This is a genomic window from Salinimicrobium xinjiangense DSM 19287, assembly GCF_000423585.1.
Lineage (GTDB): Bacteria > Bacteroidota > Bacteroidia > Flavobacteriales > Flavobacteriaceae > Salinimicrobium > Salinimicrobium xinjiangense.
Map to the genome: position 1 here is coordinate 56,706 of NZ_KE384057.1, position 57,671 is coordinate 114,376.

Below are 57,671 nucleotides of genomic sequence, written 5' to 3' on the forward strand. Positions count from 1 at the left end.
GCTTTCAAAAGTATAAACACCGCTTTCGGTATATTCAGTTCCGTTCCAGGTGTAAGAATCACAAGCTGTTGCAGTTTCTTCAGAAGTAGTGCTGTTGTTGATAGTTACTGTAAAAGAATTCTCAGCATCAGCACAAGATCCGTTTCCAGCAGTAAATACATATATTGTTTGAGTAGCAGTGATCTCAGTTCCCACAGCGATAGGATCACCTCCGTTTTCAGAAGCGAAGTAAGCACCATTCTCAAGAGCAGGAAGTGTATAAGAATCACAAGCCTCAACATCACCAGGAGCATCAGCTACCGGAGTATCGTTGATGGTTACCGTGAAAGAGTTCTCAGCATCTTCACAAGAACCTTCTCCGGCAGTAAATACATATATTGTTTGAGTAGCAGTGATCTTAGTTCCCACAGCGATAGGATCCACTCCGCCTGACTGAGCGAAGTAAGCACCATTCTCAAGAGCAGGAAGTGTATAAAAATCACAAGCTTCAACATCGGCAGGAGCATCAGCTTCTGCCGGGGCGTGTATTGTAATGTTAAATGAACAAGATTTGGTCTTGATCACTCCTGTGTTGGAAGTGTAAGTTGCGGTATATTCAAGGTCGTGAGAACCAACGGGATAAAATCCCTGTTGTGGGCCTGAAACAGTAAAATCAATACCACCTTTACATCCGTCATCATTAAGAATTCCGTCTACAGCAATAAGAGTGTCACCAGTATTTGCATTTGATGGTTTACTTCCGACATAGGTAAAGACATACTTTAAACGATAAACACCGGCTACACCACCAGGATTTTGAGTGTAAAATGTATAAGTGTCAGATGCTTTTGTAACTTGTTGTTTTGCTCCACTTTCATAAGTGTTACCGAATTGGTCTTCTAGAAATAACTGAATGTAATATTCTCCGTTTGCATGTTGAATTTCAAAAGAAGTTTCCGAGTTGGGATTTAGAATTAAATATGGTGTCGCAACGATTGAAGTTCCTGAACCGTCACCATCATTACTATTAAAAAGCTTAAGATGCCCACCATTTCCACCAGCTCTCGTAATCCAGTTGAAATACCAGCACTCTTCGGTTAAGAGGTTTTCATTAAGCTCAAAAAGCATCTGAAAATTTCCAGTATTACCATTTCCGGTACAGGTTTGGGTAATCACAGGAGTTGTCCAGTCCACATAAGCCCCCAACTCCCCGTCTACTGTTTCTGTAGCACAAAGGATCTGGTCTTCCGGGCAACTGTCAAAGACTATGCAGTCATCTCCTTCAACGATACTATTTGGAGAATTCTGATTGTTTTGCGCACTGGCAGAAAAATTTACAGCCATAAAAAGAACCAGTAATAATCCTAATGTGGTTCTTGAGAAATTTTCCATTAGGTGAAAAGGATGAAAGGCGGCGGCTTTCACTTTTTCGGTATTTAGGAAAATTTTGGTTAGAGTAGTTTTCCAAATCATAGTCGTACTATTTGAATTATTGTCACCTGTTATGGTTTCGATTCACAGAATCAAACCCCTATAGGTTTCTTTTCTTATTATTTGTTCGTTGTATTTCGGTTAAGTTCAATTCATCCGTTAGGGAAGGACGACCTGAATAAATTCTTATTGTTTTCTTACAAAATATGTCTGATTCGTTGGGGGGAAATCAGATCATTTTGGGGCATTTTTTAAGCTTATTCTGAAGTAAAATTACAGGGATTTCCTGTTAAAAAAAGAAATTTCAAATCTTTTAGATGTAGTGTGGGGTTTTACGGACAAACGACACATAAACAGTAAACTATATTGTGGAAACAACTTTATTCTGGTTGATTTTACGCTGCTGAAATTGAATGGAGGAATGTAAAAAAAGTACGAAAAAACCGCTTAAAATTTTCCCATTTTTGGATCTGATTTTCCCCTTATAGTGTTCCTTTTATGGATATAAATATCCTGTTTCCCTCTTCTTTTATTCTTACATTTTTTCAGTGATTTGACTACCGGTTTTGCAGCCGGAGAAATGAAGATTTTGTAAATTGGCAGTATGAAAAATAAACTCCACGATTATCGCAGGCTCTACCAGAAACATGAGTTGCTGGAGGAGGAAATTCCGCAGGATCCATTTGAATTATTTCATGTATGGATCCAGGAAACTGAAACCAATAAAGAAGTTGAGGAAATTAATACCATGAACCTATCCACGATAGGTCTGGATGGATATCCAAAAACAAGAGTTGTCCTTTTAAAGGAATACGACCGGGAAGGTTTTGTGTTTTATACAAACTATGAATCTGAAAAAGGAAGATCCATAGAGAAGAATCCTAAGGTTTGTCTGTCCTTTTTCTGGCCTACGTCAGAGCGACAGGTTGTTGTGAAAGGTATCGCAAAGAAAGTTTCTGATGAAGAATCAGAGACTTATTTCCATTCCCGCCCCCGTGGCAGTCAACTTGGCGCCTGGGCATCTCAACAAAGTTCAGTCATCCCTTCAAGGATATATCTTCAGGAGAAATTAGACCTCCTGGAACAGGAATATTCGGGAAAAGAAATTCCAAAACCCGTATATTGGGGTGGTTATAAAGTTTTTCCTTCCGAAATTGAATTCTGGCAGGGCCGGCCTAACAGGTTGCACGACCGGATTTACTTCAGTAAAGAAGGTTCGGAATGGAAAATTGACCGCTTAGCACCTTAAAATATGAAGAAACTGATCCTGGTAAGACACGGCAAATCCTCCTGGAATGAAGATTTGCCAGATCATGAACGTCCTGTAAAGAAACGTGCGTATAAAGACGCAGAACTGGTTCTTAATGCCTTTTCCGGTTTTGTGCCGGAAGAACTTATGTTATGGAGCAGTGATGCGGTGCGTGCTCTTACCACTGCAAAGATTTCTAGGGAAGAACTTAATATTCCCGAGCCCCGGTTTCAGGTTAGACATGACCTCTATACTTTCGATTCCGGAAGTTTACTGCAGGTGATCAAAACCTGTGAAAATGCTGTTGAGAACCTTATGATCTTTGGTCATAATCCGGCTATAACCGGGGTAGCCAACTCCCTGGGCGATCAACATTTTTCCAATGTTCCCACTACCGGACTTTGTATGATCGAATTTGAGTCGAACGATTGGTCGGGTATCAAAAATGGCAAAACTCTTTTATATTTATTTCCGAAGAATTTAAGGTAGATGGAGAATAATCAATATATCAATAGAGAACTCAGCTGGCTGCAGTTCAATGCAAGGGTGTTGCAGGAAGCGGCAGATAAAACTGTCCCTCTTATTGAACGGCTTAGGTTCCTGGGGATTTTCTCAAACAACCTGGATGAGTTTTTTAAGGTAAGATATGCCACTATTAAACGTATTGATCTCGCGGGAAAGGGAGGTAAAAGTGTTCTGGGAGGAATAAAAGCCAATAAGTTACTGGAGGAGATAACTCAGATCGTAATAGACCAGCAAACAGAGAGTTTAAAGATCCTTGATGCAATTCAGAACAAACTCAAGGATCATAATATTTTTATTATTAATGAAAAGCAGGTAAAGAAATCACAACAGGCTTTCCTGAAAAATTTCTTCCTCCAAAAGGTGAGTCCGGCGCTTGTTACCATAGTCCTTAATGACCTGGCAGAACTGCCGCGATTAAAAGATAGTGCAGCTTATCTCGCAGTCAAAATGGTGATGAAAGATGTTGCTCCAAAAAGGGCAAATTCTCAGGTGCTTAAAGGACAGCAGAAAGAGAAAAAATACGTTCTCATTGAAATTCCCAGAAGTATTGAAAGATTTGTGGTGCTGCCAAAGGAAGGAGATAAGCAGTACGTAATTTTATTAGACGATCTTATTCGCTATCACCTTCATTCTATCTTCAATATATTCGAATATGAGAGCATTACGGCACATATGATCAAAATTACCCGGGATGCCGAACTGGATATCGACAGTGATCTAAGTAAATCCTTTATTGAAAAGATTTCGGCCAGTGTAAGGGAGCGTATTGAAGGGGAGCCGGTTAGGTTTGTTTATGATATGAACATTGAGCAGGATACCTTGCAGTACCTTATGCGCAAAATGGGAATAGATGCCACCGACAGTATTATCCCAGGAGGCCGCTATCACAACAGGAGGGATTACATGAACTTTCCCAGTCTTGGCAGTGAAGAACTTCAGTATAAACCATATGAACCATTACCCGTTCCCGGTTTGATCCTTCAGGGTAGTCTTTTTAAAGAAATTGCCAAAAAAGATTATTTGCTGCACACACCTTATCAAACCTTTTACTATACGGTAAAATTTCTAAGGGAAGCAGCTCTTGATCCTGCGGTAAAGTCTATAAAAATTACAATTTATCGTCTGGCAAAAATTTCCCATATCGCCAGTTCACTCATAAATGCCGTTAAGAACGGAAAGAAGGTAACTGTACAAATAGAGTTACGCGCCCGATTTGATGAAGTTGCCAATATCAATTATGCTGAACAAATGCAGCGGGAAGGTGTAAACCTTATTTTTGGTGTTAAAGGACTTAAAGTACATTCCAAAGCCTGTGTAATAGAAAGATACCAGGATGGAAAGATTGTAAGGTATGGTTTTATAAGTACAGGAAACCTCAACGAATCTACCGCCCGGGTTTACTCAGATCTTACCTTGTTCACCAGTGACCAGAGTATATTAAAAGAAGTAAATAAGGTATTTGACTTTTTTGAGGTCAATTATAAAGTAAGCCGGTATAAACATTTGATCGTTTCTCCTCACTATACACGAACCGGCCTGGTTAAACTTATACAAACAGAAATTGATAATGCAGAACAAGGGAAGCCTTCGGGAATTAGATTAAAATTAAACAGTCTTTCTGATTTCGCACTAATCGACAAACTTTATGAAGCCAGTAGGGCAGGAGTTAAAATGAAACTTATTGTAAGAGGTATTTGCTGTCTTGTGCCTGGAGTTGAAGGAATGAGCGAAAATATACAGGTGATCAGTATAGTTGATAAATACCTGGAGCATCCACGTATTTATATTTTTGAAAATGACGGGGATCCCAAAGTCTTTATTTCCTCGGCAGACTGGATGACCAGAAATCTCGATTACAGAGTGGAGATTACCTGTCCCATATACGATAAAAGTATCAGGCAGGAATTAGTAGAAACTTTTGAAATTGGCTGGAGTGACAATGTGAAAGCCAGGGTAATCTCAGAAAAACAGGATAATGCCTATCGCCGAAATAACAGGTCACCTTTGCGATCTCAATTCGCCCTTTATGATTATTATTTAAAGAAACTGGAATTAGAAAAAGAAAAGATTTGATCCATCAACGAAAATATGCAGCCATAGATATAGGTTCCAATGCTGTGAGGCTTTTGATTATGACTATAACCGAGCAGGAGGGGAGGGATCCCATCTTCAAAAAAACTTCTCTTGTTCGGGTGCCAATACGTCTTGGAGCAGATGTATTCCTTACCGGGAAGATCTCTGAGGAAAATATTTCCAGAATGGTCGATACAATGGAAGCATTTAAGCTTCTTATGAGGTCGCATAGAATTGAAAAATTCAAAGCCTGTGCTACTTCTGCTATGCGGGAATCTCAAAATGGGGAGGCGGTCGCAGCCCTTATTGAAAAAGAAACGGGAATAAAGATCAATATTATTGACGGCACAGATGAAGCCGCCATAATTGCAGCTACAGATCTTCACGCCCTTATACAAACAGATAAAACCTACCTGTACGTTGACGTGGGTGGGGGAAGCACCGAATTCACTCTTTATTCTGAAGGAAAAACAATAGCTTCCCGATCTTTCAAACTGGGAACGGTGAGGTTACTCGAAGACACAGTTTCCGATAACGTATGGAAGGAAGTGGAATCATGGATAAGACAGGTGACTTCTAAGTACAGTAAGATTGATCTCATAGGTTCTGGTGGGAACATTAACAACATATTCAAGAGTAGCGGAAAAGCCAATGGAAAACCGCTCAGCTTCTTTTATCTGAGCTCCTATTACCAGCTATTGCAGTCGTTCACCTATGAGGAAAGAATTACCCAGCTCAATCTTAACCAGGACAGGGCAGATGTTATAGTACCCGCGGCTAAGATCTATTTGTCGGCGATGAAGTGGACCAGGGCCCGTAGAATATATGTGCCAAAAATAGGCCTGTCAGATGGAATTATTAAGTCTCTTTACCAGGAGTCACTGGAAGAAGCTAACCATGCATAGTTTCAGATTTGCCAAGATCTTTCATAATTTCAGCTTCAAACTTAAGTAGATCCTGCCATTTTTGATCTACTTCCTTACGGTCTCCATATTGCCTGGCAAAATTGAGAAACATGGTGTAATGATTTGCTTCGCTTACCATTAAGCTCCTGTAGAATTCGGCCAGTTCCCTGTCTTCTAGATTTTCTGAAAGTAACCTGAAGCGTTCGCAACTCCTGGCTTCAATAAGTGCGGCATATAAGAGCCGGTGAATAAGACTGCTTAACCTGCTGCCTCCTTTAGGGAAAAACGTCATTAATTTTATTACATACTCATCCTTCCGGTCGCGGCCTAAAGTCAATCCTCTTTGGAGGAGCCGGTCATGCACCATTCTAAAATGGCCCATTTCTTCTCTTGCCAGTGCAGTCATGGCAGTCACAAGCTCAGAATATTCCGGATGTGTTACAATAAGGGAGATAGCTGTTGAAGCCGCTTTTTGCTCACAGTAAGCGTGATCTGTAAGGATCTCTTCTATATTCTTTTCCACTATGTTGACCCATCTTGGATCTGTGGGTAGTTTTAAACCTAGCATAATTTTAGATGTCCAGATCAAAGGTCGAACGCAACTTTTCGATCATCGGATTTTTTTCTTTTAATTTTTCAAACTTTTCGATGGTGGTAAAAGCAAACTTTTTCTCTGCTTTCTCGTTAACCGTCACCTTCAGCTGAATATGGGTATTCTGAAGTTTTTCTTTTAAAAACCCCATCAGGTGGTACTGAACTTTTTCAAGCTCAAGTTTCATGGTTTCGTTAGGTAACTCCACACAAATATTCTTCCCCATTAAAGCCGGGGTATCGGTCTGCATAATGGAAGACAAGATCTTTTCACCTTTTTCATTCTGCTCATCACTAAATTCCTGCCACGCCGCCTGCATTTCCTCTTCAGAAAACTTTCCGTTTTTCACAACTTCCTTCTCTGCTGTAGCTTCCCTTTTTTGCGCTTCCAGTTCTTTTTTCGCCCTGATGCTCTTCAAGGATAAGCCTGAAACCTTTTGGGGTGTAACTTCTGTAAGCACATCGACTTCAGTTTCAGGTTGAGAATTAGAAGCCGAGGTTTCTGCGTTATTATTGGGCGGTGTAGATGAAGACTGAATATTGGCATCCTGATTTTCCGGTTCCTCATCTCTTAGATCTCCTGAAATATCTCCTCTTGCGGAAGTATCCTCTTCTTCAACTCTGCCGGTAGTATTTTCAGCTTCGGGGGAGCAGTTTCCGGGAGTTTCTGAAGGTTTCGGAATTTGAGCTGCCGCAGGGGCGGCAGAATCTCCATCGGCATATTCATTGTTGACGATCACTTCCTTCTCCTTTCGGGAGAGTTTAAGAGCCGGCGCCGGAATAGGAGTGCCTGTAAAATGGTTTGGCGGAATTATATAGGCGCTATCCTTTTTTTTTTCGTCGCCAAAAGTTACGGAGGCCAGTCGCATAAGACATAATTCGACCAGTAGACGTTGATTCCGGCTACTCTTGTACTGCAGGTCACATTCATTGGCAAGTTCAATTCCTTTGAGAAGAAAAGCCGAAGAAGCTTCCTGTGATTGTTTATAGTAGAGCGCTTTGGTGTTATCTCCGACTTCAAGAAGGTTGATCGTTTTTGGATCTTTGCAAACCAACAGGTCCCTGAAGTGAGAGGCCAGGCCTGCAATAAAATGATGGCCGTCAAAGCCGTGTGAAAGGATCTCATTAAAAAGCAAAAGCAGCTGCGGAATATTATTCTTCAGAATAAGATCTGTAGCGGTGATATAGCTGTCATAATCAAGAACATTAAGATTCTCGGTTACTGCCTGTCGTGTGAGATTCTTTCCGCTGAAGCTTACTACCCTGTCATAAATTGATAAAGCGTCACGCATAGCGCCATCTGCTTTCTGAGCTATAATATGCAGCGCATCATCTTCGGCTTCCACACCTTCCTGTTGTGCTATATATGCAAGATATTCCTTCGCATCTTTAACAGTGATCCTTTTGAAATCAAAGATCTGACAGCGGGAAAGAATAGTGGGGATTATCTTGTGTTTTTCTGTAGTGGCCAGAATAAAGATCGCATGTTTAGGAGGCTCTTCCAAGGTTTTTAGAAAAGCATTAAATGCTGCCTGTGACAACATGTGCACCTCATCAATAATATAGACTTTATACTTTCCAACCTGTGGTGGAATTCGTACCTGGTCAATGAGGTTTCGAATGTCGTCTACCGAGTTGTTGGAAGCGGCATCCAGTTCAAATATATTAAATGCGAAATCTTCATTGGGGTCCTGTTCCCCATCCTGGTTGATCTTCTTTGCAAGGATACGGGCACAGGTAGTTTTTCCCACTCCGCGTGGTCCAGTGAAAAGCAGGGCCTGGGCGAGGTGATTGTGTTCAATGGCATTAAGTAGGGTATTGGTTATAGCCTGCTGGCCCACAACGTCTTTAAAAGTTTGGGGGCGGTATTTTCGTGCCGATACTACAAAATGTTCCATTGAAAAGCTTTAGAATGACAAATATAAAAATACAAAACCGAAGCAGATGAATATCCTTATGTTTTTATCCACAAAAACCTGTTGAAATGAAGCACATAAGACATCTGTCGGATACCTCTTAAAAATGGCATTATAAGTGTATATTTGCGGCAAGCAGACCGCCTTATCGCTGCCCCGTCCCGTCCCGAGTTCTCGGGATCGGAATGGGGTGGAGGAAAGTCCGGACACCACAGGGCAGCATAGTGGGTAACACCCATCATCCCGAGTACTCGGGATAGGACCAGTGCAACAGAAAGGATGTACAGGTAATGCTGTAGTGAAATCAGGTAAACTCTATGCGGTGCAATGCCATGTATACCGGCTGTTAAGGATTGCCCGTCCGTTGCCGGAGGGTAGGCAGCTAAAGGCTTTTGGTAACAAAAGTCTCAGATAAATGATAAGGGTTCTATGACGGGTTACCGTTGTGGGGAACAGAATCCGGCTTACAGGTCTGCTTTTTTATTTTTTTCTGCAATGATCTCTTCTACCCACTCCAGTGCATTTTCGAGTTCAAGAAAGATTTCATAAGGTATTTTGCAAAACTTTTTCTCAAAATTAGCCATATTAAGAGAAGATACCTTTTTGCTCACCACTCCAATGCCGGCAAGATTTTTTACCTCGTCAAGATTGAGGTATATTGTGGGGTTGACATTGTAGTCATTTACCCGGGAGGAGAGGTAAACAAATGCCTTACTTCCGTAAAAATCACTGCAAACCTCCACAAGATCGGCCACCTGCTTACCTTCCAGGATTTGACCTTCGCGCGGTCTTGACAAGACATAATTGTGGTGAAATTCCAGAATGGTAAATTCCAGTTCAAGGATTTTTAGAGGTAGGGCCATATACTAAGTTACACAAAAAAACTAAAAACGGAATTCCCATACTTTCGGGCTTCAGAAAAATGCTCCAGGTGAGATAGATCCATTTTTTTGGAATGTTCAATAATCAGGCTGCCTTCTTCCTCCAGTAAATTTCTTGAAAATGTTAATTCTACAATTTTTGAAAGAGCTTCAGTTTCAAAATTATAAGGAGGGTCGGCAAAAATAATATTTGCTGTTTCTCCCGTCGCCTGTAGAAATTTTGTAGCGTCACTCTTAACTGTACGAATAGGAAGATCAAGTTCTTCAGAAATCTTATTGATAAACTTCACACATTCAAAATGGGCATCTACTGCTATGATCTCAACTGCTCCCCGTGATGCAAACTCAAAGGAAATATTTCCGGTACCGCTGAAAAGATCAATTACTTTTAGTGCTGAAAAATGGTATTTGTTATTGAGAATATTGAACAAAGCTTCTTTGGCAAAATCTGTTGTAGGTCTTACCGGAAGCTTCTTGGGCGCAATGATCTTTTTTCCTTTATGTATTCCCGAGACAATTCTCATTCAAGTACTTTAAATAATGGATAATGCATGTACCCTTTCGGCGGCTCTTCTTTTGAGGAGAAAATGTAACCAAAAGCGGTGTCCATGAACTTAATTTCCTTCACGTAATTATAGGCAATATCATAATAATCTGAATGCTCTCTTATCCGTCCCAACAGTATAAGTTCGAAACGTGTGGGATCCAGATCCAGCTGTTCGGCAGTAAAAAGAAGATAATATATAAAATCCTCCTTCGTAGCACTGTTGAACGAATTAGCCAGGTGTAATTTGCCTTGTTGGTAAACCAGCAGATCGTATCCTCCGGGATAACAATTGACATAAACCCGGGTTCCTTCTGTCTGATATTTATTCTGGATCTGAAATTCCTTCGCAAGAACGCTTACGCAGTGCCTGTATTCAAATTCCCCATACCTGTCAAAAAAGAAATTATTAATGTTCGTATAGGGAATATATACGTTCATCATTTTGGAAACTGAAACTTCATCGTGTGCCACGTAATCTGTTTCGAGGATCTTGGTATTGTATTTCAGGTACTCTGAAGCATGTTCCTCATTGAAATAAGCTTCCGGAATAAGGCTGTAAAGTTCATTAGAGAAAAGGACAATAACTTCAGGATTTTCCTCTTTTAAAAACGTTTCCTGTTCATACAATTTCTCGATTTCCCGAAGTACCTGGGAAGGATTGAGTTTTCTGGTGAAAAGAAGATCCCTGAAATACACGATGCGTCTTTCTTCTTTCGAGAGCGCACAAAAAGAAAGTCCATTCAGGCTCACCTGAATGGACAACTTTAAATTATTTTGATTATCCTCTTTATTCGGCGTTACCATAAATTTTTGGCCAGTTACCGCTGGTGTTAACTTCTTCCATGGATCCGACACTTATATACGGTCCATTCACTGCATCAACAGAGATCACCTGCTTTTCCTGATTTACAAGATCCGGGTCCTGATCATGAAGAATAACCTCTTTGGCAACCCTTGCTTCAAATACAGGGATCTTAGTACCGCTTTTATCTACAGTTCCGGCTTTTAATTCAAATTGTCTGTCTACTCCGCGAATTGGAACATTCATCATTGTCTTATAACGATCTGTTCCCTGGAAAAGCGAATCTTTTACAGATTTATATCCTAAAGTGTCAATAACAACTATTTCTATTCGGCGGTCAACCCCATAGGTACGACGGTACTCTTCGTCCATTACTGTGGTATCTCTTCTTTGAGTGAGGGTGAATTGTGCAGTGTCGATAAAGCGAACAAGATTATCCCATTCACCTGCGAACCTTCCGGTTACCTGACGGTGAGCAAGTTCAGCGTCTCTGATATCTTTAAGGTTTTCGATTACTTTGGCATATCTTGCCTCCTTAACTTCATTAAATTTAATTGGCTGATAGATTGAGTTAAATACCAGATATCCAAGGAAAATGATCACTATCCAAAGAACTAGCTGAATGATAAGTTTCATGCGGGTGCAGATTAAGATTTATTTAAGTGTTCCACGCAAATCTACAATTTTTTTTTATTCACAAAGGATTCTTCCGAAAAAAACCGTGTTATCTTTGGGCTCAGAGGAAATTGCTTATGGAGAAAATGAACGTTGCCACTTTTTATAACCTGTTACTCAAAGATCTGAAATTTGAGGCCAAAGTAAAACAGGACATAGCCCTCCAACAATTAGCTTCCTTTGTAGTTGATGAGAAGAAAGATTCCATTTTCCTTTTAAAGGGATTTGCCGGTACCGGAAAGACTACAATCATTAGTTCCCTGGTAAAAAATTTATGGCAGGTAAAGAAAAGTGGAATTCTGCTGGCTCCTACAGGCCGTGCCGCCAAAGTTATTGCCAATTATTCCGGTAGGGAAGCCTTTACCATTCACAAAAAGATCTATTTCCCGAAGAAGAAAAGTGGAGCAGGAGTAAGTTTTGTACTGCAGCCAAACAAACATCGCAACAGCATTTTCATTGTTGATGAAGCATCAATGATCCCTGATGTGAACAATGATGCCAAAATGTTTGAAAATGGTTCTTTGCTCGATGACCTCATTCAATATATTTATTCGGGACATAACTGCAGGCTCATCCTTATAGGTGATACAGCACAGCTGCCGCCGGTGAAGTTGGATGTGAGCCCCGCCCTGGAAGAACATAAACTTCAGAACACCTATATGAAGGAGGTAACCCATATAGAACTGGATGAAGTGGTGCGGCAAAGTGAGGAGAGTGATATACTTCACAATGCTACTCTAATAAGAGAGGCTTTAAGGGAAGAATTTTATGAGTCCTTTAGTTTTGAGCTGAGTGAAAAAAGAGATGTAATACGGCTGGTAGATGGGTATGAGATCATGGAAGCCATTGAGGAGTCTTACCGCAACCTGGGTCACGAAGACACCACTATTATTGTTAGATCAAATAAACGGGCCAATCTTTATAATCAGCAGATAAGGAACAGGATACTTTTCCAGGAGGAGGAGATCTCGGCAGGGGATTACCTTATGGTAGTGAAGAACAATTACTTCTGGGTGAAGCCAAACAGTGAAGCAGGCTTTATCGCTAACGGGGACATCATCAAGATCCTGGAGATATTTGCTATTAAGGAGCTTTACGGGTTCAGATTTGCCGAGGTAAAGGCACAAATGGTGGATTACCCGAACATGCAACCCATTGAAACTGTGGTGCTGCTTGATACACTGGAAAGCAATAATCCTTCCCTTACCTATGAGGAATCTAACCGCCTGTACCAGGAGGTGATGAAAGATTATGAAGAGGAGCGTTCAAAATACAAAAAATTCATGAAGGTGAAGAACAATAAGTATTTCAACGCCCTGCAGATTAAATTTTCTTATGCGATGACCTGCCATAAGTCACAGGGAGGGCAATGGAATACCGTGTTTGTAGAGCAGCCATATCTTCCCAATGGAATCGACAGGGATTATCTTCGCTGGCTCTATACTGCAGTCACACGGGCACAGGAAAAATTATACCTTATAGGCTTTAAAGATGACTTTTTCGCCCCGGCAGACTAGCCAAAAATGCTATTTTTATAATAAATTTTAAATTTTCAGATTTGGAAAGCAATCCACTAAGAATTATTGCGATGATCCCTGCCCGTTATGCCGCGAGCAGATTTCCGGGGAAGTTGATGCAGGATCTGCATGGCAAAACCGTCATTTTACGGACCTATGAAGCTGCACAACAAACCGGTCTGTTTCAGGAGGTTTATGTGGTGACCGATAGTGAGATCATCTATAATGAAATTTCGGCAAATGGCGGGAAGGCCATCATGAGTGAAAAGAAACATGAGTGCGGGAGTGACCGTATTGCCGAAGCCGTCGAGCACATGGATGTTGACATTGTAGTAAATGTGCAGGGTGATGAGCCCATGATCGATACGCAAAGTCTGTCGCTGCTTCTGGATGTTTTCCGCGGAAAGGATGCAGACAAGATTGACCTTGCCTCTTTAAAGGCACCTCTTAAAGAGAAGAAGGACATTGACAATCCTAATAATGTAAAGGTGATCACCAATAATGAGGATTTTGCACTCTATTTTTCACGTTCTCCAATTCCGTATCCGCGGGATGAGCAGACCGGTATAACCTGGTTCAAACATATTGGGATCTATGCTTTTCGCAAGCAGGCGCTATTGGATTTTTACCGTCTGCCTATGCTGAAGCTGGAAGCTACTGAAAAAATTGAGTGTATAAGATATCTTGAATACGGAAAGAATATTAAAATGGTGCAGACAACTGTAAAAGGAGTGGGTATTGATACGCCTGAAGATCTTGAAGAAGCCAGAAAACTCTTATCGAAAGAGCAGTAGAAACAGGAAATCACTCTTTTTTATAAGCTTTTCAGAAAAATCCGGAGCATAGGTGTCAAAAATGACATTTTCTGACTACTTTTTTGCTGAAGACGGATGAGTGAAATTCTATATCTTTGGTGAAACTAACTATAAACAATCATGAAAAAATTAATTTTATTCCTTTTTGCAGGTGTATTATCAGGCGCTGCGACGGCGCAGATACAGGTGCCACAGCCCAGTCCTTCAGCAACTATTGAACAACAAGTGGGTCTAACCAACGTAGTCATTAAATATGCCCGTCCCGGTATGAAAGGCAGGGATATTTTTGGGGACCTTGTTCCTTACGGAGAAAGATGGCGCACGGGAGCAAATAATAACACTACAATAAGTTTTGACACCAAAGTCAAAATCGACGGACAGGAATTAGCCGAAGGGACCTATGCAATTTACACGGTGCCTCGGGAAAACGAATGGGATGTGATCTTCTATGAAGACACCAACAACTGGGGACTTCCACAAGAATGGGATAATTCTAAAGTAGCTTTAACAGCAAAAGCAAAAGTGCAGCAAATGCCTATGCCTATGGAAACTTTTACAATCCTCATTGATGAATTGAAAAATGACTCTGCAGCGCTGAATTTTATATGGGATGAAACTGTGGCAACCTTGCAGTTCAATGTACCTACAGATGAGCGCGCAATGGCGAGTATTGACAGGGTGATGAAGGGGCCATCTCCCAATGATTATTTTGCTGCTGCCACCTATTATCACGATTCCGGAAAAGACTATAAAAAAGCCCTGGAGTGGGTTAATAAGGCTCTGGAAATGCAGGGGGAAAATGCTCCTTTTTGGATGTTGAGAAAAAAATCTCTTATTCAGGCCGACCTCGGAATGAAAAAGGAGGCTATTGAAACTGCAAGACGTTCTTTAGCTGCCGCCGAGAAAGCCGGAAACAAGGATTACGTGAAAATGAATCAGGACTCATTAAAAGAATGGGGAGCTAAATAATCTTTATTCACATGACATTATAAAAGCGGCGATTTTGCCGCTTTTTTTTGCAGAGAAGATTAGGCTAAAGCCCTTTGTTGCCTGTAAAGTTCAATGCCCTAAGTTTCCTCCGGGGGAGCTGATTGAAGGAATTTCTAATAATTCTGAACATAGCTAAAGCCAAAATGTTCTTTTTATAAGAAAACAATAATGATTGAAATGACCCCAGCTTCAGCTGGAGAAAAGTTTGTAGAAAGCTTTTCCTCAGTAAAGCAGACTCTGCCAATAGGAATTATCTCCGGCTAAGCCGATTGCAAAATATTTGCACAGAAATTCTCTAAAGGATTTGATTTGCCCAGCTTCAGCTGGAGGGTAATATAAAGGATTTGAAGTAGGGCTTTAGGCCAATTCTGAATCTGGGAAAAATGCTACCGGTCTCTGTCTCCTAATATTCCAGCCCGATCTGTTTCCTGATTTCATCAAGTAAGGAAATAAGCTCCAGACTCTTTTGAAATGTCATAACAGTACTTTCTGTTCTTCCCTGCCTTATCATTTCCTGAACATGCATGGCTTCATATTCATAACCAAAAGAAGCCACGTCAAAAGATCTGGATTCACTTCCTTCGTCAGTAGACACAGTAATTGTAGAAGGATTATGCCAACGGGAAGCGATACTAATCGTTGCTTTTTCTAATTCGAAAACAGCAGTAATTGGAGTATTTTTTGTGATACTACTATTTAATTCTGCTTTTGCCCCATTGGGGTATGAGAAAGTAATGTCACAGTCTTCATCTACTCCTGTTTTACCGAGAACCGCCTTGGCTTCGATAAATTCGGGTAGGCCCAGACTATGCATGGCAAGAAATACAGGGTAGATGCCAATGTCGAGTAGACTGCCGCCTCCCAGGCTTTTTTTGTACAACCTGCCGTTCTCGTCAAAAGGCGCATCAAAACCAAAATCGGCAGTGAGTTTTTTTATTTTTCCGTATCGGCCGGATTCGAGCAGTGTCATTAAATATTTGATGTGAGGCAGAAATGGGGTCCACATAGCCTCCATTAGAAACACCTGCTTTTCTTTGGCTGCAGCAATCATTTCCTCAACCTGGCCCTGGTTTATAGCAAAGGGTTTTTCACATAGAACAGGCTTTCCGTAGCTAATGCAGAGAAGCGTATGCTCATGATGAAAGACATGAGGCGTTGCTACATAAACGACATCAATTTCTTTATCCTGTAGCATTTCTTCGTATGATCCATAGGCGTTGCACACACCCTCATTTTCAGCAAAAGCTGTCGCCCGATCTAAAGATCTGCTGGCAACGGCATAAAGTTCGGCATCTTCAACCTCTCGAAGACTAGCCGCGAATTTCTTTGCGATCTTTCCCGGCCCAAGGATCGCCCATTTTATTTTCTTATTCATTGGTTTCCGGCTTTGAAGTTATTGTGGGAATAAAGGTTTGAAGCAATACAGCGATTCCAATAACCAGTAAACATCCTACCAGATTTAACCACAGGTAGGGTAACTCTGTGAGGAAATAAATTGCCAGGATAATACTCTGGGTAATAAGAGCAGCAATAAATACAGCATTGCTCTTTACATATTTTATAAAAAATGCCAGCAGGAAGATTCCCAGTACATTCCCATAGAAGATGGAACCTATGATATTCACTAATTGAATAAGATTATCAAAGAGATCGGCAATACTTGCCACGGCTATAGCGATAAGACCCCAGGCCAGAGTAAACCATTTGGACATGCGCACATAATGCTCCTGTGTCTTTTCACCTGTATTTCTTTTATACAGGTCTATCATGGTTGTGGAAGCCAATGCGTTTAATTCGGAAGCTGTGGAAGACATTGCTGCCGAAAGGATCACTGCCAATAATAGTCCTATAAGTCCTCTCGGGAGATTATTCAGGATAAAATGAATAAACACGTAATCCTTATCATTGGTCTCCACGGTTGAATTTGCACTGGCGATCAATTCTGTTGCCTGCCTGCGGGCCAGGATCTCTGCCTCATTCAGCTGAAGCATTTCTGCTTTAAAGCTATCTCTGTCTCCGTCAGAAAAGTTTCCGGCGTTGGCATATTTAATGCTCATTTCCTGCTTTTGATCCTGTATCCGGTCCAGGTTTCTTTGCAGCTGTTCGTATTCCGGTGCTAAAGCCGACTGACTCACTGCATTGGTAGCTGCCGGATTAAAATTTAGCGGAGAATGATTGAACTGGTAAAAAACGAAAACCATCACCCCAACGAGGAGAATAAAGAACTGCATAGGTACTTTCAGGAGTCCGTTGAAGATCAGTCCCAGCTGACTTTGTCTTACAGATTTTCCGGAGAGGTAACGCTGGACCTGACTCTGGTCTGTTCCGAAGTAGGAGAGGGCCAGGAATGTTCCGCCAATCAATCCGCTCCAGAAGGTATATCTATTGTCAAGATTGAAGGAAAAATCTATAATATCCAGTTTGCCGCTGGCACCGGCAATTTCAAGTGCTTTTGTAAAGCTGATCTCTTCAGGAAGGTACTGGATGATCAGGATCAAGGCGATGATCATTCCCGAAAATATTACTGCCATTTGCTGTTTTTGAGTAACATTCACTGCTTTCGTTCCGCCGGAGACAGTGTAGATGGTTACAAGGACACCGATAATAATATTCAGGGTAGTAAGATCCCATCCCAGTACAGCCGATAGAATAATGGCGGGAGCGAAAATGGTGATCCCCGCAGCAAGACCCCGCTGAATAAGAAAAAGGAAAGCAGTAAGGGTTCTGGTCTTCAGGTCAAAACGCGATTCGAGGTATTCATAGGCTGTATACACTTCCAGCCGGTAATAAATAGGTATGAAAACCATACAAATGATGATCATCGCTATAGGTAACCCAAAGTAGAATTGTACAAACCCCATCCCGTCGTGGAAAGCCTGACCGGGAGTAGAGAGGAAGGTAATTGCACTGGCCTGGGTAGCCATGACCGACAGTCCTACTGTCCACCACCGCGCCTCATTTCCTCCACGAATATAATCCTGCACATTTTTGCTGCCCCGGGTTTTCCAAACTCCGTAGACCACTATGAAAATGAGAGTTCCCGCTAATATGATCCAGTCTATTGGCAGCATATCAGGAAAAAACTATCATTAGCACGTAAAACAATAGAATGTAAACTGCGTTTGCCAGTAGTACTGCCGTATATGCTTTTTTCCAATGATATTTTTGTGGAGGTTTCATTAATTGGAGTTATGGTTTGCACTTTTAGGAGCTTCTTCTTTTCCCAGGGAGATCATATTTGCAAATAATCTAAAGGCACCGGGAACACCGGCAGGAAATTCTCTAAAGAAGCTTAAACCCGTGTAAATATAATAGCCTTTTCCATAAGGGGCGATTAGTAAACTACCCTTCTTTGGTGTCTCGCCCTTGTCATTCATAGCCAGGACTGGTGTGAACTCCGGTCCCCATTCATCTGGAAAATACAGACCGCGTTCCTGTACCCAGCCTTCAAAATCCTGAGACGTGATTCTATTTGGAAAATTTAAAACAGGATGATCATTGGCAAGAAAACTGACTTCCGAATTTTCATCTGTAACCCTGTCGCGAGATAGTTTAAGATCGTAAGGTGCAAGTTCCTTGGTGACCAGTCCATGGCTCGTGTTGTACTGAATAATGAGATTACCTCCATGTTTTACGTATTCAAAGAGTGCTGTCTGCCTGTGTCGCAGCTCATCCAGTGTGTTGTATGCCCTGATCCCCACTACCACTGCATCATACTTCTCAAGAGAGGGTGCTGATATTCGATCTGGAGCAATATCTTCAACGATATATCCCATCTGTACCAGCGCCTGTGGCACTACATCCCCGGCTCCCTGAATATATCCTATTAGGGTGCCCTTTTTTTCTATGTCTAATTTTACAAGTTTGGTTTGATTAGGTAAAACCAGCGTTTGCCGCGGAATGTGGCTGTAATCCATCTGGACCACAGACTTTTTATATTCCTTTCCATCTACTTTTGCTACAGGGTTAAAAACTATTTTGCTCTGGGTCTGTGGAGGATGTGCTTCAAAAAAAAATGTTTTTTCTTCCCCTTGCCGGAGATTCTCGAAAAGGTGATTTTCAGGGGTTATCTTCCACTCATTCTGTTTACCGGGAGATAAAGAACCGGATACCCCGTTCTTCATGGCTTTTATAGTGACAGGAATGGTTCTGGGTCTACCGTTTGCAAATATAAGCACATCAGATGCTGTGCTAACAGAAATGGCTGGCACCACTTCAAATGGCAGATATGTTTCTCCTGTAACAGGATCATTGAATTTATAGGTCAGTTTCCTGCTGAATGGAATACGGACGTTGTCAATCTCAACCAGGAATTCAGCTTTTAACTCCCCTGGAGTCTCCGGCAAACCAATTAAAGAATCTTGATCTACTTTATACATTCCTAAAGAACCTTCTTCTCTTAACCAATAAGCACTTGTATAGGAGATGTTTGCAGGTATTTGAAAGCTGGTGTTTTCAATTCGGGACTGGTTATCAGGTAAGGCTGAGTTCAGTTCGATCTTACTTCCTTCGGGATGTAGATTAACAGAGATCAGCTTTATTGGAACATCACTTCTGTTGATCGCCTCCAGCTTTACCTGTATCTCCTCTCCGGGAGTGGCTAAAGATCCATTGGTAGTTGCTTCAAGATAAAGACCTGCAGAGGCTGCTATGATATTCTTTATCTGTTCAGATTTTATCTTTTTCCAGTGCTCATCCTCCAGCTTCAGTATCAGTTGATAAGCTTTGGTAAGGCCGGGAATACTAGCTGCAGGATCTTTAAAATCAAAGTTCTGCTGTACTTCTGAAAGAATATCACCAATCTCTTTTCCGCCTTTTACTCGTGTCCAGGTGGTGTTAATACCCACAAAAGGGTCATTATTATTTTTGGGATGTTCTCCCTTTAAAAGCTCGATGTATTCCGCAGCTGTTCCTCTTGTACCGGTGCTTCCAAATCCCTGGGATTGGTGCTGGCTGCGGCTTAATGACGCAATTTCAGTATTGGACATTCCTTTTAATGGAAAGTAGACTCCGGTGTCTATTGTGACAAAGTCCGACTTATCTGCTGCTTCAAAAGCCTCCTGCGACTCATAGAACCAGGGAGAGGTGTTAAAAAAGAGCTTTTTTGGCTGCCATATTCCCAGTTGATCAACCTGCTCCTCAAAAACCGATTTTTGCCCCGCCAGGTCGAAAGCCCTGCTGCTAAGAATAGCCGAAGAAGTATGATGCCCGTGGGTTTCTCCGGCCGAATCTTCGTTAAAGCGGTTGATGATAATGTCCGGTTTGAATTTTCGAATTGTTCTCACCACATCTTTCAGAACTTCTTCTTCATTCCAGATACTTAAAGTCTCTTCAGGATTTTTACTGTAACCAAAATCGTTTGCCCGGGTGAAAAATTGTTTTCCGCCGTCAATCTTTCGGGCGGCTAAAAGCTCCTGGGTCCTTATCACGCCTAGTAATTCCCGGAGTTGTGGGCCAATAAGGTTTTGTCCGCCATCACCTCTGGTGAGAGAAAGATATGCAGTGCGGGCATGTTTTTCATTGCTAAAGTAAGAGATGAGACGGGTATTCTCATCATCGGGATGTGCTGCTATATAAAGAACCGAACCAAGGAAATTCAGCTTCTCAATTTCTGAATAAATTTCAGAAGAGCTCAATTTCTCAGGTTTTTGCGCCCAACTGAAAGAAGTGAATGCTAAAAAAGCTATTAAAAAAAAATTCCGCATCAATATTTCATTTTTGAAACCTCTCAAATATAGGAAGATTTTTAAGTGCCGATGTTACAAAGCATCTTTACCTTCATCGGCATGATATTCTTTTTCGACCAGAGAAACTGCTTTTTGCAGCAGGAGGTTGTTGGGATAAGTAATCAATTCCCCTTCCATAGTGCGAAGGTGCAGGTGAAAGGCCCGAATATCTTCAATAACCGCTTCTATAGGCATGTCTTTGTCCAGTATTTTTATACGACTTCCAATTTTATAAGGAAAAGAGAAAAACAGGATAATTCCGGCGGTGATATTACTAAGAATAGACCAGATGGCAAACATTGCAACTCCAATAATGGCAAAAACTGAAGAGAAGATCAATGCGAGCTCCTGGGCATTATATCCCCACGTAAGAGACAGGAAGAAAATGGCCAGAATAGTCACAAGGACGTTAATATATTTAAACATTAATCTTGTTCTGGTTACATGTATTCCACTACTGTGTCCAACCCGGTGTGCTGTTTTTTTTAATATAAACTGAAAGATCCACAGCACCAGTATAATAGCTATGGTAGTAATGATTTGGTTTTGATTGAGAAGGAAGATGTCTGTCATTCCTGAATAAATTTTAGTAAAGATAATTTTTAGCTTAGGATGATCCTGAAATTACGGCAGTTTTATTCTGCAATCTCCATGAGGCCCTGATACACAAGGTGTGTAGGCAGTCCTACCACATTAAAATAACTGCCTTCAATATGTTCGACGCCTATAAGTCCAATCCATTCCTGAATACCGTAAGCTCCGGCTTTATCAAAGGGCCTGAAGTTGTCAACATAGAACTTTATTTCATCATCTTCAAGCTTGCTGAAGCTTACCCTAGTAATGGCATTTACGGTATGTTTTTTTTCGGCAGTCATGAAACAAACTGAGGTGATCACCTCATGAGTTTTTCCTGAAAGAGCTTTTATCATCTCAAAAGCCTGTGCGGGATCATTCGGCTTTTCGAGGGCCGTCCCTTCATGCCATACAATAGTATCACTGGTTACCAGGATATCGCCGGTGGAAAGTTCTTCATCAAAAGCAGCTGCTTTAAGCCGGGCCAGATAATCTGTGATCTCCACACCTTTTAATTCCTCCGGATATTTTTCTTCTACCGGTTTTAATCTTATTTCAAATTCAAGCCCCAGATCTCTGAAAAATTGCTGCCTTCTTGGAGAAGCGGAAGCCAGGATGAGATGATGATCTTTTAATTTTTGCTGTAACATATCTATAATACAAATCTATATAGCCCGATGGATAAAATACCGGTGGCCAAAATGAATTTTAAAATCAGGCTAAGGTGATGATAATCTTTTTTAATTTCTGTTCCGGGTAATTTCACAAGAAAATAGAGCAGGGGACCCATTACCAGAAAAAGAACATACAACATGGCTTCCCGGCTCTCGTAAAGATAATTATATATGTAATAGAGGATCCCAAGCAGGGGCAGCAATGCTACTGCGAAAATGATAAAATTGGTTCTCCTTCTTCCCAGTAAAACCGGGAGTGTGTTATAACCCGCATTATAATCTCCCCGAATGTCTTCCTGATCCTTGACCATCTCCCGCAAAAAATTAATTAAAAACGCAAAGATCCCATAGTCAAGGAGGATCGAAAAAATAACTTTTTGTGTAGGAAGGTTTTGTGGAGTGATTGCCGGTACAAGGTCAAAAATTCCTACCATCACAATGATCATTCCCACCATAATGCTTACTACCAGATTTCCTACCAGTACAGTTCCTTTGATCTGGGTGGCATAAAAATACAGAAAGGCTGAAGGCAGGATGAACAGAGCCACAAAGGAAGGTTTTCCTACCAGGTTGCTCAGATAAAATCCTATACCAACACCCAAAATATTCAGTATAATGAACAGGTTCCAGGCAGTTTTTTCTGAAACCTCTCTTCCAATGATCAGTTTTTCGGGCTTATTGATCCTGTCTGTAGCAGTGTCGTGCAGATCATTAATAATATTTCCTGCAGCTGCAAGACAGATCATTGACAGTACCAGTAAGGAAAAATCGAAATCCCCCAGAACTGTAGCGATATTAAAAGGTTCAAAGAGAAAATATTTCACCAGGACCATGGTGAAAATGATCATGAGCAGGTTCGAAAACCTTGCCAGCTTCAAAATGGGGATTATAGCCATAGCTTAGGCAGAAACAAATTTTAATCCTATGATGGAAGTAATGAGTGTGAAAAGGAAGAACAGTCGCCAAAAATGCACCGGCTCTTTGAAGACAAAAATTCCAATTAAAACGGTCCCAAAAGCTCCAATTCCGGTCCAGACTGCATAGGCAGTGCCAATGGGCAGGCTTTGTGTGGCCTTATATAATAGAGACATACTTATGGAGAGGCAGACAAAAAATCCGAGCATCCACCAAAATGCGGTGTTGCCGGAAGATTCCTTAGCCTTTCCGAGACAGGTGGCAAAACCTACTTCGAAGAGTCCGGCGATAATGAGATAGAACCAGTTCATTTGTGATCATTCCATTTCCCCTGAACCTTCAGGACCTGTTCGATCACATCGCGCACACAACCTTTTCCGCCTTTTTTATGGGAAACATATTTAGATATGTCCTTGATCTCGGCCACGGCATCCTGGGGGCAGCAAGGCAGGCCAACCTTCTTCATAGCATAAAGATCTGGCAGGTCATCACCCATATAGAGCACTTCTTTGGGTTGAATATCATAGATGTCGAAAAATTCCTCCATTTGTTCCACCTTGTCAGGACATCCCAGATAAATGTCTGTAACTCCAAGACCCTTAAGGCGGCTGCGCACTCCCTCATTTTTTCCTCCGGAAATCACGCAAATTGTATAGCCTTGTTGACGGGCATACTTCATGGCATAGCCGTCTTTAATGTTCATTGTTCTTAAAAGTTCTCCATCTGTGCTGATTTGGATAGAACCATCTGTTAGTACCCCATCCACGTCAAATACAAAGGTGGTGATCTGGGTTAAAAATTCTTTATAGCTTTTTTCCATGAAAGGTTTGGATTGCTGAGGTTAATAATTCGTAGATCTTCCTGTTTTCTGAAGATTCCAGTAGATCTAAATGTGTATTAATAGTCGATTGGTCATTTCTTATTGCCGGCCCCGTTTGTACTCCGGCAGGAGAAGCATGCTGAACTTTACTGGCTGTTTCCTTGATAAGAGGTTTCAGAATATCAAACGGAATTTCGCTTTTTTGACAGATCTGTTCTCCTACAGCATAAAGATGATTTACAAAGTTGCATACAAAAACCGCCGAAAGGTGCAGCTTTTTACGCTGCTCTGATGAAATATCATAAGCTTTACCCGAGATCCTGTCAGCTATTTTCTTTAAAAGTTGAAGGTCTTCTTCTGAATTTGCTTCAAGACAAAAAGGTATTTCTGAATAATTCAGCTCGTTATCTTTAGAAAAGGTCTGCAGCGGATAAAATACGCCTCTCCTTGAGCAGCCTGATAACGCATCAAGAGCAACAGATCCCGAAGTGTGCACCACCAATCCGCTTCTGTCTTTCAGTTTTTCAGCTGTCTGAGGGATCACATCATCTTTTAGAGCTAAAATATAAACGTCTGCTTCAGCAATTTCTGAAAAGTCGGTAGTTATCTCAACTTTGTTTTCAAAAAAATCCAGACTGGCTTCAGAATGATTATAAACCTGTTTTATTCTTATACCTTCCGAAGCAGAAAAAGCTTTAAAAAGATGTGTGGCAACATTGCCCGAACCTAAGACTACAATCTCAATCATGCGGCTAAATTACCAATTTTTTTTACCACTCCTTTAGCTGCGCCTTTAAAGCTGAAAATGTGCAGTTAAATAAATCTTAATTAGGACAAAAATACCTACTTTTGCACCGTTTACAAAACAACTTCTACATGCAAAAGAAATTAGCTTCCATAGTATTTTCCACACGCTTAATGGCCTTCCTTTTTATTGTATTTGCCGTGGCGCTTGGACTGGGAACTTTTATTGAAAATTACTACAGCACAGCCACAGCAAAAGTCTGGATTTACAATGCACTTTGGTTTGAAGTGATTATGGCCTTTTTTGTAATTAACTTCGTAGGAAATATCTTTAGATATGGTTTACATAAAAAGGAAAAGTGGTCTTCCTTACTACTTCACCTTTCTTTCATTCTCATATTAGTTGGAGCTTTCGTGACCCGTTACATCAGTTACGAAGGGATGATGCCGATTAGAGAAGGGGCTACAGAAAATACCTTCCTTTCAGAAAAGACATTTTTGACCACCTTTATCGACGGGGAGATCAATGGAGAACCGCGCCGCAGAGTTGTTGAAGAGGATGTGCTTCTTGCTCCCGGAGCTTCGAACGAATTCACCTATCATACAGATTACAACGGGCAACCTGTAATGCTGGAGATCATTGATTATATTCATGGTGCCGAAGAAGGGCTTGTGGAAGATCCAGAAGGAGAGAATTATTTAAAGATCGTTGAAGCCGGGGGAGGAGACCGTCACGATCATTATATTAAGGAAGGTGAGGTTTCCAACATTCACAACATCCTTTTTACTCTGAATAAACCTACCGAGGGAGCCATTAATATTCGCTTTGAGGACGGGGAATATTATATCTCTTCACCTTTTGAAGGAACCTACATGAGAATGGCCGACCAGCAACAGGGAAAAGTCGAGGCCGATTCTTTGCAAAGTCTGGAATTGAGATCCCTTTATGACATGGCGGGAATGCAGTTCGTATTGCCAGATCCTGTTACAAGAGGAAGGTATGACATCATACCAACAAAAGAAAAAACTGAGGGTCAACCCGATGCGGCCGTTGTGAGAGTGACTACTGGTGGAGAATCTGAAACTGTGAAGTTACTTGGTGGTAAGGGAATTGTCAATGATCCAAAAATGCTGAATCTCGGTGGACTTGAATTCTATCTGCAGTATGGTTCCAAATTATATGAATTACCATTTTCCATTAAATTGAATGATTTTATTGCTGAAAGATATCCGGGAACCGAAAAGAGTTATGCCTCATTTAAAAGTAAGGTAACCGTTATTGATGAAGAAGAGGTCTTTGATTATGACATCTACATGAATCACGTCCTGGATTACGAAGGCTATCGCTTTTTCCAGGCCTCATTTGATTCAGATGAAAAAGGAACTGTTTTGTCGGTAAATCATGATTTCTGGGGCACCTGGATCACCTACATCGGCTATACGCTGCTTTATATTGGTCTAATGTGGATATTGTTTGCAAGAGGTTCCCGTTTTGGTGAGCTTAAACAAATGCTCGAAAAAGTAAAGAAAAAGAAAGCAAAGCTTCTTACAGTCTTCATGATCCTGTTGGTCTCCGGTACCGGACTGGCACAGGAGGATGATCATGCGCATGAGAACCCGCTCGCGATACCTAAAGCACGTATAGATTCCATTATTAAAGCAAATGTAGTTTCAAAAGAACACGCTGCAGAATTTGGAAGACTTGTAGTTCAGGATGCAGGGGGAAGAATGAAGCCGGTGAATACCTATTCTTCAGAATTGCTTCGGAAGTTGAGTAAAAGCGATGATTACGAAGGGCTAACATCAGATCAGGTAATTGTTTCCCTTACCGAGAATCCTACGGTTTGGTATAATGTTCCGATTATTAATGTGAAAAAGGATAATGACAGTATCCGCCACATTGTAGGAGTGCCCGAAGATCAAAAATATCTTGCGCTTACCAGCTTTTTCGACAGGGAAGGAAATTACAAGCTTGGACCCTATCTTGAGAGAGCCTATATGGCTTCAGTCCCCAACCAGTTTGAAAAAGATTTTATAGAAACTGACAGGAGGGTAAACCTGCTTTACAATGCATTGCAGGGGAAAATTCTCCGAATTTTCCCTATCCCGGGGCATGAAAACAACAAATGGGTATCCTATCCTGAAGTAGCAGAGGCAGGCTTTAAGGGAATGGATTCTGTATATACCAGGCAGATCCTGCCCATGTACTTTAATGCAGTGCGTACTGCCAAAGAAACGGGTGATTATACTCAGGCGAATGAACTCTTAAGCAGTATAAAAGGATTTCAGAAGAAATTCGGAGCTGAGGTGATCCCGTCAGAAAAGAAGATCGAGACGGAGATCCTGTACAATAAATATGACATTTTCAGAAATCTTTTCTGGATGTATATGCTGGCGGGAGTAGTTATGCTGGTCTTTGTCATCGTGCAGATCTTTAAAGACAGTAAAATCATCAGGGGCTTAATTAAGCTGAGTGCCGTTACGATTATCATCTTTTTTGCTTTACATACGGCAGGCCTTATCGCACGCTGGTATATTTCAGGGCATGCTCCAATGAGTGATGCCTATGAATCGATGATCTATGTAGCCTGGGCTACAATGCTTTTCGGTTTACTCTTCGGAAGGAAAAGTGACCTGACTATAGCTTCTACAGCTTTTGTGACCTCTATGATCCTTATGATCGCTCATTGGAACTGGATGGATCCTTCTATTGCCAATTTGCAGCCGGTACTCGATTCTTACTGGCTCATGATACATGTATCTGTGATCGTGGGTAGCTACGGACCCTTTACTCTGGGAATGATCCTTGGAGCGGTTGCCTTGCTTCTAATGATCTTTACTACAAAAAAGAACAAGAAGCGGATGGATCTCACCATTAAGGAGATTACTATAATTACCGAAATGGCTTTGACTATTGGACTCGTTATGTTGACCATTGGAAACTTCCTTGGAGGACAATGGGCCAATGAGAGCTGGGGACGCTACTGGGGCTGGGATCCAAAGGAAACCTGGGCGCTGGTAAGTATTATGGTTTATGCATTTGTAATCCACATGCGTCTTGTACCGGGAATGAGAAGCCGATGGTTGTTTAACTTTATGGCAGTGATCTCTTTTGCCAGTATCCTGATGACTTATTTTGGAGTAAACTTCTATCTTTCAGGATTGCATTCCTATGCAAGTGGTGATAAAGTGATCACTCCCAGCTTCGTATATTATTCTATAGTTGTGGTCGCGATTTTAGGAGCTGTTTCTTACTGGAGATTTACAAAATACTATAAGAAAGGTAACAGAAGCAGGTTAACGGCAGATTATATCAAGAAGAAGAAGAAAAAGAAGAAAAGTGGTCAGTGATCGGTGATCAGTCTTCAGAAAATTATAAAAAAAAATCCTGCCGAATGGCAGGATTTTTTGTTAATCGTATTATTTCCAATTAAGAGGATTATTCCGGATGTAGTTCTTAATCCGCTGATGGGATTCGCTATTGCGGATAATATGTTCGTGAAATCCCGATTGCCAGTGAAAATCGGAATTAATTTTTCTACATTCAAAGGTCGTACGTCCTTTGAACCATCTGATGATGCGGGATAAATTCTGATGGAACATTGGATTTTTATTTCCGGTCACCCCACCATTTTTCATTGGAATATCGTCATTGGTAGAGGTGCGATTAATCGCAGCTCTACAATTACCGTCGGTAATTGGTTTTTTAATTGTTATAATTCCATGAATATGATCGGGCATTATTACAAATTCATCCAATACCACATACGAAAAATAGGACGGGATATTTTTATACAGATCGAATGCAACATGACCTAAGGCTGATAAATCCATTTGTGGATTTCCAGGTGAAATTTTTCCGAAAAAGGGAATTCTGCCGCCGGTACAGATTGTGATAAAATAAGAAGCATTCGAGCCATAATCCCAGGTCTGGATCCTTGTTGTAGAAATTCGGTATTTATTCCGGAATTTTTGTGACATTTTTCGACCTAACTGCAGCACCAACTATTTTAAATCATCTAATCCAAACCTTTGCTGCTTCAACCTCGTCAAATTTAAAAGCTTTAAGACTAATGCCTGGCACTACTGTAGAAGATGCTTCAGACAGAGTGCGTATCCAGCTCATATCTGTCACCAGGGCAACTTTTTCTATTTTGCTTTGAAGATCTGTAAAGTTCCTGACGTCAAATTTTATCTCTTCCCAAATAGCTTTTGCTTCTACTTCGGTAAGATTAACTATTTCGAAATAGATGTTTAACCTGGACCGCATTTGCAGTTCAGGTAAGAATTGTACAAGGGACTGTTTGAAAGCCTTTTCGTCAAACTTCCCTTCCCACCTGAAGCCGGCCACATGCTCTTCCTGAAAATCTATTTTCTGTAACATGATCTTTGTCTTTTTTTGTTAGTAACCTATTTTCAATTAACAATTAACAATTAACAATTAACAATTACCAATTAACAATTAGCAGGAAAAGCGAATGTTATCATTCAAATTTCCCCTCTTGATAATCGGCATAAGCCTGTTCGATCTCTTCAACAGTATTCATTACGAATGGTCCCTGGGCAACAACGGGCTCGTCAAATGGAGCAGCATGGCCGAATAGAACAATGCTTTCTGCCAAGGCTTCTATTCGCAGATCTTCATCATCATTGTTGAATTCCACCAAATGGAGTGACTGAATAATTTCTCCATTGATCTTTATTTCTCCCTTGATCACATAACAAAGAATGTTATGGTTTTGGGGAACCCTTGTGGAAAATACCCCTTCAGCTTCGAAGAAGATCGTACTGAGGCTAATGTCAGTAAGAGTTTCAAATGCTCCTTCGGTTTCATTTAATTTGCCTGAAATCACCTGGGCTTTTACTTTGTTGTTTTCAAAAGAAGTCACCGGAATTTCCTCTTTTTGGAGACCTTTGTATTTGGGGTCTGTCATTTTAAGTCGCGCCGGAAGATTAACCCATAATTGAAGGATCTCCAGCGGACCGCCTTCTTTTTTAAATTTTTCAGATGAAACCTCGGCATGGGTCAAACCTTTGCCGGCAGTCATCCACTGCACTCCTCCGCTTTCGATCACGCTGTTGTTTCCGCCGGAATCTTTATGTGCAATATCCCCATCAAGAATAAAGGTCACAGTTTCCATTCCGCGGTGCGGATGCGGACCAAAGGGCAATCCATTATTCCCCGGCTGATAATTCTGCGGACCATGATGGTTTAGAAACAGAAAAGGATCTATCATCCTGAGCTGCCGGGTAGGCATTGGCGAATAGGTAATAAGGTCGGCTATTGGCCTGTATTCAGCCTTATAAGTGCGTTTAATGGTTCTCATTTCTTTAGATTCAAATTCAAGGTTCAAAATTCCGAACAAGTCAGTGCAATAGAAAATAATCAATATTCAATAATAAATATTCCTTATTCCTTATTCCTTAGCCTTAATCATTTTCATTACTCTTTGTTCCTTACGTAAATAAGTTTATACTTTCCTCTTCCCTGGTTTTCCCTTGACTCAATTTCGAATTTGTCAATCGAATTGATCATGGGAGTCAATTTCTGAAAACCGTAGTTACGGGAATCGAAATTCGGCTGTTTTTTCTGCAGCAAACTTCCCACATCCCCAAGAAAAGCCCAGCCGTCGTCATCGGCTACATCAGATATGGTAGAAGCGATCAATTTTATCACTTTATTGGTGATCTTATCATAATCGCTCTTTTTGGTCTCTTTCTCTTTATTGGATTCCTTCGCTTCGTTCTTTAGAATTTCAATATAAATGAACCGGTCGCAGGCGACGATAAAAGGATCTGGGGTTTTCTTTTCTCCAATTCCTATTACATTCATGCCGGCTTCTCTTAATCTTGTTGCGAGACGTGTAAAATCACTGTCGCTGGAGACAAGACAAAATCCGTCAACTTTCTGTGAGTACAGGATATCCATCGCATCAATGATCATTGCGGAGTCGGTCGCATTTTTACCCTGGGTATATCCGTACTGCTGGATGGGAGTTACTGCATTTTCAAGCAGTACATTTTTCCATTTGGTGAGGTGTGGTTTCGTCCAGTCACCGTAAATTCTTTTTATCGTGGGGTTGCCGTATTTGGCGATCTCTTCCATCATTTCCTTAACATAGGCAGAAGGAATATTATCACCGTCAATTAATACTGCTAATTTTACGTCCATTCAATTTAACTTTCTTGATTATTCTATAAAGATAGTTAATTGATGGCGACCCTGCCGATGAGAGATTAGGATTAGGATTTTTTTAAGGAAAGCAAAAAGACCGGTACTTAGGTGCCAAAAATGGCATTTTTCAGGAGTGTTCTATGTTGTCGGGTTCTATGTGGATGAGGATATCGGCTATTTCGGGCATCTCGTGCAACAGGCGATCTTTGAGGTTATGGGAGATCTCATGCCCCTGATTGACTGAAAGTTCGCCATCGACGATCACATGCAGATCCACATGGTAGGTCATTCCGGTTTTACGGATGTAGCATTTTTCAGTTTCTATTACACCTTTTTCTTTTCGGGAAATCTCTCTTATCTCTTCCACCATATCCTCATAAAGGTGTTCGTCCATGATCTCTCCCAGTGCAGGCCGCAGGATCAAAAAAGCATTATAAAGAATAAATCCTGAAGCAAATAAAGCCGCCCAATCATCGGCTGTTTCATAGCCTTTGCCCATGAAAAGCGCAATGGAAATTCCAATAAAGGCCATTAGGGAGGTGATGGCGTCACTCCTGTGGTGCCAGGCATCGGCCTTTAGGGAACTGCTGTTGGTCTCATCACTCTTTTTGGAAATAAACCTGTAGAAGATCTCTTTTGTAATGATTATCGCTGCAAGCACAATAAGCGTATAGGGTTTGGGAACTTTATGAGGAGTCTGAATATTTTCAATACTTTCCATGACGATAATGGTGGCAGATACTACAAGAAAACCAACAACTGCAAAGGTTATAAGCGGCTCAACACGGCCGTGCCCGTATGGATGGTTCTCATCTGCCGGGCGTGCCGAATATCTAAGACCGAAAAGAACCAGCAGGCTTGCAAAAACATCTGTGGTAGATTCAATGGCATCGGCGATAAGAGCGTAGGAGTTGCCAAAAAAACCTGTCACACCTTTAATAATAGCAAGCACGGCATTGCCGACAATGCTAAAAAAAGCAGCTTTTACAGCTTTTTGATGAGTTTCTTTATTCATGGAGCTTTAAAAGCTAAAAGGCCGGTTTTACCGGCCTTTATCTTTATTCTTCCTCTTCTTCAGATTCTTCCATTGTGTGATACACATGCTGTACATCATCGTCTTCTTCAAGCTTTTCCAGTAATTTTTCAACGTCGGCAGCTTCTTCAGAAGAAAGCTTTTTTGTCACCTGCGGAATGTATTCAAATCCGGAAGAAATGATCTCCACCTCCCAGCTTTCCAACTCCTTCTGAAGGGCTCCAAAAGCCTCAAAAGGGGCATATATTATTATTCCGTCTTCGTCTTCAAAGACCTCTTCGGCACCAAAATCGATCAACTCCAGTTCCAGTTCTTCAGGATCAAGCCCCTCTTTGGCAATCCTGAAATTACAGGTATGGTCAAACATAAATTCTACCGAACCGGAAGTGCCCAAATTCCCATCACATTTATTGAAATAGGAACGCACATTGGCAACGGTACGATTATTATTGTCTGTAGCGGTTTCTACGAGTACGGCAATCCCATGCGGGGCATAACCTTCAAAAAGCACAATCTTATAATCTCCCTGACTTTTATCTGAAGCTCTTTTTATAGCGCGTTCGATATTGTCTTTGGGCATATTTACACTCTTGGCATTTTGGATCACCGCCCGCAGCCTGGAGTTGGTATCGGGATCAGGTCCCCCTTCCTTAACTGCCATTACAATATCCTTCCCAATTCGGGTAAACGCCTTGGCCATAGCCGACCAGCGCTTCATTTTACGTGCCTTCCTGAATTCGAATGCTCTTCCCATTTAATCCTTATGCTAATGTTAACTGAGGCGTAAAAATAGGAAAAATCCTCAAGCTCCTGAAAAAGATTATTCTCCCGAATCTATAATATTTTCAATGGACCGGGCCAATCTAAAATCCTTTTCAGTAACTCCCCCGGCATCATGAGTAGAGAGAGAAATTTGCAGCTCATTATAGACATTAGTCCATTCGGGGTGATGTTGTTGCGCTTCAGCTTCAAAAGCGATCCTCGTCATAACAGAAAAAGCTTCTTTAAAGTTTTCAAACTGAAAGGAGGTGTGAATGGCATCACCTTTATATTCCCAGCCTTCCAGTTCTTCTAATTTTCTGTTGATCTCGTAATCATCTAAAATTTCCATGGCTCTTTTTTCTAAAGTTACATATCAAATTAGAGGGACAAAATGTATTAGTAGAAGATTAACAATCAGGAAACCAGGCTGCTGCTTACTACTTCCTGAATAGATATCTGTAAATTACGGGGTAGAAGATTGTCTTTTGGGACTACTGCGAGAAACCTGTCGAAGTTTGAGTCATATACATTTTTAAGCAGCGGTTTCTTCTCTCCCAAAGCTTCACAGATTTCGGTTATCAAGTCATTATGGTGTATAAGGTCATTGCTGCCAAGATGGAATACTCCCTGCCTGTTCCTGTTTATGATGTAGTGCAGTTGTTGGGTAAGTTTTGTTTCTGATGTTGCATTGACCACCACGTTTGCGAAAACCTCAATAGCTTCATTCTCCTTTAATTGACGCTTGATCTCATTTACTCTTGGTGAATTTGCTCCATAGACCATAGGTAACCTGGCGATCACGTATTTATTGTTTGGCAGTCGCAGTAAGGCGTTCTCAATCTTTATCTTAAATCTTCCGTAAATACTTTGAGAAAGGGTCTTGTCGTATTCGTAAGAAGGATAATTTGTAAAGGCGTCAAATACATTGGCAGAAGAAAGGAAAATAAGTTTGGTCCTTGTATTTCTCTGCAGGTAATCAATGATCTCAAAGTGAGCGTGGATCTGGGCATCAAAATTACCTCGTAAGGCAGAAATGATGATGTTGGGCCGCAGGTTTTCCAGAAGAATACTGAGGGATTCCCGTTCTACGTCAAATTGATGGAATTTTTGATTCTTTTCGTAGAAGGGATTTTCGGTCAAATAGGTGGCATGAGTATCAAAATAGGGGTAAAGCTCTTTATACAGGGAATTCCCGATAAAGCCGCTTCCCCCTAAGATCAAAATTCTTTTCAAAAACTATCCTTTATAAAATGGCATTTTCACCACTTTAGCAGGAAGTGCTTTCTTTCTAATTTGAATATTAATTTTACTTCCCGGTGTGGCAAACTCTGTGGTTACATATCCCATTCCGATTCCTTTTTCAAGAGAAGGGGACATGGTTCCCGAGGTTACATTGCCAATAACCTTGCCATTGTCATCAACGATCTCATAACCGTGACGGGGTATACCACGTTCCTCAAGTTCAAACCCAATCAGCTTCCGTTTAGGACCTTGTTCTTTCTCTTCTTTGAGCGCTTCAGAATTTACAAAATCCTTCGTAAACTTTGTTATCCAGCCAAGGCCTGCTTCAATAGGAGAGGTGGTATCATCAATATCATTTCCGTAGAGACAGAATCCCATTTCCAGGCGAAGTGTATCACGGGCAGCTAATCCAATAGGTTTGATCCCATAATCGGCTCCTGCTTCGAATACCCGGTCCCAGATGCGTTGGGCATCTTCATTACGGCAGTAGATCTCAAATCCGCCGCTACCGGTATAACCTGTAGCCGAAATAATCACATTTTCCACACCTGCAAAAGGAGCTACCTCAAAAGTGTAGAATTTTATTTCTGATAGATTGACTTCGGTAAGAGCTTGCATAGCTTCAGCAGCCTTTGGGCCCTGTATGGCCAGTAAAGAATATTCATCTGAAAGATCTCTCATGGTCGCGTCCATCGTGTTATGTTGAGAGATCCAGTTCCAGTCTTTTTCAATATTGGAGGCATTCACCACCAACAAATATTTCTCCTCGTTAAAGCGGTAGATAATAAGGTCATCCACAATTCCGCCGGTAGTATTCGGCATACAGCTGTATTGGGCTTTACCATCGGTGAGTTTTGAAGCATCGTTGGAGCTTATCTTCTGAATTAATTCCAGAGCATGTTCTCCTGTAATAAGGAATTCTCCCATATGCGAAACATCAAAAACACCCACTGCTTTGCGCACAGTCTCGTGTTCGGCGTTTACACCTTCGTAGGATACAGGCATATTATATCCTGCAAAAGGAACCATTTTGGCACCAAGTTCAATATGAGTAGCAGAAAGGGCTGTACTTTTCATAAAAAAATAAATTTTGGCAAATTTATTAATTTCAGAAAGGAATGCATGTTTTAAAAGATATTTTTAAATAGAAATATCCTTCATCACGAATGGGCAATCAGGAAATTCTATATTTGTATCAAATGACCAGCCTATGAAGATCCTTAGCGCAAAACAAATTAAGGAAGCCGATAAGATTAGCCTTGAAAAACAGGACATAAGTTCCACAGAGCTTATGGAGAGAGCTGCGTCGCTGGTATTTGAGGAGATCCATAAAAGACTTGAGGGAGCGCAGATCCCGGTAAAGATCTTCTGCGGAATAGGGAATAATGGAGGTGACGGACTGGTTATTGGCAGGCAATTATTAGAAGCCGGGTATGAGGTCACAATTTATGTAGTTAACTACAGTGATCAACGCTCAAAGGACTTTCTTGTTAATTATGACCGGATTAAAAATCTTACCACAAAATGGCCGGTCCTGTTGAAATCTGAAGCCGATTTTCCAGAGATCAGTTATGGAGATTTTGTGGTGGATGCGATCTTTGGTGTAGGTCTTAACAGGCCGCTGGTAGACTGGGTGGCAAATCTGGTGAAACATATAAATAAATCGGGCGCTTTTGTTCTGTCAATAGATCTGCCATCGGGTTTAATGGCTGATGCTCCTGTTGAGGATAAGGAAAGCATTGTAAAAGCTAATTATACGATCACATTTCAGGCACCAAAACTTGCCTTTTATCTTCCTGAAACTGCCGGTTTTGTTGGCGATCTTCAGATCCTGGATATAGGCTTGGACAAGGAATACCTGCAGCAGGCTCCTGCTGTTGCAAACCTTATTTCCAGGCCCGAAGCCAAGGCCTTATATAAACCGCGTCAGCGTTTTACTCATAAAGGTACTTATGGTCATGCCTTAATTATTGGAGGAAGTTATGGAAAGATAGGTAGCGTTTGTCTTACTGCAACAGGCGCCTTGAGAGCGGGAGCCGGATTGGTGACTATCTATGCCCCAAAATGCGGTTATGAAATCCTGCAAACAACGCTGCCCGAAGCTATGGTGATCACAGATCCACATATGGAAATCCTTACAAATATCGAATATGACATTGATCCCGATGTTATTGGATTGGGAGTAGGAATAGGGACGAAGGAGGAAACGATTGAAGCCATGAAAAACCTGCTAAAAGGCAATAAAAAACCAATGGTCATTGATGCTGATGGCTTGAATATATTATCCAAAAATGCAGATTTGTTAAATATTTTACCGGAAGGCACAATACTCACGCCTCATCCAAAAGAACTGGAGCGACTTATAGGAGCCTGGAAAAATGATTTCGAGAAGTTGGAAAAGGTAAAGAGGCTTGCGGCTAAACATGAATTTATTATACTCATAAAAGGAACTTACACCTTTACCGTTACACCAGATGACCTTTTTATCAATACAACAGGCAATCCCGGGATGGCTACTGCCGGTAGTGGCGATGTGCTCACCGGAATTTTAACAGCCCTCATTGGGCAGGGTTATGAACCTTTACGGGCGACCATACTGGGAGTTTATCTTCATGGAAAGGCAGGTGACATTGCAGCTGAAAAATTGAGTTATGAGGGAGTGGTAGCAGGAGATATTGCCCGTCACACAGGAGCTGCAATTTTTGATCTTTTTGAAACACAACTAAATAATACATGAGAGACCATCATTATATAAGTTCTTCTGTCCTTGACCTGGAAGAAATAAGGGAGATCGTTGAAGATAAAAAACTTCTTGCTTTAAGTGAGGAAGCTATTTATAATATTGAAAAGTCCAGAAAATATCTGAATGCTAAAATGAAGGAGAACAAAACCCCAATTTATGGGATCAATACCGGTTTTGGTTCTCTTTGTAACGTAAAAATTTCTTCAGATAATCTCACCCGGCTTCAGGAGAACCTCGTGATGTCCCATGCCTGTGGTACAGGGGAGATGGTATCAGAATCTATAGTAAAGCTAATGCTTCTCCTTAAGATTCAATCCTTAAGCTACGGGCATTCCGGAGTGTCTTTAGATACTGTAACAAGACTTATAGACTTCTATAATAATGATATCCTGCCGGTAATTTATTCTCAGGGTTCTCTGGGCGCATCGGGAGATTTGGCTCCCCTGGCTCATTTAGCTCTTCCATTAATTGGTAAGGGAGAGGTAATGCTGGAGGGGAAGATCACTGCTTCTGAAGAAATGCTGAAGAAATTCGGCTGGAAACCACTTAACCTGCAATCTAAAGAAGGACTGGCATTGCTCAATGGAACCCAATTCATGAGTGCTCATGCTGTGGAAGCTACTTTACGATCAATTAGACTTTCCATGTGGGCCGATGTGATTGGAGCCCTGTCTGTTGATGCTTACGACTGTAATATTTCTCCTTTTAATGAGCTGGTACAGCTGGTTCGGCCTCACAGAGGGCAGATAAAAACGGCAGAAAGGATTAGAAAGATACTGGCAGGAAGTGAAATTGCCGGACAAGTAAAGCATAATGTGCAGGATCCATATTCCTTCAGGTGTATTCCGCAGGTACATGGAGCCAGTAAAGATACGTTGGAATTTGTCTACAAGTGCTTCAAGACCGAAATCAATTCAGTCACAGATAATCCAAATATCTTTGTTGATGCTGATAAGATTATATCCGGAGGGAATTTTCACGGACAACCTCTCGCTCTTGCCCTGGATTATTTAGCCATTGCGATGGCCGAATTGGGTAACATTTCAGAAAGAAGGGTCTACCAGCTGGTTTCTGGTTTGAGAGGCCCTGCCTTTCTAGTGGATGCGCCCGGGCTCAACAGCGGATTCATGATTCCGCAGTACACCGCAGCCAGCATAGTAAGCCAGAACAAACAGTTATGCAGTCCCGCGAGTGTGGATTCTATCGTATCATCTAATGGGCAGGAGGACCATGTTAGCATGGGTGCCAATGCAGCCACAAAAGCAATTAAAGTTGTAGAGAATGTTTCGACTATTCTTGCTATCGAATTGTTCAACGCTTCCCAGGCGCTGTCCTATAGAAAACCATATAAAACTTCCCCGATACTGCAGAAACTTATCCAGGAATTCAGGAAAGAAGTTCCCTTGGTAAAGGAGGATGTGGTTATGGCTCCGTTTATTCAAAAAGCTAAGGTCTTTCTTGAAAATTATCCGCTAAAAGAATTTTCCTTTGAGTAAGAGCTAAGTACCTCTTTCATCCACAACTGTGCTTCCTCCAGGGAGCTGAAGATCTGGAATGAATTTTTATTGGTATAGAATTGCTGCTCAAGACGTGCACTTTCGCGGACCATCGGGTTCTGTGATACCACTGCAATGGCTTTAAGTTGAGGATGCTCTGCAGATTCCCGGTAAACCATTGGATTAACTGCATAAGAATTAATTCTGTTGGAAATATAGCCAAATATCTCTTTGCCAAAGCTTTCACAACCTATTTGTAAGATCCTTCTATTGGTTTCAACATCAAGAAGAGCACCTTCATTCATCTCATTCACCAATACTTTATCCTGCACCCAGATTACACCGCAGTCCAGTTCAATTTTCTTATTCATTATTGTAGGGAAATATTGAGTGTGAAAATAGTTCATTTTTTCGGATTTAAAGTAGCTTTCCTTTTAGTTCGCATCAAAAAAAATACCCTTTCAAAAATGTCATTTTTGAAAGGGTATTTTTTATTACTAAAGGATCACCTATTTAAGTCCGCCTACCATATCTTTTGGTTGCACCCACTGGTCAAAATCTTCGGCTGTCACATACCCCAAATTTACGGCTTCTTCCTTTAAGGTAGTCCCGTTCTTATGGGCGGTATTGGCTATTTCGGCTGCTTTGTAATATCCGATCTTTGGATTAAGTGCGGTTACAAGCATCAGGGAATTATTCAGTAATTCCTGAATTCTCTCATAGTTTGGTTCAATTCCTATCGCACAATGTTCATCAAAGGAGGTACATGCATCTCCTAACAACTGCGCACTCTGCAGAATGTTGGCAGCCATTACCGGTTTGAAAACATTAAGTTCAAAATGCCCCTGCATTCCACCAACATTAATGGTCACATCATTTCCTATTACCTGGGAACAAACCATGGTTAAGGCTTCCACCTGAGTTGGATTTACCTTACCGGGCATGATGGATGATCCGGGTTCATTTGCAGGGATAAGGATCTCACCAATTCCGCTACGTGGCCCTGAAGCAAGCATCCTAATGTCATTGGCGATCTTGTTAAGAGAAACAGCCAGGGTCTTTAATGCTCCGCTTGTTTCCACAAAAGCATCATGTGCAGCAAGTGATTCGAATTTGTTGGGAGCCGAAATAAAAGGCAATTCGGTGAATTTCGCAATGAACTCGGCAACCCTTTTTGAATAGCCCTTAGGTGTATTTAACCCGGTTCCTACTGCGGTTCCTCCCAATGCCAGCTCAGAAAGGTGAGGCAGTGTATTTTCTAAAGCAGCCAGACCATGGTCCAGTTGAGAAACATATCCGCTGAATTCCTGACCCAGGGTGAGGGGAGTGGCATCCATGAAATGGGTGCGTCCAATTTTCACAACATCCTTAAATTCTTCCGATTTTTTCTTAAGCGTATTTCTTAGTCTTTTAACTCCCGGAATAGTCACCTTAACGATCTTGTTATAAACCGCGATGTGCATCCCTGTGGGGAAGGTGTCATTGGAAGACTGAGATTTATTTACATCATCATTGGGAGACAATACTTTTTCACCTTCTCCAATAGTTTTTCCCGCAAGTTGCTGTGCGCGGTTTGCAATGACCTCATTCACGTTCATGTTACTTTGAGTGCCGCTTCCTGTTTGCCAGATTACCAGGGGAAATTCTTCGTCGTGCTTGCCCTCAAGGATTTCATCACAGACCTTCGCAATTAGATCTCTCTTATCTACTGATAGTACTCCCAGTTCACAGTTGGTAAAAGCTGCTGCTTTTTTAAGGTAGGCAAAGCCATAGATTATTTCCAGAGGCATGCTGCCCGGGGCACCTATTTTAAAGTTGTTTCTGGATCGCTCGGTCTGCGCTCCCCATAACTTATCTGAAGGGACTTTTACTTCCCCCATTGTATCTTTTTCTATTCTGTAGTCCATAATGGGATTGATTTGATACAAATTTACATTATACCAAAAATTTTAGGGCTTAAATTCTGACAAAATTCGGAAGAATCGATAAATTTTTCTATTGAGGAAATGTCTTTTGTTCTTCAGAAAAATAAAATAAAAACTTTTGCGATAAGATAAGAGAGTTAGTATCTTTGGCACAGATTCAATAAAATAGGAGACATGTTTGAATTTGATCAATATCTTGGCTTTTTAGCTTTCATCATTATATTACTTATCGGATTCTGGGTAATGCTATTTCTTACTGCAATCATTCCTTACTGGATTGGAGGAGCAGTTAAGGAAATGCTGGATGAAAGAAAAGAAAAGAAACGCCAGGAGAGAGAAAAAGCATAAAGGACTTCTAAAGTCCTTTTTTTTTTTGTCCCTCATATTGGGATAATAATAAAAGAAGCCGTCATTCGACGGCTTCTTTTGTGATGTGAAATTTTTACCGGTGTCTAAAACTCTCCTTCTTCTTCCATTTCACCATTGTTTTCACCTCTTCTTTGTCTTTCCTGGTCACGACGTTGTTGATTGAACCTGTAGGTGAATGAGAGTGTAATACTTCTTTGTCTCCATTGAAACTCGCTTTCCCGCTCAAAAAATTCTGTAGTAGTGAATGATTCTCTTTTTCTGGAATTAAGAAGATCCCTCACATTCAAAGTCAGAGAAGCTTTTTCATTAAAGAGTTCCTTGCTCACCGCCATATCTACGGAAAGCAGACCTTCAGTCTGAGTCTGGGCGCCTTCAGAAGCTCCTCTGTAGAAGGCATTGGTTTGCCAGTCGATTTTCCATGGCAGAGTGACCTTGGAACTAAATCTTCCAAAATAGCTGGTGTTTTTTGCACTATAGTCTACCCCGTTATAATCACCTTCTGTGTCAAACTGGAAGAAGTTGAAACTTCCGTTAAGACGCAGCCAGCGTGCAGGATTGTAAAGTAAACCTGCTTCGGCACCAATTCGTGTATTAGTGGCAAGGTTGATTGGAATTGTTCTTATCACCTGTGTGCCATCTGCAGCAGTGGTTCCCTGCTCAACTCTTTCAAAGGAATCGGTTTCATGCTGGTAATAAACTGAGGAGGTAAGTGTAAGTTTATCCCATCTTTTTAAATATCCCAGATCAAAGGCGTTGGAAAAAGCCGGCTCCAGGTTAGGATTTCCCTGAAAAATATTGGTACGACTTGAGCGTGAAGGAAAAGGATTTATGAACCAGCCACGAGGTCTGTTGATCCTTCTGTTATATCCCAAAGTGATATTTTCCATCTCTCCCAATTCATAAATAAGGTTTACAGTTGGAAAAAGACCAAGGTAATTGTTGTCAAAACTTGTCTCGATAGGAATACCAAATTCCTCTTCCAGTTCTGCGTCTGTAAGGTCTGATTCAATTTCCCCCTTTAGCTGAGTATTTTCAAGTCTTAACCCAAGAAGAAATGAGAACTCGCCAAACCTGTTTCCATATTGGGAATAGATAGAGTTGACATTTTCAATATACGTGAACTCATTTGAAAGTGGTGATTGCAGCATGTTTTGGGAATTTCTTTCTTGCAGGAACAACTGATAGTCTGTCACCTGTTCTTCAAAATTTCCACGGTATCCTGCTTCAAACTGAGCATCTTCGCCTATTGGTCGAACATAATCTACCTGTGCCAGATATTCTGTCTGATTTTCTTCAGTAAAGGTTCGTTCCCTCGGAAAAAACGGATTTTCTCCGGCAAGATCTACTTCAATAGTTTCGTTGATATTTCCGTTCTGAGTTTCAAAATCTCTTTCGTACTGCAGGTCGGCCGTTAACTGATGTCCGCTGTTGTCGAATTTGTTGATATAATTAAGAGAGAGTTGATAGCTGTTGTCTTCTTCCGTTTCTTTCTCCCGGCGGACACTTTCTAAAGTTGAAATTCCATCAGAAAACATCCTGCTGTTGTTGGTCGTAAGGTCTTCATCCTCCCCATACCTGTAGAATCCTGTTGCCGTTATTGAAGACATGTCGGTGATGAAGTATTCGAAACCAAGGCTGGTGTTGAAGTTTCGGTTAAGACGGTTTATATTACGTTCTTCAATAATTCTGTCATATAATGGATCAACAAGTTCACCGGTATCTTCATCTATAAAATCAAAATAGCGGGTATCAGAAAATGAATTTCCCGGGGCATCGAAGTAGCGAAAGCCTGTAGTATTAAAAATATTGAATTTATCTGTCCGGAGGTTAACATTTGCAGAAAGCCCAAGTTGATCGGGGTGACCCGCCCTGGCTGAGACTGACCCGTTAAAGCCAAGGGTCTTTTCTTTTCTAAGGATGATGTTCAAAATACCTGCAGTACCTTCTGCATCATACCTTGCAGAAGGAGAGGTGATCACTTCAACTCTCTCGATCGCATCTGCCGGAAGTTGAGAAAGAACATCGGTATTACCAAAACCTGCCATAGCAGATGGTTTTCCATTAATAAGGATACGAACGTTCTCATTTCCTCTAAGGCTAATTCCGCCTTCAATATCCACAGAAACTGATGGAACATTGTTCAAGGCATCGGCCACAGTACCTCCGGCAGTGGTAAGATCCTTTCCTATATTATAAATCTTTTTATCAAGCCTTACTTCTACCTGGGTTGTTTCGGCAGTTACCACTACTTCTTCCAGTTCTCCCGCGGCCATTCCAAGGGTAATGGTTCCCATGCTGAGGTCTCCGTTTATCTGGCGGTTAGGAAAGTTTTTTGGTTCAAAACTTATGAACTCTACAGTTATATTGTACGTTCCCTGAGGTACCTCAATTGAAAAATTTCCCTGCGGGTTAGTAATTCCACCGGTGATGTTCTGGGGGTCTGTAGTACTTTGGAAAGATATGGTCGCATATTCGAGAGGAGTTCCCTGCTCATCGGTCACTTTACCCGATACTAAATGCTGGTTCCTTTGTGCAAAGGCTGAAAAGGTGTTTACTAAAAGAAAAGAAATAATTAAGACACTGCTCCATAAGTGCCGGCTCATATTTGTGGTCATACCTGATTTTTATAGTAGGACCTTCAATTCCCGAAAAGGTTTAAAGAATGAGAAAAAATTTTAAACAAAAAATGGACACCTTTTGTCACCCTGTTATTTATCGGATTTCCGCGAAGCCTTTTTCTTCTCTTGTTTGGCCTGTCTTTTCTGTAATCTCAGATACCTGTCGTATTGAGGTTTGGTAAGTATGTCTCGCATGTCTTTATTCTCCAGCACCTTTAATTCAATTAATTTCCGGGTTTTCACCTCTTCGCGCATCTTTGATTGTAAGATACGGTTGCGCTTAATAGCGAATTCGATGAACTTGTCTTCCATGAGGCTCATCTGCTTTGCGGTAAGAGATAATTCCTCTTCCCACATTTCAGTAGTCTCCCGGGCAGTTTTTTCTAGTTCACGGGAAGGTTCCGGCTGAATTGGATTTTGAGATAAAGCCGTTGCCGAAGTAAGTATGGCGAAGCCGAAAATGACGAGATGTTTGTATACGTTCCTGATCTTCATAATTTACAATTTTTATATGGTTGTAAAAATACTGAAGATCAGGTGTTTTGTGGGTTAAGTGAGGGTTAAATCCTACAGTGACCTTGTGAAAACCTGTTAATTTAGAAGCTTTTCAATATTTTCTGCAGGCCTTCCCACGACTGCTGAGTTAGCTTTTTCTACTATTGGTCTCTGGATGAGTTTTGGATTTTCCACCATTACCCTCACCAGCTCCTCATCCTTGAGATCCCTGTCCCGATATTCCTCTTTCCAGATCTTCTCCTCGGTGCGTATTAGTTCTATAGGTGCAAAATTCAGTTTTTTAAGAAGTGAGGAAAGCTCATTTTCTGTTAAAGGCTCTTTTAAATACTCTCTAACCTCAAATTCTTCTCCGGATGCTTCCAAAGTTTTTAATCCTTCCCTGGATTTCTTACAACGTGAATTGTGGTAGATGGTGATCATTTTTTTGAGTTATTAGTTATGAGTAAATGTTGTTTGTTGCGAGGTGTCAGTTGTCGGTTCTCGGTTCTCGGTTATGAGTTGTCCTTAGACCTTGAACCTTGAACCCTTTAGTCTTCTACCTTTTGCCCCATCATCATCAGAAAGGCCTTCAGGAATTGATCAATGTCTCCATCCATTACAGCGTCTACATTTCCTGTTTCTTGCCCTGTCCGAACATCCTTGACCAATTTATAGGGATGCATCACATAATTTCTTATCTGGGATCCCCATTCGATCTTCATTTTGGAATCTTCGATCTCCCTGCGCTGGGCCTGTTGCTTCTGAAGTTCGATCTCGTACAGCTGACTTTTAAGTAGCTGCATAGCCTTTGTCTTGTTCTCGAGCTGAGAACGTGTTTCAGAGTTTTCCACGACTATTCCCGAAGGAGCATGGCGAAGTCGTACTGCCGTCTCCACTTTATTCACATTCTGTCCTCCGGCACCCGATGACCTCATGGTCTCCCAGGAGATATCGGCCGGATTTATATCTATCTGTATCGTTTCGTCGGCAAGTGGATATACATATACACTCGCGAAAGAGGTATGTCTTTTAGCATTGCTGTCAAAAGGAGATATTCTAACCAGCCTGTGTACACCGTTTTCACCTTTTAGCCAGCCAAAGGCAAAGTCTCCTTCTATTTCAAGAGTGACGGTCTTTACTCCGGCGACTTCTCCTGCCTGATAGTTGAGCTCCCTGACAGAATATTTCCGGTCTTCTGCCCAACGAAGATACATACGCATCAACATTTCTGCCCAGTCACAACTTTCAGTTCCACCGGCCCCGGCCGTAACCTGAAGTACGGCACTAAGACTGTCTCCTTCTTCAGAAAGCATGTTTTTGAATTCCAGATCTTCTATGAGATCTTCCGCTTTTTTATGCCGCTCTTCGACATCTTCGGCTGTAGCTTCACCTTCCTTATGAAATTCAAAGATGACTTCAAGATCATCCACAAGAGTAACTGCCTCTTCGTAATCATCAACCCATTTCTTTTCAGAATTGAGCTCCTTTACAAGAAGTTCCGCTTTTTTAGGATCGTTCCAGAAGTCGGGTGCAAGAGTCTTCTCCTGCAGGTTGGAAATTTCTATTTTTTTGGCATCAACGTCAAAGATACCTCCTTAACGCAACCAGGCGATCTTTGAGGTCCTTAATAGTATCTGTAGTCAACATACTTGATTTTTGAACAAAAATAGAATTAAAGCAGGTTCTCCGAAACTATTTTACGATTATTTTATAGTTTTAGCTTCTCCAAAAATCCGAATATGATAAGATCTCTTTTATGCTACTTCACTTTAGTCTTTTTATCTGCTTCTGCGTCAGCACAATTTCTGGATAAGAAGGAGGACCTGAAGAAATTCGAAGGCTATTTTAATTTCTATTACGATCAAAAGGAAGATAAGATATACCTCGAAGTAGACAAGCTTGATGAGGAGTTCCTCTATACCCATTTCCTTACCAGCGGAGTGGGTTCTAATGATATTGGTCTTGATCGCGGACAATTGGGAGGCGGTGTAATTGTGAAATTTCAGAAGGCAGGTAATAAGTTGTTGCTTGTACAACCTAACCAGAAATTCCGTGCAGTCACTGAGAATGTCCTGGAGAAACAGAGTGTAGAGGAGGCTTTTGCAAAATCTGTACTCGCTGGTTTTGAGATCAAGGAAGAAAGTAAATCAGCTTTTATAATAGACCTGACTCCATTTCTAATGCAGGATGCTCATGGAGTTGCCGACAGGTTGAAATCAGGAAACCATGGAGATTTTAAAGTAGATCCCTCAAAAAGTGCTCTTGCTCTTGAAAGGACCAAAGCTTTTCCTGAAAATGTTGACTTTGAAAGCCTATTGACGTTTGCGGGAGAGGCAAAGAGCAGAACATTGAAAAATGTTTTGCCAGATGCACAGAATCTTACTGTTATACAACATCATTCTTTTGTGAAGCTTCCCGAAGAAGGTTACGAAAAGCGCATTTTTGACCCCCGTACCGGGGCGCAGTATATTTCTTATTATGACTATGCATCCCCGGTGTTTGAACCTATTGAAAAGAGATGGGCAAAACGACACCGGCTGCAAAAAAAAGATCCTGATGCCCAACTGAGTGAAGCAGTTGAACCTATAGTTTATTACCTGGATCCCGGAACTCCCGAACCTGTGAAGTCTGCATTACTTGAAGGTGCATCCTGGTGGGATGAAGCTTTTCAAACATTGGGCTATAAGAATGCGTTTCAGGTGAAGATGTTACCTGAGGGGGCAGATCCGCTGGATGTGCGCTACAATATGATTCAATGGGTTCACCGGTCTACCTGGGGCTGGAGCTATGGAGCGAGTGTGGTAGATCCAAGAACAGGAGAGATCATTAAAGGCCATGTGAGTCTGGGAAGTTTGCGGATAAGGCAGGATTTTATGATCGCCCAGGGTTTGATGAACAGACCTTTTGCCGGGAGTGATGAGAACCATGAAAAGATGCTGGAGCTGGCAATTGCACGAATACGGCAGCTATCGGCGCATGAGGTGGGTCACACCATAGGTTTTGCTCATAATTTTGCAGCCAGCGTAAACGACAGAGCTTCGGTTATGGATTATCCTCATCCGCAATTCAAAATTACAAACGGTGAAATAGATTTTTCTGAAGCCTACGATACAGGCTTAGGAGAATGGGACATATTTACTGTAAAAGCGCTGTACGGAGAGGCTCCAGAAGGGGTTTCAGAAAGGGCGTTTTTGAATGATCTCATTGCTGAAGCTACTGCGAAGGGACTGCAATTTATTTCAGATAGTGATGCCAGGGCCACAGGAGGAGCACATATAAATGCACATCTTTGGGATAATGGTAGAAGTGCTGTGGAGGAATTGGAGCATATCCTTGAGGTGAGAAAAATAGGAATTGAGAACTTTTCTGAAGATAACATCAGAAAGAATGAGCCCTTCTCTGTACTGGAAGATGTTTTTGTCCCGGTATATTTTCTTCACAGATACCAAACGGAAGCTGCGGTCAAGTTGATTGGTGGCCTTAATTACAACTATGCCGTAAAGGGCGGTACAGAAGATGTTCAGCAGGTGCTCGACCGGGATTCTCAAAAGGCTGCTTTAAATGCCATTTTAGAGACCTTATCTCCTGAAGTGCTTGCAATTCCTCAGGACAAACTGGATCTGTTTCCACCACGGGCATTTGGTTTCTCCCGCCGCCGTGAATCTTTTAAAAGTAATACCGGCGTAAGCTTTGACGCTCTCGGTGCACCTGGTACCGCAAGTGAAATGACGCTTTCTCTTTTACTTCATCCTCAACGTGCAGCCCGACTGGTGCAACAGAATGCTTTAGATCGCAATCAGCTGGGCCTCGGGGAAGTACTTGAAACACTAGCCGAAAAAACGATCAAACAACCAGGGTCAAAAAAGCCATATTTGGAGCAGGTTCAAAATGTGGTGAATTACAATGTGCTGCAATCCCTGCTTGAGCTTGCTGCTAATGATGATGCTACTCCCGTCGTAAAAGCTGAAGTCTATACTGTGCTTCAGGATCTTGAGAAATGGCTCGGCTCAAGGAAAGATCCGGCATCTAATTTTATGTTGCAGGATATTAAAAGTTTTTGGAAAGATCCTTCAGAATTTAAACCTGTAAGAACAGTGCCGCAAATTCCCGATGGTTCTCCTATTGGAAGTTATTAGAAAATAAAAATTAAGAAGTATACCTATGAAAGAAATAGATCTAAGAAGTGATACCGTTACCAAGCCTACCAAAGGAATGATGGAGGCGATCATTAATGCCGAAGTAGGGGATGATGTTTATAAGGAAGACCCTACCGTTAACAGGCTGGAACAAAAACTGGCAGATATGTTTGGGATGGAAGAAGCATTATTCTTCCCCACAGGAAGTATGGCCAATCAGGCTGCCATTAAACTGCACACACAACCTGCAGACCAGCTCATCTGCGATAAATGGGCGCATGTTTATAACTATGAAGGCGGCGGAGCATCCTTTAACAGCGGAGTCTCCTGTAAGCTGGTAGATGGTGACCGAGGGATGATCACAGCAGCGCAGGTGGAGGAAAACATCAATCCGCCCGATTTTTACCACAGTCCGTTAACAACTCTGGTTTGTCTTGAAAACACCACAAACAAGGGGGGAGGAGCCTGTTATGACTTTGAGGAGATAAAGAAGATAAGGCAGGTGTGTGATCAGCATGATCTGGCACTTCATCTTGACGGGGCAAGACTCTTTAATGCTCTGGTAGCCAAAAAAGAAGATCCAAAAGACTACGGAAAAGTTTTCGACACCATTTCGGTTTGCCTTTCGAAAGGTTTGGGTACTCCGCTGGGAACTGTCCTGATTGGAAATAGCAAGATCATGAAAAATGCAATGCGGGTGAGAAAGGTGCTGGGCGGCGGAATGCGGCAGATAGGATTTATGGCAGCCGCCGGAATTTATGCACTGGAAAACCATGTGGAGCGGCTGGCCGAGGACCATAAAAGAGCTTCAGCAATAGGGAAGACACTTCGGGAGCAGTCTTATGTTGCTGAAGTGGAGCCGGTGGAGACTAACATTGTCATCTTTTACCTGAAAGATCCTGCAAATGAAGCAGCTTTTATGGAAGAACTGAAGAAGGAAAATATCAGGATAAGTAATATGGGGCAGGGAAAACTCAGGGTTGTAACGCACCTGGATTATTCCGAAGAAATGCATCAAAAGTTTCTTGAAGTTCTGAAAGGAATTAAGCTGTAAAAATAATCCTCTTCAAAATGTGATTTTTGAAGAGGATTATTTTAAAGTTAGAATTACGAAGTTAGAAGTAGGAAGTAAGTATTTAAGAGTAATCCATTACTCACTACTCACTACTCACTACTCACTACTCACTACTCACTACTCAATACTCACTACTCACTACTCAATACTAACTACTCAATACTAACTACTCAATACTAACTACTCAATACTAACTACTCAATACTCAATACCAACTACTTCCCAAGCATTTCATCCATTCCGGGAATATCGGGCATACCTTCTTTTGCAACGGCGGCAAGTTCTGCTTCGTTCACTTCTGTGGCACGTGCAACGGCCTTATTGATGGTAAGCACCAGGTAATCTTCCAGCTGCTCCTTGTCCTCAAGTAACTCGTCGGCAATTTCTATGTTTTTGATCTCTCTGCTGGCAGTAATGGTAACCTTTAGCAAACCATCGGCAGATTGTTCATCTAATAGCACCGTTTTCAGTCTTTCTTTGGTTTCTTCAACTTTCTTCTGGGTTTCCTTGATCTTATTCATCATACCCATCATATCTCCAAACATAATTTTTCTTTTTTTTTGTTAGGACAAAACTACCTAAAAAGGTCATATTATAGAACTTATGACCACAGTTTTAAGTTTTCTTTATTAGAAAGCTTAACTTTGCAGCCGGTAAAATTAAAATGAGAAAATGAAAGTTGCTGCTAAAGAAATAATTGCCCCCCAGGCCAGGAAAATTCCGGTCCAGTTAGAAAAACACGGTGACATACGTACAGACAATTACTTTTGGATGCGCGAACGCGAAAATCCCGAAGTTATAGATTATCTGACGCAGGAAAACCGGTATAATGATCAAATGACCGCTCATACAAAAGAGCTGCAGGAAAACCTTTTTCAGGAAGTAAAACAAAGAATAAAGGAAGATGATTCTTCGGTTCCCTATAAGCTGAATGGTTACTGGTATATTACCCGCTTTGAGAAAGGAAAGGATTATCCCATCTACTCCAGAAAAAAAGAAACACTTGATGCCCCCGAAGAAATACTTTTCAATGTAAATGAAATGGCAAAAGGTCATGATTATTACAGGTTAAGTGGATTAAGCGTGAGCCCAAACAACAAGTTGATTTCCTATGCTGTAGATACGGTAAGCCGAAGGAAATACACTATTTATATCAAGAATCTTGAAACAGGAGAAGTATATTCAGAAAAAATAAAAAATACTACAGGGGGAGCCACCTGGGCCAGTGATAATAAAACCTTGTTCTACGCACGTAAGGACGAAGAAACGCTAAGGAGTAATAAGATCTATAAGCACAGACTTGGTACTAAGGCTAAAGAAGATGAGCTGATCTTTGTAGAGGAGGATGAGACTTTTCATACTTATGTCTACAAATCCAAATCTCAACGTTTTATTATTATAGGTTCTGACAGTACCCTTACTTCAGAATACAGATTCCTTTCGGCAGATGATCCTGACGGGGAATTTAAAATTGTACAGCCACGTATAAGGGGAGTAGAGTACAGCATAGCCCATTACAGGGATTGTTTTTATATACTTACCAATAAGGACGGGGCCACAAATTTTAAACTTATGAAGGCTTCTGTTCACGATCCCGGAATAGAAAACTGGAAAGAGGTAATTCCACACAGAGAAGATGTTTTGCTTGAGGATATTGATCTTTTCAGAGATTACCTGGTGGTGAGTGAAAGGAGTGAGGGGTTGAATAAGATCCATATTCGCAGGTGGGATGGAACAGATGCTTATTTTCTGCCGTTCGACAATGAGACCTATACCGCTTTTACAGGAACCAATCCTGACTTTGATACAGAAATTCTGAGATATACATATAATTCTCTCATTACACCTACACAGGTGGTGGATTTTAATATGAGAACCAAAGAAAAGATTGTCAGGAAGGAACTGGAGGTTTTAGGAGGAAAATTCAAAAAAGAGAATTACGTTTCTGAGCGTATATGGGCCACAGCACAGGACGGAACTCTTATTCCCGTTACTATGGTGCACCGCAGGGAGCTAAAAAGAGATGGTTCCAATCCGGTACTTTTATATGCTTATGGTTCTTATGGTTCAACAATAGACCCCTACTTCTCAAATGTAAGACTTAGTTTGCTCGATCGCGGTTTCATCTTTGCTATCGCTCATGTGAGAGGTGGAGAATACCTGGGAAGACCGTGGTATGAAGATGGCAAACTTCTGAAAAAGAAAAATACATTTACAGATTTCATTGATTGTACCCTCCATCTTATCAAAGAGAAATACACATCTCCCGAACATATGTACGCTAGTGGAGGTTCTGCGGGAGGATTGTTAATGGGTGTAGTAGCCAATATGGCTCCGCATTTATACAAGGGAATAATAGCATCGGTACCTTTTGTGGATGTTGTAACTACGATGTTGGATGATACCATTCCTTTAACAACCGGAGAGTATGATGAATGGGGTAATCCAAATATTCCGGAATACTATTTCTATATGAAAGCCTATTCTCCTTATGATAATGTGATGGCGCAGGATTATCCCAACATGTTGGTTACAACCGGTTTACATGATTCCCAGGTGCAGTACTGGGAGCCTGCAAAATGGGTGGCCAAATTGAGAGAATTAAAAACAGATAATAATATTTTACTTTTTCACACCAATATGGAGGCCGGACATGGAGGAGCATCAGGACGCTTTGAAGCATTAAGGGAGGTTGCCGAGGAATATGCTTTTCTATTGGATTTAGAGGGAATCACTGAATAATTAAATTATTTGACTAAATTTGCTTGGTTTGTGATCGTGTTTCAGATCTTAAGAAATGCGGTTGCTGTAAATAACTTCAATTTATGAGAGAAGATTTACAGGTTTTTGATAACGTATTACAACTGATAGGTAATACGCCCCTTATCCACTTAAACCGTATCACCCAGGAATTAAAAGGAGATTTTTTTGCTAAGGTAGAAGCTTTTAATCCGGGACATTCAACAAAGGATAGAATAGCCTTATACATTATAGAAGAAGCCGAGAGAAAGGGTATTCTTAAACCCGGCGATACTATTATTGAAACCACTTCGGGGAATACAGGGTTTAGTATTGCCATGGTGAGTGTAATAAAAGGTTATGAATGTATCCTTGCCGTTAGTTCCAAGTCTTCAAAAGATAAGATCGACATGTTGCGTTCTATGGGTGCAAAGGTTTACGTATGTCCTGCTAATGTTACAGCAGATGATCCCCGATCATATTATCAGGTTGCTAAAAGGATGCATGACGAGATCAAAGGTTCGGTTTATATCAATCAGTATTTCAATGAACTCAATATCGAGGCTCATTACCGTACAACCGGTCCCGAAATATGGAAACAGACAGAAGGGAAGATCACACACCTGGTAGCCTGCAGCGGAACAGGAGGGACTATTTCGGGTACGGCCAGATTTTTAAAAGAACAAAATCCTGCTATTCGTATCCTTGGAGTTGACGCTTATGGGTCTGTACTTAAAAAATACCATGAGACAAAAGAATTCGACTCTTCAGAAATTTATCCTTATCGAATAGAAGGCTTAGGAAAGAACCTGATCCCTACTGCAACCGATTTCGACAGCATTGACAAATTTGTTAAAGTGAGTGATGAGGATAGTGCCCATGCCGCGCGGCAGCTTGCAGTTACCGAAGGACTCTTCGTAGGGTACACCAGTGGAGCCGCCTTGCAGGGAGTAAGGCAACTGGCCGAAGAGGGAGAGTTCGATAAAAACAGTAAGGTAATTATCATTTTCCCCGATCATGGATCCCGTTACATGAGTAAAGTCTTTAGTGATGAATGGATGAACGAGCAGGGCTTCTTTGATATAAAAAACGAAAAAACACCGAAACAAATAGAGTTCATCAAATAAACCGGGACTTTTCTCAGTTCTTCTTATAAAATTATTTAATCATTTCAGCGTTAAAATACAAGGTTTTATTTAACCGCTACTGATTAACGCGATCAAGTGAAGAGTTTAGAGTGCAGGCTGTTAAGAGTTCAGCAGTTACTATTTATTTACTACTTTTGCGGAAGTTAAAAAACATATAAAATGGCAGATTTATTTGATAAAATATACAGGGATAAAGGACCATTGGGAAAATGGTCTGAAGTGGCAGAGGGATATTTTGTTTTTCCAAAGCTGGAAGGCCCTATTTCTAATCGTATGAAATTCCGGGGACAGGATGTGATCACCTGGAGCATCAATGATTATCTGGGTCTTGCCAATCATCCTGAGGTGAGAAAAGTCGATGCCGAAGCTGCAGCACAGTGGGGATCTGCATATCCCATGGGAGCAAGAATGATGAGTGGACATACAGATCTTCATGAAAAATTACAGGAGGAACTGGCGTCTTTTGTTTCAAAAGAAGCTGCTTATCTTCTCAATTTTGGGTATCAGGGGATGGTTTCCACTATTGATGCTCTGGTATCGAAGAAAGATGTTATAGTATATGATGTAGATGCTCACGCCTGTATTATTGACGGGGTTCGCCTGCACCTTGGGCAGCGTTTTACCTATAAGCACAATGATTTGGAGAGCCTCGAAAAAAATCTCCAACGTGCCGAGAAGATCGCAGAACAAACAGGAGGGGGAATTCTTGTTATTTCTGAAGGAGTTTTTGGTATGAGAGGAGAGCAGGGAAAACTGAAAGAAATAGTTGACCTTAAGGAAAAATATAATTTCAGGTTTCTTGTAGATGACGCTCATGGCTTTGGTACACTTGGAGCTACAGGTGCCGGGGCAGGAGAGGAGCAGGGTGTACAGGATGGTATAGATGTTTATTTTGCAACTTTCGCGAAATCCCTTGCCAGTACAGGTGCTTTTATCGCTGCAGATAAAGAGATCATCGATTACCTGAAATATAACCTGCGTTCGCAGATGTTCGCCAAATCCCTTCAAATGCAACTCGTAATTGGTGCCCTTAAGCGTCTGGAAATGCTGAGAACAATGCCGGAGTTAAAAGAGAAGCTTTGGGAGAATGTGAATGCACTTCAGAATGGCCTGAAAGACAGCGGATTTGATATTGGTACTACAGAGAGTTGTGTGACCCCGGTGTACCTGCAGGGAAGCATACCTGAAGCTATGGCTTTAGTGAATGATCTTAGGGAGAATTATGGGATTTTTTGTTCCATTGTAGTTTATCCTGTGATTCCTAAGGGCTTGATCCTGTTAAGACTTATTCCAACAGCAACACATACACTTGAAGATGTGGAAGAAACCCTTTCTGCTTTCTCTGATATTAGAGAAAGGCTTGAAAATGGAACTTACCGCCGATTATCTGCCGGAGTTGCTGCAGCAATGGAGAAATGATGTTTCCAAAAATATAGAGATTCTAAAATCCCCTTTTTGAGGGGATTTTTTTGTGCTCTTACTTTCCGTAGAAAAGAACTTTACAAAATGTTTAATAGAAATTAAAATTCAGATGATTATTTTATTGGAAAAGAAGTTTAATCTAAAATTAAATAGGTATGGAAAATTTGAAAGTAGCTGTAATATATTACAGTTCAACCGGAACGAATTATCAACTTGCGAAGTGGGCCGAGGCTGCTGCGAAGGAACATGGGGCTGAAGTGCGACTGAGGAAAGTAAAAGAACTGGCACCCGATGAAGCTATTGCAGCAAATGAGGACTGGAAGAAACATATTGAAAATACAAAGGATGTTCAGGAAGCAAGTATGGATGATCTTGAATGGGCCGATTCTTTTATATTTAGTGCTCCAACCAGATATGGAAACCTGCCATCACAGTTCAAACAATTTTTAGATACCACGGGCGGACTCTGGTTTAGCGGGAAATTAGCAAACAAAGTGGTAAGTGGTATGACCAGTGCGAGTAATGTGCATGGAGGACAGGAGTCGACTTTGCTGTCTCTCTATAAAACAATGTTTCATTGGGGAGCTATAGTAGCGGCGCCGGGATATACAGATGAAGCCATCTTTAATGCAGGAGGAAATCCATATGGAGTTAGTGTTACTGCGGGAAAAGATGAGTTAGGCGAAAAAGTTCAAAAAGCAGTAGCTCACCAGGTGAAAAGAACCCTGGGACTTGCAGAATGGGTAAAAAAAGGCAGCGAATAAAATTTTAAGTCAATAACCTTTGGTAATTGAAAAATCTCTCTTATATTTGTACATACAAATGTTGTAGTGGAAAACGTGAAAGTTAAACAGGAAGATAATATCAAAGTAGTCAACAGGGCAGCAGTAATTGACCTTATTCTCACCGGGAATTGGGTACAGGATAAGTTAGCAGAAGCTCTGAAGCCTTACAGTATGTCTGTTGCACAGTTTAATGTTCTGCGGATCCTGAGAGGACAAAAAGGAAAGCCGGCTTCGCTTGCCTGTGTTAATGAAAAGATGATCCATAAAATGAGTAACACTACCAGGCTCATTGATAAACTCCTGGATAAAAAATTGGTTGAAAGGATCATCTGTCCTGAGAACAGAAGAAAGATAGAATTAACGATAACCCACCAGGGCCTGGAATTACTTAAGGATCTGGATAAAGTTATAGAGGAGGCCGAAGCCAGAGCCATGGAAAATTTGGATAAGGAGGAGATCACCCGGCTGAAAGAGCTCCTTGAGAAAATAAAAGATTGATATATTTTTTTACCTAAACACTTGTATGTACAAATAATGTGATAACAACTATGAATAATTTAAATCAAACAAAATGAAGAAAAAAGCAATTTTTACAGCAGCAGCTCCGGTATTGGTATTTACCACAGTAGCATTCACCACAATCAAGAAAAACGTTGATGTGGAGGCCAGTACCGTTGAATGGACAGGAAAAAAGATCACCGGAAGTTCTCATCATGGAACCATTGACCTAAAGCAGGCTTACCTGAATCTTACTGAAGATGGTAAACTTACCGGAGGAGAATTTGTAATAGACATGAATACCATTGAAGTTACAGATCTAACAGGTGACAATAAAGAAAAGCTTGAAGGACACCTTAATTCCGACGACTTTTTTGGAGTCAGTAATCATGATACCTCCAGGATGGTAATTACCAAAGCAGTTCCAAAAACCGGAAATACTTATACCGTAAATGGGGATCTTACCATTAAAGGTAAAACTGAGCCGGTTACTTTTGACATGGTCGTGAATGAAAACACTGCTACAGCCAAGGTCGCTATTGACAGGACAAAATTTGGAATAAGATATGGTTCCGGTAGTTTCTTTGACAATTTAGGAGATAACACCATAAACAATAACTTTACTCTTGATGTTAACTTGAAGTTCTAATGAACTTCGGAATTTTAAAAAGGCTGCCCCCGAGGCAGCCTTTTTTATAATACCAATTCTGCAAAGAGTCGGTTAAGTGTTTGATCCAAATCATCACTAAAGCCGGGATGAGGTCTGGAAGTTTGTATGACAGAACTTCTAACGGCTGTTAGCCATCTAAACCGGGAGGGGACATCCATTTGAGCAATAGGACCACCGTCTTTTGCCGCATGGCAGATCTTCTGAAAAGATTGCAGGTTCTTTTCCAGTTGTTCCAAATCAAGCCCGTTAGAAAAAATTTGTAGTTTTTGAGAATCCAGTTTGTACTTTACCTGCAGATAATTCTCTTTCTTGCAAAACACTACTACTCCCACATTGAGAAATTCTTCCCGGTCAATTCGCGGTACCACCCTTATAACCGAATATTCATATAAGTGCTTTTCTTGCATTTTGTGCTTCTTTTAAAAATATACCGGAATTTTCGAGCCGTATGTTTAAAAATTTAAAATATGCGTTTCTAATCTCCTCAGGAGTTTCTTCTGTTTCGGGCCACTGCAGCCATTCTTCGGGTAATCCATCTAGAATTTCCCTCAGCTTTTCGGGAGTGAGTAACTTCTTTAGAAATTCATCTGCTTCTCCAAGTTTATCGGCCTGTGGTAGTAATACATGATCCTTGATTAAACTAAAAGGACTTTGAGCATACTTTTCCAGATTCGTCCAGGAATGGTGAAAATAAAATGAAGCTCCGTGGTCAATAAGCCATAGTTCTTTGTGCCACATTAGCATATTGGTATTTCTAAAGCTGCGATCCACATTTGTAATATAAGCGTCGAGCCATACGACTTTTGAAGCAGTGTCGGGATCTACAACAGTGACCGCAGGATCAAAGTTTATGGCTCCCGAGAGGAAGTGAAGAGCGAGATTTAAACCCTTGCTACCCTGCAAAAGATCCTGTATTTCTTCGTCTCCTTCGGTTTTTCCAAAGGCCTCGTCCAGATAGGCAAAAACCAGTTCCGGAACCTTGAGGCCCAGAGCACGGGCAATTTCTCCACCAAGGTATTCAGCAATAAGAGCTTTCACTCCATGACCGGCACCTTTGAACTTGAGAACATATTTAAAGTCATCATCGGCCTCTGCCAAAGCAGGAAGGGAACCTCCTTCTCTCAGGGGAGCAATGTAACGACATACAGTAACAGTTCTAATGTCTTCAATATATCCCATATGTGGGTAGTGAATTTTTCAGAACAAATTTACTATTGTTTTCGAGTGTGGCTAAGAATAACTTAAATAATGCATATTCTTAGATTTTTTGTGCCCGAAGGGGAAATTCATAGGGAAATGCGAATTGATCATGAGAAGCTCCCTCTAACCAGGCCCTACGGTCTTTGGCATTTAGAATTACCGGCATTCTTTGTTTGTTGTTATGGATTTCACTCATTAATTCATTTGCCTGGGTGGTTATGATACTGTATGAATGCTTTTTTTCTCCGCTTTCAGGATGCTGCCAGTGGGAGTAAATTCCCGCAAAGGCAAAAATTTCTTCTTCTGCAGAAGTGATCAGGTATTTTTGCTTTTTTCTGCCTTTTTCATCCAGCCATTGCCATTCGTAATAGCCATTGGCAATAACGAGACACCGGTTTTCTATAGCATTTCGAAAAGCCGGTTTCTCAGCAAGACTTTCTATGCGGGCATTGAGGGTAGATTTTTTCAGGTTTTCATTTTTTGCCCAAAACGGTATAAGTCCCCAGTTAAACAAGAGAATTTCTCCCGGTGCATAATCTGTCACTACCGGATTTGAAGAAAAATCGAAGCCATTGATCTCCTCCCGGGGCTCGTATAATTCCGGTTCAGAGAATTGAGCATCAAAAACTTTTTCTATTTCCCGGATCTTAGAATTTAGTTTGGTTCTAAAACACATAATAAAACAATGATTAAAAATATGCTATTTGTCAGTAAGGATCCTGAACTGAAAAATTACGCCTTCTGAACTTGCTTCAGAATCTCCTTATAATGCAAATCAAGATCAAATGCAGA

52 protein-coding genes, 1 other RNA gene and 1 pseudogene are annotated in these 57,671 nt (G+C 41.2%); 20 read left to right on the forward strand and 34 right to left on the reverse strand.

Annotated features, from left to right (window positions below; translation table 11 throughout):
* Positions 1-1,452: pseudogene (locus tag G564_RS20535) on the reverse strand (hypothetical protein); the annotation flags it as partial.
* Positions 1,453-2,014: 562 nt separating this feature from the next.
* Between G564_RS20535 and pdxH the strand changes: the two are divergent.
* The 4 genes from pdxH to G564_RS0116750 are packed head-to-tail and all read left to right on the forward strand — an operon-like array spanning position 2,015 to position 6,162.
* On the forward strand, positions 2,015-2,659 hold the full coding sequence (gene pdxH, locus G564_RS0116735; RefSeq protein ID WP_029038670.1) for a pyridoxamine 5'-phosphate oxidase: 645 nt from the start codon (positions 2,015-2,017) through the stop codon (positions 2,657-2,659).
* A gap of 3 nt (positions 2,660-2,662) precedes the next feature.
* Complete coding sequence (locus tag G564_RS0116740) at positions 2,663-3,148, forward strand: SixA phosphatase family protein (protein WP_029038671.1); 486 nt, start codon at positions 2,663-2,665, stop codon at positions 3,146-3,148.
* Positions 3,149-5,257, forward strand: a complete 2,109-nt coding sequence (ppk1, locus tag G564_RS0116745) for a polyphosphate kinase 1 (RefSeq protein ID WP_029038672.1) — start codon at positions 3,149-3,151, stop codon at positions 5,255-5,257. It abuts the gene before it with no gap.
* On the forward strand, positions 5,254-6,162 hold the full coding sequence (locus G564_RS0116750; protein WP_029038673.1) for a Ppx/GppA phosphatase family protein: 909 nt from the start codon (positions 5,254-5,256) through the stop codon (positions 6,160-6,162). The genes ppk1 and G564_RS0116750 overlap by 4 nt, the downstream gene beginning before the upstream one ends.
* Here G564_RS0116750 and miaE read toward each other — a convergent pair.
* Both miaE and G564_RS0116760 read right to left on the reverse strand, forming a co-directional pair.
* Positions 6,149-6,730: a tRNA-(ms[2]io[6]A)-hydroxylase gene (gene miaE / locus G564_RS0116755; protein ID WP_029038674.1), complete on the reverse strand. Its 582-nt coding sequence runs from the start codon at positions 6,728-6,730 to the stop codon at positions 6,149-6,151. The two genes, G564_RS0116750 and miaE, sit on opposite strands and share 14 nt — an antisense overlap.
* A 4-nt stretch (positions 6,731-6,734) precedes the next feature.
* Positions 6,735-8,651 carry a DNA polymerase III subunit gamma/tau gene (locus G564_RS0116760; protein ID WP_029038675.1) on the reverse strand — a complete coding sequence of 639 codons (1,917 nt, stop codon included), beginning with the start codon at positions 8,649-8,651 and terminating at the stop codon, positions 6,735-6,737.
* A gap of 150 nt (positions 8,652-8,801) precedes the next feature.
* On the opposite strand from G564_RS0116760, the gene rnpB reads away from it, so the two are divergent.
* An RNA gene (gene rnpB / locus G564_RS20025) (RNase P RNA component class A) lies at positions 8,802-9,152 on the forward strand.
* Between the two features lie 388 nt (positions 9,153-9,540).
* Here rnpB and G564_RS0116770 read toward each other — a convergent pair.
* The 3 genes from G564_RS0116770 to G564_RS0116780 are packed head-to-tail and all read right to left on the reverse strand — an operon-like array spanning position 9,541 to position 11,535.
* Entirely contained in the window at positions 9,541-10,074 is a 534-nt protein-coding gene (locus tag G564_RS0116770; RefSeq protein WP_029038677.1) for an RsmD family RNA methyltransferase, read from the reverse strand.
* Positions 10,071-10,901 carry a DUF3822 family protein gene (locus G564_RS0116775; RefSeq protein WP_029038678.1) on the reverse strand — a complete coding sequence of 277 codons (831 nt, stop codon included), beginning with the start codon at positions 10,899-10,901 and terminating at the stop codon, positions 10,071-10,073. Before G564_RS0116775 ends, G564_RS0116770 begins: the two co-directional genes overlap by 4 nt.
* Positions 10,885-11,535, reverse strand: a complete 651-nt coding sequence (locus G564_RS0116780; protein ID WP_029038679.1) for a hypothetical protein — start codon at positions 11,533-11,535, stop codon at positions 10,885-10,887. The genes G564_RS0116775 and G564_RS0116780 overlap by 17 nt, the downstream gene beginning before the upstream one ends.
* Before the next feature lie 125 nt (positions 11,536-11,660).
* Here G564_RS0116780 and G564_RS0116785 point away from each other — a divergent pair, with 125 nt between their 5' ends.
* The 3 genes from G564_RS0116785 to G564_RS0116795 all read left to right on the forward strand — a co-directional run bounded on the left by G564_RS0116785 (position 11,661) and on the right by G564_RS0116795 (position 14,875).
* A complete protein-coding gene (locus G564_RS0116785; RefSeq protein ID WP_051205583.1) occupies positions 11,661-13,091 on the forward strand; it encodes an ATP-dependent DNA helicase in 1,431 nt (476 codons plus the stop codon).
* Between the two features lie 71 nt (positions 13,092-13,162).
* A complete protein-coding gene (gene kdsB, locus G564_RS0116790; RefSeq protein ID WP_029038681.1) occupies positions 13,163-13,885 on the forward strand; it encodes a 3-deoxy-manno-octulosonate cytidylyltransferase in 723 nt (240 codons plus the stop codon).
* A 141-nt stretch (positions 13,886-14,026) separates the two neighbouring features.
* The gene (locus G564_RS0116795; RefSeq protein WP_029038682.1) at positions 14,027-14,875 is read left to right on the forward strand and encodes a DUF2911 domain-containing protein; all 849 of its coding nucleotides are present in this window, start codon (positions 14,027-14,029) and stop codon (positions 14,873-14,875) included.
* Between the two features lie 424 nt (positions 14,876-15,299).
* On the opposite strand, the gene G564_RS0116805 is transcribed toward G564_RS0116795, so the two are convergent.
* The 9 genes from G564_RS0116805 to G564_RS0116845 form a co-directional block, all read right to left on the reverse strand.
* Positions 15,300-16,271 (reverse strand): Gfo/Idh/MocA family protein, encoded by a 972-nt coding sequence (locus tag G564_RS0116805; protein WP_029038683.1) that lies wholly within the window; start codon positions 16,269-16,271, stop codon positions 15,300-15,302.
* Positions 16,264-17,967 carry a sodium:solute symporter gene (locus tag G564_RS0116810; protein WP_029038684.1) on the reverse strand — a complete coding sequence of 568 codons (1,704 nt, stop codon included), beginning with the start codon at positions 17,965-17,967 and terminating at the stop codon, positions 16,264-16,266. The genes G564_RS0116805 and G564_RS0116810 overlap by 8 nt, the downstream gene beginning before the upstream one ends.
* A 108-nt stretch (positions 17,968-18,075) precedes the next feature.
* Positions 18,076-20,601, reverse strand: a complete 2,526-nt coding sequence (locus G564_RS0116815) for a PIG-L family deacetylase (protein WP_037374205.1) — start codon at positions 20,599-20,601, stop codon at positions 18,076-18,078.
* A 54-nt stretch (positions 20,602-20,655) separates the two neighbouring features.
* Positions 20,656-21,195, reverse strand: coding sequence for a mechanosensitive ion channel domain-containing protein (locus tag G564_RS0116820; protein WP_029038686.1), 540 nt, complete (start codon positions 21,193-21,195; stop codon positions 20,656-20,658).
* 62 nt (positions 21,196-21,257) lie between these two features.
* Positions 21,258-21,845, reverse strand: a complete 588-nt coding sequence (locus tag G564_RS0116825; protein WP_029038687.1) for a Maf-like protein — start codon at positions 21,843-21,845, stop codon at positions 21,258-21,260.
* A gap of 2 nt (positions 21,846-21,847) precedes the next feature.
* Positions 21,848-22,765: a geranylgeranylglycerol-phosphate geranylgeranyltransferase gene (locus tag G564_RS0116830; RefSeq protein WP_084625670.1), complete on the reverse strand. Its 918-nt coding sequence runs from the start codon at positions 22,763-22,765 to the stop codon at positions 21,848-21,850.
* Positions 22,766-22,768: 3 nt separating this feature from the next.
* Positions 22,769-23,095, reverse strand: a complete 327-nt coding sequence (locus tag G564_RS0116835; protein WP_029038689.1) for a DMT family transporter — start codon at positions 23,093-23,095, stop codon at positions 22,769-22,771.
* Positions 23,092-23,604, reverse strand: a complete 513-nt coding sequence (locus G564_RS0116840) for a KdsC family phosphatase (protein ID WP_029038690.1) — start codon at positions 23,602-23,604, stop codon at positions 23,092-23,094. The genes G564_RS0116835 and G564_RS0116840 overlap by 4 nt, the downstream gene beginning before the upstream one ends.
* Positions 23,588-24,352, reverse strand: a complete 765-nt coding sequence (locus G564_RS0116845; protein ID WP_029038691.1) for a Rossmann-like and DUF2520 domain-containing protein — start codon at positions 24,350-24,352, stop codon at positions 23,588-23,590. Before G564_RS0116845 ends, G564_RS0116840 begins: the two co-directional genes overlap by 17 nt.
* Before the next feature lie 128 nt (positions 24,353-24,480).
* Here G564_RS0116845 and ccsA point away from each other — a divergent pair, with 128 nt between their 5' ends.
* A complete protein-coding gene (ccsA, locus tag G564_RS19550) occupies positions 24,481-27,699 on the forward strand; it encodes a cytochrome c biogenesis protein (RefSeq protein ID WP_051205572.1) in 3,219 nt (1,072 codons plus the stop codon).
* A gap of 69 nt (positions 27,700-27,768) precedes the next feature.
* Here ccsA and G564_RS0116855 read toward each other — a convergent pair whose 3' ends face one another.
* The 9 genes from G564_RS0116855 to gcvT all read right to left on the reverse strand — a co-directional run bounded on the left by G564_RS0116855 (position 27,769) and on the right by gcvT (position 34,637).
* Positions 27,769-28,329 carry a transposase gene (locus tag G564_RS0116855; protein ID WP_029038692.1) on the reverse strand — a complete coding sequence of 187 codons (561 nt, stop codon included), beginning with the start codon at positions 28,327-28,329 and terminating at the stop codon, positions 27,769-27,771.
* Between the two features lie 34 nt (positions 28,330-28,363).
* The gene (locus tag G564_RS0116860) at positions 28,364-28,732 is read right to left on the reverse strand and encodes a SpoIIAA family protein (protein ID WP_029038693.1); all 369 of its coding nucleotides are present in this window, start codon (positions 28,730-28,732) and stop codon (positions 28,364-28,366) included.
* Positions 28,733-28,832: 100 nt separating this feature from the next.
* Positions 28,833-29,675 (reverse strand): pirin family protein, encoded by an 843-nt coding sequence (locus G564_RS0116865; protein ID WP_029038694.1) that lies wholly within the window; start codon positions 29,673-29,675, stop codon positions 28,833-28,835.
* Between the two features lie 116 nt (positions 29,676-29,791).
* Positions 29,792-30,520 carry an NYN domain-containing protein gene (locus G564_RS0116870; RefSeq protein WP_029038695.1) on the reverse strand — a complete coding sequence of 243 codons (729 nt, stop codon included), beginning with the start codon at positions 30,518-30,520 and terminating at the stop codon, positions 29,792-29,794.
* A gap of 130 nt (positions 30,521-30,650) precedes the next feature.
* Positions 30,651-31,538: a cation diffusion facilitator family transporter gene (locus tag G564_RS0116875; protein WP_029038696.1), complete on the reverse strand. Its 888-nt coding sequence runs from the start codon at positions 31,536-31,538 to the stop codon at positions 30,651-30,653.
* Between the two features lie 43 nt (positions 31,539-31,581).
* The gene (locus tag G564_RS0116880; RefSeq protein ID WP_029038697.1) at positions 31,582-32,310 is read right to left on the reverse strand and encodes a YebC/PmpR family DNA-binding transcriptional regulator; all 729 of its coding nucleotides are present in this window, start codon (positions 32,308-32,310) and stop codon (positions 31,582-31,584) included.
* 66 nt (positions 32,311-32,376) lie between these two features.
* Positions 32,377-32,667: a 4a-hydroxytetrahydrobiopterin dehydratase gene (locus G564_RS0116885; RefSeq protein WP_029038698.1), complete on the reverse strand. Its 291-nt coding sequence runs from the start codon at positions 32,665-32,667 to the stop codon at positions 32,377-32,379.
* A 65-nt stretch (positions 32,668-32,732) separates the two neighbouring features.
* Positions 32,733-33,551, reverse strand: coding sequence for a sugar nucleotide-binding protein (locus G564_RS0116890; protein ID WP_029038699.1), 819 nt, complete (start codon positions 33,549-33,551; stop codon positions 32,733-32,735).
* A gap of 3 nt (positions 33,552-33,554) precedes the next feature.
* Entirely contained in the window at positions 33,555-34,637 is a 1,083-nt protein-coding gene (gene gcvT / locus G564_RS0116895; RefSeq protein ID WP_029038700.1) for a glycine cleavage system aminomethyltransferase GcvT, read from the reverse strand.
* A gap of 133 nt (positions 34,638-34,770) precedes the next feature.
* Between gcvT and G564_RS0116900 the strand changes: the two genes are divergently transcribed.
* Together G564_RS0116900 and hutH are read left to right on the forward strand one after the other, a co-directional pair.
* Complete coding sequence (locus tag G564_RS0116900; protein WP_029038701.1) at positions 34,771-36,297, forward strand: bifunctional ADP-dependent NAD(P)H-hydrate dehydratase/NAD(P)H-hydrate epimerase; 1,527 nt, start codon at positions 34,771-34,773, stop codon at positions 36,295-36,297.
* A complete protein-coding gene (gene hutH, locus G564_RS0116905; RefSeq protein WP_029038702.1) occupies positions 36,294-37,799 on the forward strand; it encodes a histidine ammonia-lyase in 1,506 nt (501 codons plus the stop codon). Before G564_RS0116900 ends, hutH begins: the two co-directional genes overlap by 4 nt.
* Here the strand turns inward: hutH and G564_RS19555 are convergent.
* Complete coding sequence (locus tag G564_RS19555; RefSeq protein ID WP_156879280.1) at positions 37,769-38,206, reverse strand: hypothetical protein; 438 nt, start codon at positions 38,204-38,206, stop codon at positions 37,769-37,771. The two genes, hutH and G564_RS19555, sit on opposite strands and share 31 nt — an antisense overlap.
* 102 nt (positions 38,207-38,308) lie before the next feature.
* The gene (fumC, locus tag G564_RS0116915) at positions 38,309-39,706 is read right to left on the reverse strand and encodes a class II fumarate hydratase (protein WP_029038703.1); all 1,398 of its coding nucleotides are present in this window, start codon (positions 39,704-39,706) and stop codon (positions 38,309-38,311) included.
* 192 nt (positions 39,707-39,898) lie between these two features.
* Between fumC and G564_RS20540 the strand changes: the two genes are divergently transcribed.
* A complete protein-coding gene (locus G564_RS20540) occupies positions 39,899-40,072 on the forward strand; it encodes a hypothetical protein (RefSeq protein WP_169578148.1) in 174 nt (57 codons plus the stop codon).
* 104 nt (positions 40,073-40,176) lie between these two features.
* On the opposite strand, the gene G564_RS0116925 is transcribed toward G564_RS20540, so the two are convergent.
* The 4 genes from G564_RS0116925 to prfB form a co-directional block, all read right to left on the reverse strand.
* Complete coding sequence (locus tag G564_RS0116925; RefSeq protein ID WP_051205576.1) at positions 40,177-42,708, reverse strand: outer membrane beta-barrel family protein; 2,532 nt, start codon at positions 42,706-42,708, stop codon at positions 40,177-40,179.
* 93 nt (positions 42,709-42,801) lie between these two features.
* Entirely contained in the window at positions 42,802-43,206 is a 405-nt protein-coding gene (locus G564_RS0116930; protein WP_029038705.1) for a hypothetical protein, read from the reverse strand.
* A 96-nt stretch (positions 43,207-43,302) separates the two neighbouring features.
* Positions 43,303-43,647, reverse strand: coding sequence for an arsenate reductase (glutaredoxin) (gene arsC / locus G564_RS0116935; protein ID WP_029038706.1), 345 nt, complete (start codon positions 43,645-43,647; stop codon positions 43,303-43,305).
* A gap of 107 nt (positions 43,648-43,754) precedes the next feature.
* Positions 43,755-44,853 (reverse strand): peptide chain release factor 2 gene (gene prfB / locus G564_RS0116940; RefSeq protein ID WP_156879281.1). Its coding sequence is split into 2 segments (ribosomal slippage): positions 43,755-44,789 and positions 44,791-44,853, totalling 1,098 coding nucleotides; the frame shifts between segments, so codons are not numbered across the junction.
* A 92-nt stretch (positions 44,854-44,945) separates the two neighbouring features.
* On the opposite strand from prfB, the gene G564_RS0116945 reads away from it, so the two are divergent.
* Both G564_RS0116945 and G564_RS0116950 read left to right on the forward strand, forming a co-directional pair.
* Positions 44,946-47,342: a zinc-dependent metalloprotease gene (locus tag G564_RS0116945; protein ID WP_037374207.1), complete on the forward strand. Its 2,397-nt coding sequence runs from the start codon at positions 44,946-44,948 to the stop codon at positions 47,340-47,342.
* Between the two features lie 25 nt (positions 47,343-47,367).
* Positions 47,368-48,396, forward strand: a complete 1,029-nt coding sequence (locus G564_RS0116950) for a threonine aldolase family protein (protein WP_029038709.1) — start codon at positions 47,368-47,370, stop codon at positions 48,394-48,396.
* A 236-nt stretch (positions 48,397-48,632) separates the two neighbouring features.
* On the opposite strand, the gene G564_RS0116955 is transcribed toward G564_RS0116950, so the two are convergent.
* Positions 48,633-48,962 carry a YbaB/EbfC family nucleoid-associated protein gene (locus G564_RS0116955; RefSeq protein ID WP_029038710.1) on the reverse strand — a complete coding sequence of 110 codons (330 nt, stop codon included), beginning with the start codon at positions 48,960-48,962 and terminating at the stop codon, positions 48,633-48,635.
* A 127-nt stretch (positions 48,963-49,089) separates the two neighbouring features.
* Here G564_RS0116955 and G564_RS0116960 point away from each other — a divergent pair, with 127 nt between their 5' ends.
* The 6 genes from G564_RS0116960 (at position 49,090) to G564_RS0116985 (ending at position 55,658) form a co-directional block, all read left to right on the forward strand.
* The gene (locus tag G564_RS0116960; protein WP_037374209.1) at positions 49,090-51,159 is read left to right on the forward strand and encodes a S9 family peptidase; all 2,070 of its coding nucleotides are present in this window, start codon (positions 49,090-49,092) and stop codon (positions 51,157-51,159) included.
* Between the two features lie 83 nt (positions 51,160-51,242).
* Positions 51,243-52,283 carry a PLP-dependent cysteine synthase family protein gene (locus G564_RS0116965; RefSeq protein ID WP_029038712.1) on the forward strand — a complete coding sequence of 347 codons (1,041 nt, stop codon included), beginning with the start codon at positions 51,243-51,245 and terminating at the stop codon, positions 52,281-52,283.
* Between the two features lie 180 nt (positions 52,284-52,463).
* Positions 52,464-53,723 (forward strand): aminotransferase class I/II-fold pyridoxal phosphate-dependent enzyme, encoded by a 1,260-nt coding sequence (locus G564_RS0116970; RefSeq protein ID WP_029038713.1) that lies wholly within the window; start codon positions 52,464-52,466, stop codon positions 53,721-53,723.
* Positions 53,724-53,881: 158 nt separating this feature from the next.
* The gene (gene wrbA / locus G564_RS0116975; RefSeq protein ID WP_029038714.1) at positions 53,882-54,490 is read left to right on the forward strand and encodes an NAD(P)H:quinone oxidoreductase; all 609 of its coding nucleotides are present in this window, start codon (positions 53,882-53,884) and stop codon (positions 54,488-54,490) included.
* 75 nt (positions 54,491-54,565) lie between these two features.
* The gene (locus G564_RS0116980) at positions 54,566-55,009 is read left to right on the forward strand and encodes a MarR family winged helix-turn-helix transcriptional regulator (RefSeq protein ID WP_245583706.1); all 444 of its coding nucleotides are present in this window, start codon (positions 54,566-54,568) and stop codon (positions 55,007-55,009) included.
* A gap of 73 nt (positions 55,010-55,082) precedes the next feature.
* The gene (locus G564_RS0116985) at positions 55,083-55,658 is read left to right on the forward strand and encodes a YceI family protein (protein ID WP_029038716.1); all 576 of its coding nucleotides are present in this window, start codon (positions 55,083-55,085) and stop codon (positions 55,656-55,658) included.
* 44 nt (positions 55,659-55,702) lie between these two features.
* Here G564_RS0116985 and G564_RS0116990 read toward each other — a convergent pair whose 3' ends face one another.
* The 3 genes from G564_RS0116990 to G564_RS0117000 all read right to left on the reverse strand — a co-directional run bounded on the left by G564_RS0116990 (position 55,703) and on the right by G564_RS0117000 (position 57,555).
* A complete protein-coding gene (locus G564_RS0116990) occupies positions 55,703-56,086 on the reverse strand; it encodes a DUF3037 domain-containing protein (protein WP_029038717.1) in 384 nt (127 codons plus the stop codon).
* Entirely contained in the window at positions 56,064-56,858 is a 795-nt protein-coding gene (locus G564_RS0116995; RefSeq protein WP_029038718.1) for a HipA family kinase, read from the reverse strand. Before G564_RS0116995 ends, G564_RS0116990 begins: the two co-directional genes overlap by 23 nt.
* Positions 56,859-56,937: 79 nt before the next feature.
* Positions 56,938-57,555 carry an SOS response-associated peptidase gene (locus G564_RS0117000; protein ID WP_029038719.1) on the reverse strand — a complete coding sequence of 206 codons (618 nt, stop codon included), beginning with the start codon at positions 57,553-57,555 and terminating at the stop codon, positions 56,938-56,940.
* Positions 57,556-57,671: the final 116 nt, after the last annotated feature.

What these genes read in the sequence shown, in the direction of transcription:
- G564_RS0116740 (WP_029038671.1), top strand. Translation starts at nt 2,663, where the DNA reads ATGAAGAAACTGATCCTGGTAAGACACGGCAAATCCTCCTGGAATGAA.
- G564_RS0116845 (WP_029038691.1), bottom strand. Translation starts at nt 24,352, where the DNA reads ATGATTGAGATTGTAGTCTTAGGTTCGGGCAATGTTGCCACACATCTT.
- G564_RS0116830 (WP_084625670.1), bottom strand. Translation starts at nt 22,765, where the DNA reads ATGGCTATAATCCCCATTTTGAAGCTGGCAAGGTTTTCGAACCTGCTC.
- G564_RS0117000 (WP_029038719.1), bottom strand. Translation starts at nt 57,555, where the DNA reads ATGTGTTTTAGAACCAAACTAAATTCTAAGATCCGGGAAATAGAAAAA.
- G564_RS0116785 (WP_051205583.1), top strand. Translation starts at nt 11,661, where the DNA reads ATGAACGTTGCCACTTTTTATAACCTGTTACTCAAAGATCTGAAATTT.
- G564_RS0116930 (WP_029038705.1), bottom strand. Translation starts at nt 43,206, where the DNA reads ATGAAGATCAGGAACGTATACAAACATCTCGTCATTTTCGGCTTCGCC.
- G564_RS19555 (WP_156879280.1), bottom strand. Translation starts at nt 38,206, where the DNA reads ATGAACTATTTTCACACTCAATATTTCCCTACAATAATGAATAAGAAA.
- G564_RS0116860 (WP_029038693.1), bottom strand. Translation starts at nt 28,732, where the DNA reads ATGTTACAGAAAATAGATTTTCAGGAAGAGCATGTGGCCGGCTTCAGG.
- arsC (WP_029038706.1), bottom strand. Translation starts at nt 43,647, where the DNA reads ATGATCACCATCTACCACAATTCACGTTGTAAGAAATCCAGGGAAGGA.
- G564_RS0116960 (WP_037374209.1), top strand. Translation starts at nt 49,090, where the DNA reads ATGAAAGTTGCTGCTAAAGAAATAATTGCCCCCCAGGCCAGGAAAATT.
- G564_RS0116805 (WP_029038683.1), bottom strand. Translation starts at nt 16,271, where the DNA reads ATGAATAAGAAAATAAAATGGGCGATCCTTGGGCCGGGAAAGATCGCA.
- kdsB (WP_029038681.1), top strand. Translation starts at nt 13,163, where the DNA reads ATGATCCCTGCCCGTTATGCCGCGAGCAGATTTCCGGGGAAGTTGATG.
- G564_RS0116780 (WP_029038679.1), bottom strand. Translation starts at nt 11,535, where the DNA reads ATGAAACTTATCATTCAGCTAGTTCTTTGGATAGTGATCATTTTCCTT.
- miaE (WP_029038674.1), bottom strand. Translation starts at nt 6,730, where the DNA reads ATGCTAGGTTTAAAACTACCCACAGATCCAAGATGGGTCAACATAGTG.
- G564_RS0116900 (WP_029038701.1), top strand. Translation starts at nt 34,771, where the DNA reads ATGAAGATCCTTAGCGCAAAACAAATTAAGGAAGCCGATAAGATTAGC.
- gcvT (WP_029038700.1), bottom strand. Translation starts at nt 34,637, where the DNA reads ATGAAAAGTACAGCCCTTTCTGCTACTCATATTGAACTTGGTGCCAAA.
- G564_RS0116965 (WP_029038712.1), top strand. Translation starts at nt 51,243, where the DNA reads ATGAGAGAAGATTTACAGGTTTTTGATAACGTATTACAACTGATAGGT.
- G564_RS0116820 (WP_029038686.1), bottom strand. Translation starts at nt 21,195, where the DNA reads ATGACAGACATCTTCCTTCTCAATCAAAACCAAATCATTACTACCATA.
- G564_RS0116855 (WP_029038692.1), bottom strand. Translation starts at nt 28,329, where the DNA reads ATGTCACAAAAATTCCGGAATAAATACCGAATTTCTACAACAAGGATC.
- G564_RS0116770 (WP_029038677.1), bottom strand. Translation starts at nt 10,074, where the DNA reads ATGAGAATTGTCTCGGGAATACATAAAGGAAAAAAGATCATTGCGCCC.
- G564_RS0116955 (WP_029038710.1), bottom strand. Translation starts at nt 48,962, where the DNA reads ATGTTTGGAGATATGATGGGTATGATGAATAAGATCAAGGAAACCCAG.
- pdxH (WP_029038670.1), top strand. Translation starts at nt 2,015, where the DNA reads ATGAAAAATAAACTCCACGATTATCGCAGGCTCTACCAGAAACATGAG.
- G564_RS0116810 (WP_029038684.1), bottom strand. Translation starts at nt 17,967, where the DNA reads ATGCTGCCAATAGACTGGATCATATTAGCGGGAACTCTCATTTTCATA.
- G564_RS0116880 (WP_029038697.1), bottom strand. Translation starts at nt 32,310, where the DNA reads ATGGGAAGAGCATTCGAATTCAGGAAGGCACGTAAAATGAAGCGCTGG.
- fumC (WP_029038703.1), bottom strand. Translation starts at nt 39,706, where the DNA reads ATGGACTACAGAATAGAAAAAGATACAATGGGGGAAGTAAAAGTCCCT.
- G564_RS0116950 (WP_029038709.1), top strand. Translation starts at nt 47,368, where the DNA reads ATGAAAGAAATAGATCTAAGAAGTGATACCGTTACCAAGCCTACCAAA.
- G564_RS0116885 (WP_029038698.1), bottom strand. Translation starts at nt 32,667, where the DNA reads ATGGAAATTTTAGATGATTACGAGATCAACAGAAAATTAGAAGAACTG.
- G564_RS0116840 (WP_029038690.1), bottom strand. Translation starts at nt 23,604, where the DNA reads ATGGAAAAAAGCTATAAAGAATTTTTAACCCAGATCACCACCTTTGTA.
- ccsA (WP_051205572.1), top strand. Translation starts at nt 24,481, where the DNA reads ATGCAAAAGAAATTAGCTTCCATAGTATTTTCCACACGCTTAATGGCC.
- G564_RS0116760 (WP_029038675.1), bottom strand. Translation starts at nt 8,651, where the DNA reads ATGGAACATTTTGTAGTATCGGCACGAAAATACCGCCCCCAAACTTTT.
- G564_RS0116945 (WP_037374207.1), top strand. Translation starts at nt 44,946, where the DNA reads ATGATAAGATCTCTTTTATGCTACTTCACTTTAGTCTTTTTATCTGCT.
- G564_RS0116815 (WP_037374205.1), bottom strand. Translation starts at nt 20,601, where the DNA reads ATGCGGAATTTTTTTTTAATAGCTTTTTTAGCATTCACTTCTTTCAGT.
- G564_RS0116875 (WP_029038696.1), bottom strand. Translation starts at nt 31,538, where the DNA reads ATGAATAAAGAAACTCATCAAAAAGCTGTAAAAGCTGCTTTTTTTAGC.
- G564_RS20540 (WP_169578148.1), top strand. Translation starts at nt 39,899, where the DNA reads ATGTTTGAATTTGATCAATATCTTGGCTTTTTAGCTTTCATCATTATA.
- G564_RS0116835 (WP_029038689.1), bottom strand. Translation starts at nt 23,095, where the DNA reads ATGAACTGGTTCTATCTCATTATCGCCGGACTCTTCGAAGTAGGTTTT.
- G564_RS0116990 (WP_029038717.1), bottom strand. Translation starts at nt 56,086, where the DNA reads ATGCAAGAAAAGCACTTATATGAATATTCGGTTATAAGGGTGGTACCG.
- G564_RS0116985 (WP_029038716.1), top strand. Translation starts at nt 55,083, where the DNA reads ATGAAGAAAAAAGCAATTTTTACAGCAGCAGCTCCGGTATTGGTATTT.
- G564_RS0116865 (WP_029038694.1), bottom strand. Translation starts at nt 29,675, where the DNA reads ATGAGAACCATTAAACGCACTTATAAGGCTGAATACAGGCCAATAGCC.
- G564_RS0116825 (WP_029038687.1), bottom strand. Translation starts at nt 21,845, where the DNA reads ATGTTACAGCAAAAATTAAAAGATCATCATCTCATCCTGGCTTCCGCT.
- G564_RS0116870 (WP_029038695.1), bottom strand. Translation starts at nt 30,520, where the DNA reads ATGGACGTAAAATTAGCAGTATTAATTGACGGTGATAATATTCCTTCT.
- G564_RS0116995 (WP_029038718.1), bottom strand. Translation starts at nt 56,858, where the DNA reads ATGGGATATATTGAAGACATTAGAACTGTTACTGTATGTCGTTACATT.
- wrbA (WP_029038714.1), top strand. Translation starts at nt 53,882, where the DNA reads ATGGAAAATTTGAAAGTAGCTGTAATATATTACAGTTCAACCGGAACG.
- G564_RS0116795 (WP_029038682.1), top strand. Translation starts at nt 14,027, where the DNA reads ATGAAAAAATTAATTTTATTCCTTTTTGCAGGTGTATTATCAGGCGCT.
- hutH (WP_029038702.1), top strand. Translation starts at nt 36,294, where the DNA reads ATGAGAGACCATCATTATATAAGTTCTTCTGTCCTTGACCTGGAAGAA.
- G564_RS0116775 (WP_029038678.1), bottom strand. Translation starts at nt 10,901, where the DNA reads ATGGTAACGCCGAATAAAGAGGATAATCAAAATAATTTAAAGTTGTCC.
- G564_RS0116970 (WP_029038713.1), top strand. Translation starts at nt 52,464, where the DNA reads ATGGCAGATTTATTTGATAAAATATACAGGGATAAAGGACCATTGGGA.
- G564_RS0116925 (WP_051205576.1), bottom strand. Translation starts at nt 42,708, where the DNA reads ATGACCACAAATATGAGCCGGCACTTATGGAGCAGTGTCTTAATTATT.
- ppk1 (WP_029038672.1), top strand. Translation starts at nt 3,149, where the DNA reads ATGGAGAATAATCAATATATCAATAGAGAACTCAGCTGGCTGCAGTTC.